The 57,671-nt window shown below is 48.9% G+C and carries 42 protein-coding genes, 9 tRNA genes, 6 rRNA genes, 1 pseudogene and 2 other annotated features (2 of these 60 running past the window's edge); of the genes and pseudogenes, 57 read left to right on the forward strand and 1 reads right to left on the reverse strand.

All coding sequences use genetic code 11. From position 1 onward, the window contains the following. The 45 genes and pseudogenes from lysS to tuf all read left to right on the forward strand — a co-directional run. Window positions 1–926, forward strand: partial view of a lysine--tRNA ligase gene (lysS, locus tag B0X71_RS00340; RefSeq protein WP_077587608.1) — the 3' portion only. 559 nt of this gene lie to the left of the window's left edge; only the last 926 of its 1,485 coding nucleotides appear in the window; the start codon falls outside the window, past its left edge; the stop codon is at window positions 924–926. A 422-nt stretch (window positions 927–1,348) separates the two neighbouring features. Then, window positions 1,349–2,902: ribosomal RNA gene (locus B0X71_RS00345) — 16S ribosomal RNA — on the forward strand. 188 nt (window positions 2,903–3,090) lie between these two features. Continuing rightward, window positions 3,091–6,023 (forward strand): 23S ribosomal RNA (locus B0X71_RS00350). 246 nt (window positions 6,024–6,269) lie between these two features. Then, window positions 6,270–6,385 (forward strand): 5S ribosomal RNA (rrf, locus tag B0X71_RS00355). 8 nt (window positions 6,386–6,393) lie between these two features. Next, window positions 6,394–6,469 (forward strand) — tRNA-Val (locus B0X71_RS00360). A gap of 6 nt (window positions 6,470–6,475) precedes the next feature. Further along, a tRNA-Thr gene (locus tag B0X71_RS00365) sits at window positions 6,476–6,551 on the forward strand. Window positions 6,552–6,555: 4 nt separating this feature from the next. Continuing rightward, window positions 6,556–6,631: transfer RNA gene (locus tag B0X71_RS00370), tRNA-Lys, on the forward strand. Between the two features lie 24 nt (window positions 6,632–6,655). Then, a tRNA-Leu gene (locus B0X71_RS00375) sits at window positions 6,656–6,737 on the forward strand. Window positions 6,738–6,747: 10 nt separating this feature from the next. Then, a tRNA-Gly gene (locus B0X71_RS00380) sits at window positions 6,748–6,822 on the forward strand. A 7-nt stretch (window positions 6,823–6,829) separates the two neighbouring features. Further along, window positions 6,830–6,918 (forward strand) — tRNA-Leu (locus B0X71_RS00385). Between the two features lie 36 nt (window positions 6,919–6,954). Then, a tRNA-Arg gene (locus tag B0X71_RS00390) sits at window positions 6,955–7,031 on the forward strand. Window positions 7,032–7,042: 11 nt separating this feature from the next. Further along, window positions 7,043–7,119 (forward strand) — tRNA-Pro (locus B0X71_RS00395). An 8-nt stretch (window positions 7,120–7,127) separates the two neighbouring features. Beyond that, window positions 7,128–7,203, forward strand: a tRNA-Ala gene (locus tag B0X71_RS00400). A 228-nt stretch (window positions 7,204–7,431) separates the two neighbouring features. Next, window positions 7,432–8,985, forward strand: a 16S ribosomal RNA gene (locus tag B0X71_RS00405). Between the two features lie 188 nt (window positions 8,986–9,173). Further along, window positions 9,174–12,106, forward strand: a 23S ribosomal RNA gene (locus B0X71_RS00410). A gap of 176 nt (window positions 12,107–12,282) precedes the next feature. Continuing rightward, window positions 12,283–12,398 (forward strand): 5S ribosomal RNA (gene rrf / locus B0X71_RS00415). Together the 16S, 23S and 5S rRNA genes with 9 tRNA genes alongside form the textbook arrangement of a ribosomal RNA operon. 224 nt (window positions 12,399–12,622) lie before the next feature. Continuing rightward, window positions 12,623–12,868, forward strand: coding sequence for a hypothetical protein (locus tag B0X71_RS00420; protein ID WP_077587609.1), 246 nt, complete (start codon window positions 12,623–12,625; stop codon window positions 12,866–12,868). A 137-nt stretch (window positions 12,869–13,005) separates the two neighbouring features. Next, the gene (locus tag B0X71_RS00425; protein WP_077587610.1) at window positions 13,006–13,479 is read left to right on the forward strand and encodes a CtsR family transcriptional regulator; all 474 of its coding nucleotides are present in this window, start codon (window positions 13,006–13,008) and stop codon (window positions 13,477–13,479) included. Between the two features lie 14 nt (window positions 13,480–13,493). Next, window positions 13,494–14,033, forward strand: a complete 540-nt coding sequence (locus tag B0X71_RS00430) for a UvrB/UvrC motif-containing protein (protein WP_077587611.1) — start codon at window positions 13,494–13,496, stop codon at window positions 14,031–14,033. Beyond that, the gene (locus B0X71_RS00435; RefSeq protein WP_077587612.1) at window positions 14,023–15,114 is read left to right on the forward strand and encodes a protein-arginine kinase McsB; all 1,092 of its coding nucleotides are present in this window, start codon (window positions 14,023–14,025) and stop codon (window positions 15,112–15,114) included. Before B0X71_RS00430 ends, B0X71_RS00435 begins: the two co-directional genes overlap by 11 nt. After that, a complete protein-coding gene (gene clpC / locus B0X71_RS00440) occupies window positions 15,111–17,573 on the forward strand; it encodes an ATP-dependent protease ATP-binding subunit ClpC (protein WP_077587613.1) in 2,463 nt (820 codons plus the stop codon). Before B0X71_RS00435 ends, clpC begins: the two co-directional genes overlap by 4 nt. Window positions 17,574–17,694: 121 nt before the next feature. After that, window positions 17,695–19,065 (forward strand): DNA repair protein RadA, encoded by a 1,371-nt coding sequence (gene radA / locus B0X71_RS00445; protein WP_077587614.1) that lies wholly within the window; start codon window positions 17,695–17,697, stop codon window positions 19,063–19,065. A 98-nt stretch (window positions 19,066–19,163) separates the two neighbouring features. Continuing rightward, entirely contained in the window at window positions 19,164–20,258 is a 1,095-nt protein-coding gene (locus B0X71_RS00450; protein WP_077587615.1) for a PIN/TRAM domain-containing protein, read from the forward strand. A gap of 17 nt (window positions 20,259–20,275) precedes the next feature. Then, the gene (ispD, locus tag B0X71_RS00455; protein ID WP_077587616.1) at window positions 20,276–20,968 is read left to right on the forward strand and encodes a 2-C-methyl-D-erythritol 4-phosphate cytidylyltransferase; all 693 of its coding nucleotides are present in this window, start codon (window positions 20,276–20,278) and stop codon (window positions 20,966–20,968) included. Then, window positions 20,968–21,450 (forward strand): 2-C-methyl-D-erythritol 2,4-cyclodiphosphate synthase, encoded by a 483-nt coding sequence (ispF, locus tag B0X71_RS00460; protein ID WP_077587617.1) that lies wholly within the window; start codon window positions 20,968–20,970, stop codon window positions 21,448–21,450. Before ispD ends, ispF begins: the two co-directional genes overlap by 1 nt. Window positions 21,451–21,511: 61 nt before the next feature. Next, a complete protein-coding gene (gltX, locus tag B0X71_RS00465) occupies window positions 21,512–22,972 on the forward strand; it encodes a glutamate--tRNA ligase (RefSeq protein ID WP_232336746.1) in 1,461 nt (486 codons plus the stop codon). Window positions 22,973–23,013: 41 nt separating this feature from the next. Then, window positions 23,014–23,235 (forward strand) — a binding site (T-box leader). A 48-nt stretch (window positions 23,236–23,283) separates the two neighbouring features. Next, a complete protein-coding gene (cysE, locus tag B0X71_RS00470) occupies window positions 23,284–23,919 on the forward strand; it encodes a serine O-acetyltransferase (protein WP_077587619.1) in 636 nt (211 codons plus the stop codon). 25 nt (window positions 23,920–23,944) lie between these two features. Then, on the forward strand, window positions 23,945–25,345 hold the full coding sequence (gene cysS, locus B0X71_RS00475; protein WP_077587620.1) for a cysteine--tRNA ligase: 1,401 nt from the start codon (window positions 23,945–23,947) through the stop codon (window positions 25,343–25,345). 4 nt (window positions 25,346–25,349) lie between these two features. Beyond that, the gene (locus B0X71_RS00480; protein WP_077587621.1) at window positions 25,350–25,766 is read left to right on the forward strand and encodes a Mini-ribonuclease 3; all 417 of its coding nucleotides are present in this window, start codon (window positions 25,350–25,352) and stop codon (window positions 25,764–25,766) included. Next, window positions 25,766–26,521, forward strand: a complete 756-nt coding sequence (rlmB, locus tag B0X71_RS00485; RefSeq protein ID WP_077590843.1) for a 23S rRNA (guanosine(2251)-2'-O)-methyltransferase RlmB — start codon at window positions 25,766–25,768, stop codon at window positions 26,519–26,521. The genes B0X71_RS00480 and rlmB overlap by 1 nt, the downstream gene beginning before the upstream one ends. Before the next feature lie 3 nt (window positions 26,522–26,524). After that, window positions 26,525–27,031, forward strand: a complete 507-nt coding sequence (locus B0X71_RS00490; RefSeq protein WP_077587622.1) for an NYN domain-containing protein — start codon at window positions 26,525–26,527, stop codon at window positions 27,029–27,031. Between the two features lie 72 nt (window positions 27,032–27,103). Beyond that, entirely contained in the window at window positions 27,104–27,751 is a 648-nt protein-coding gene (gene sigH, locus B0X71_RS00495) for an RNA polymerase sporulation sigma factor SigH (protein ID WP_077587623.1), read from the forward strand. 142 nt (window positions 27,752–27,893) lie between these two features. Further along, a complete protein-coding gene (secE, locus tag B0X71_RS00500) occupies window positions 27,894–28,079 on the forward strand; it encodes a preprotein translocase subunit SecE (RefSeq protein WP_077587624.1) in 186 nt (61 codons plus the stop codon). A gap of 104 nt (window positions 28,080–28,183) precedes the next feature. Beyond that, window positions 28,184–28,717 (forward strand): transcription termination/antitermination protein NusG, encoded by a 534-nt coding sequence (gene nusG / locus B0X71_RS00505; RefSeq protein WP_077587625.1) that lies wholly within the window; start codon window positions 28,184–28,186, stop codon window positions 28,715–28,717. 141 nt (window positions 28,718–28,858) lie between these two features. Next, entirely contained in the window at window positions 28,859–29,284 is a 426-nt protein-coding gene (rplK, locus tag B0X71_RS00510) for a 50S ribosomal protein L11 (protein WP_156889762.1), read from the forward strand. 105 nt (window positions 29,285–29,389) lie between these two features. Further along, window positions 29,390–30,091 carry a 50S ribosomal protein L1 gene (gene rplA / locus B0X71_RS00515; protein WP_077587627.1) on the forward strand — a complete coding sequence of 234 codons (702 nt, stop codon included), beginning with the start codon at window positions 29,390–29,392 and terminating at the stop codon, window positions 30,089–30,091. Between the two features lie 41 nt (window positions 30,092–30,132). Then, window positions 30,133–30,275, forward strand: a sequence feature (ribosomal protein L10 leader region). Window positions 30,276–30,305: 30 nt separating this feature from the next. Continuing rightward, a complete protein-coding gene (rplJ, locus tag B0X71_RS00520) occupies window positions 30,306–30,809 on the forward strand; it encodes a 50S ribosomal protein L10 (protein WP_077587628.1) in 504 nt (167 codons plus the stop codon). 56 nt (window positions 30,810–30,865) lie between these two features. Then, window positions 30,866–31,228 carry a 50S ribosomal protein L7/L12 gene (gene rplL / locus B0X71_RS00525; RefSeq protein ID WP_077587629.1) on the forward strand — a complete coding sequence of 121 codons (363 nt, stop codon included), beginning with the start codon at window positions 30,866–30,868 and terminating at the stop codon, window positions 31,226–31,228. A 75-nt stretch (window positions 31,229–31,303) separates the two neighbouring features. Beyond that, window positions 31,304–31,906, forward strand: a complete 603-nt coding sequence (locus B0X71_RS00530) for a class I SAM-dependent methyltransferase (protein ID WP_077587630.1) — start codon at window positions 31,304–31,306, stop codon at window positions 31,904–31,906. A gap of 211 nt (window positions 31,907–32,117) precedes the next feature. Continuing rightward, window positions 32,118–35,668, forward strand: a pseudogene (rpoB, locus tag B0X71_RS00535) (DNA-directed RNA polymerase subunit beta). A 104-nt stretch (window positions 35,669–35,772) separates the two neighbouring features. Then, a complete protein-coding gene (gene rpoC, locus B0X71_RS00540; RefSeq protein WP_077587631.1) occupies window positions 35,773–39,375 on the forward strand; it encodes a DNA-directed RNA polymerase subunit beta' in 3,603 nt (1,200 codons plus the stop codon). Window positions 39,376–39,658: 283 nt separating this feature from the next. Continuing rightward, window positions 39,659–40,078 carry a 30S ribosomal protein S12 gene (gene rpsL / locus B0X71_RS00545; RefSeq protein WP_077587632.1) on the forward strand — a complete coding sequence of 140 codons (420 nt, stop codon included), beginning with the start codon at window positions 39,659–39,661 and terminating at the stop codon, window positions 40,076–40,078. 32 nt (window positions 40,079–40,110) lie between these two features. Beyond that, the gene (rpsG, locus tag B0X71_RS00550) at window positions 40,111–40,581 is read left to right on the forward strand and encodes a 30S ribosomal protein S7 (RefSeq protein WP_077587633.1); all 471 of its coding nucleotides are present in this window, start codon (window positions 40,111–40,113) and stop codon (window positions 40,579–40,581) included. Window positions 40,582–40,632: 51 nt separating this feature from the next. After that, a complete protein-coding gene (gene fusA, locus B0X71_RS00555; RefSeq protein ID WP_077587634.1) occupies window positions 40,633–42,711 on the forward strand; it encodes an elongation factor G in 2,079 nt (692 codons plus the stop codon). A 118-nt stretch (window positions 42,712–42,829) separates the two neighbouring features. Then, window positions 42,830–44,017, forward strand: coding sequence for an elongation factor Tu (gene tuf / locus B0X71_RS00560; RefSeq protein WP_077587635.1), 1,188 nt, complete (start codon window positions 42,830–42,832; stop codon window positions 44,015–44,017). Between the two features lie 226 nt (window positions 44,018–44,243). On the opposite strand, the gene B0X71_RS21310 is transcribed toward tuf, so the two are convergent. Beyond that, window positions 44,244–44,480 (reverse strand): hypothetical protein, encoded by a 237-nt coding sequence (locus tag B0X71_RS21310; protein WP_232336870.1) that lies wholly within the window; start codon window positions 44,478–44,480, stop codon window positions 44,244–44,246. Here B0X71_RS21310 and B0X71_RS00565 point away from each other — a divergent pair. The 12 genes from B0X71_RS00565 to rpsJ form a co-directional block, all read left to right on the forward strand. Beyond that, window positions 44,412–45,443, forward strand: coding sequence for an ISL3 family transposase (locus B0X71_RS00565; RefSeq protein ID WP_232336822.1), 1,032 nt, complete (start codon window positions 44,412–44,414; stop codon window positions 45,441–45,443). The genes B0X71_RS21310 and B0X71_RS00565 overlap by 69 nt on opposite strands. Window positions 45,444–45,719: 276 nt before the next feature. Next, window positions 45,720–46,619, forward strand: a complete 900-nt coding sequence (ilvE, locus tag B0X71_RS00570; RefSeq protein WP_077587637.1) for a branched-chain-amino-acid transaminase — start codon at window positions 45,720–45,722, stop codon at window positions 46,617–46,619. Between the two features lie 385 nt (window positions 46,620–47,004). Next, window positions 47,005–48,711 (forward strand): acetolactate synthase large subunit, encoded by a 1,707-nt coding sequence (gene ilvB, locus B0X71_RS00575; RefSeq protein WP_232336823.1) that lies wholly within the window; start codon window positions 47,005–47,007, stop codon window positions 48,709–48,711. Then, complete coding sequence (ilvN, locus tag B0X71_RS00580; protein WP_077587638.1) at window positions 48,708–49,223, forward strand: acetolactate synthase small subunit; 516 nt, start codon at window positions 48,708–48,710, stop codon at window positions 49,221–49,223. The genes ilvB and ilvN overlap by 4 nt, the downstream gene beginning before the upstream one ends. 32 nt (window positions 49,224–49,255) lie before the next feature. After that, a complete protein-coding gene (ilvC, locus tag B0X71_RS00585) occupies window positions 49,256–50,290 on the forward strand; it encodes a ketol-acid reductoisomerase (protein WP_232336747.1) in 1,035 nt (344 codons plus the stop codon). Next, the gene (locus tag B0X71_RS00590) at window positions 50,277–51,818 is read left to right on the forward strand and encodes a 2-isopropylmalate synthase (protein WP_077587640.1); all 1,542 of its coding nucleotides are present in this window, start codon (window positions 50,277–50,279) and stop codon (window positions 51,816–51,818) included. Before ilvC ends, B0X71_RS00590 begins: the two co-directional genes overlap by 14 nt. A 27-nt stretch (window positions 51,819–51,845) precedes the next feature. Beyond that, on the forward strand, window positions 51,846–52,946 hold the full coding sequence (leuB, locus tag B0X71_RS00595) for a 3-isopropylmalate dehydrogenase (protein ID WP_077587641.1): 1,101 nt from the start codon (window positions 51,846–51,848) through the stop codon (window positions 52,944–52,946). Window positions 52,947–52,964: 18 nt separating this feature from the next. After that, window positions 52,965–54,383 carry a 3-isopropylmalate dehydratase large subunit gene (gene leuC, locus B0X71_RS00600; RefSeq protein WP_077587642.1) on the forward strand — a complete coding sequence of 473 codons (1,419 nt, stop codon included), beginning with the start codon at window positions 52,965–52,967 and terminating at the stop codon, window positions 54,381–54,383. A 22-nt stretch (window positions 54,384–54,405) separates the two neighbouring features. Further along, window positions 54,406–54,996: a 3-isopropylmalate dehydratase small subunit gene (gene leuD, locus B0X71_RS00605; protein ID WP_077587643.1), complete on the forward strand. Its 591-nt coding sequence runs from the start codon at window positions 54,406–54,408 to the stop codon at window positions 54,994–54,996. Between the two features lie 75 nt (window positions 54,997–55,071). Next, window positions 55,072–55,725, forward strand: a complete 654-nt coding sequence (locus B0X71_RS00610; RefSeq protein ID WP_077587644.1) for a threonine ammonia-lyase — start codon at window positions 55,072–55,074, stop codon at window positions 55,723–55,725. A gap of 177 nt (window positions 55,726–55,902) precedes the next feature. Continuing rightward, window positions 55,903–57,228, forward strand: a complete 1,326-nt coding sequence (locus B0X71_RS00615) for a Na+/H+ antiporter family protein (RefSeq protein ID WP_077587645.1) — start codon at window positions 55,903–55,905, stop codon at window positions 57,226–57,228. A gap of 240 nt (window positions 57,229–57,468) precedes the next feature. Further along, window positions 57,469–57,671 carry the 5' portion of a 30S ribosomal protein S10 gene (gene rpsJ, locus B0X71_RS00620; RefSeq protein ID WP_077587646.1) on the forward strand. The gene runs 106 nt beyond the window's last position, so only the first 203 of its 309 coding nucleotides appear in the window; the start codon lies at window positions 57,469–57,471; the stop codon falls past the right edge of the window.

The raw sequence follows: 57,671 nt of genomic DNA on the forward strand, positions 1-57,671 counted from the left end.
ACTTGGATGATGCGGGGTTCCTTGAGGTAGAGACACCAATGTTGCATTCGATTGCAGGAGGAGCGGCTGCTCGCCCATTCATTACACATCATAATGCACTTGATATGGCATTGTATGTCCGGATTGCTATTGAGCTCCACTTAAAGCGTTTGATTGTTGGTGGACTTGAAAAAGTATATGAAATCGGACGTGTATTCCGAAATGAGGGAATTTCAACTCGTCATAATCCTGAGTTCACAATGCTTGAACTCTATGAGGCGTATGCCGATTTTGAGGATGTCATGAATTTGACTGAGAACTTAGTTGCTCATATTTCGCAAGAAGTTCTTGGTACGACAACAGTGCGTTATGGTGACGATGAAATCAATCTTGCGCCAGGCTGGGAGCGGCTGCACATGGCAGACGCCGTACAAAAATATACCGGTGCGGATTTTTGGCAGCAGCTTTCCTTGGCAGAAGCACGTGCGCTGGCCAAGGAACATGGAGTAGAAATTAAAGACACTATGGAAGTCGGTCATATCCTGAATGAGTTTTTTGAGCAGAAAGTTGAAGAAGAGCTCGTTCAGCCGACTTTCGTCTATGGACATCCTGTTGAAATTTCACCTCTTGCTAAGAAGAACCCGGAAGATGATCGTTTCACCGATCGCTTTGAATTATTCATTGTCCGAAGAGAGCATGCTAACGCCTTTACCGAACTGAATGATCCGATTGATCAACGGGAGCGCTTTGAAGCACAATTAGCAGAGAAAGCGGCCGGAAATGATGAAGCTCATGAAATGGATGAAGACTTCATTGAAGCACTTGAATATGGCATGCCGCCAACCGGAGGATTAGGTATTGGAGTTGATCGACTAGTTATGTTACTAACTAATTCGGCCTCAATCCGGGATGTTTTGCTATTTCCGCAGATGCGCCCACGGGACTGATTGGCTAACTAAGCAGGTAGAAAGAATGAATCTATTCTTTCTGCCTGTTTTTTTAATAAAAAAGCTTGCGAACGTATTTTTGTGGTGGTATAGTGATCAATGTTGCTAAAAAGCAGGAAAACTTCCTTCAATTTTTGTTGACAGGGAAAATTCAAACTGGTAGTATATGAAAGTCGCACAAAGCGTTGCACAAAGCGTTGCACAAAGCGAAAAGAAAAATAATGGTTTTTCTTGACGCTATCGTGATGGCATGGTATATTAGTAAAGTTGCTGCAAACAACAGCGACCTGAACTGAACCTTGAAAACTGAACAGCAAAACGCTAAGAAACAAACACGATTCTTAAGTGAATCAAATAGCGGCGCGTCATGCGTCACCTCCGTGACCATGGCCGCTGCGCCAGCAAGAGTCAATCAAGACTCCATATCGGAGAGTTTGATCCTGGCTCAGGACGAACGCTGGCGGCGTGCCTAATACATGCAAGTCGAGCGGACGAATCGGGAGCTTGCTCCCGGTTCGTTAGCGGCGGACGGGTGAGTAACACGTGGGCAACCTGCCCTGCAGATCGGGATAACTCCGGGAAACCGGTGCTAATACCGGATAGGTCGGAACCTCGCATGAGGTTCCGCGGAAAGACGGCATCTCGCTGTCACTGCAGGATGGGCCCGCGGCGCATTAGCTAGTTGGTGGGGTAGTGGCCCACCAAGGCGACGATGCGTAGCCGACCTGAGAGGGTGATCGGCCACACTGGGACTGAGACACGGCCCAGACTCCTACGGGAGGCAGCAGTAGGGAATCTTCCGCAATGGACGAAAGTCTGACGGAGCAACGCCGCGTGAGTGAAGAAGGTTTTCGGATCGTAAAACTCTGTTGTAAGGGAAGAACACGTACCAGTTAACTGCTGGTACCTTGACGGTACCTTACCAGAAAGCCACGGCTAACTACGTGCCAGCAGCCGCGGTAATACGTAGGTGGCAAGCGTTGTCCGGAATTATTGGGCGTAAAGCGCGCGCAGGCGGTCTTTTAAGTCTGATGTGAAAGCCCACGGCTCAACCGTGGAGGGTCATTGGAAACTGGAGGACTTGAGTGCAGAAGAGGAAAGTGGAATTCCACGTGTAGCGGTGAAATGCGTAGAGATGTGGAGGAACACCAGTGGCGAAGGCGACTTTCTGGTCTGTAACTGACGCTGAGGCGCGAAAGCGTGGGGAGCAAACAGGATTAGATACCCTGGTAGTCCACGCCGTAAACGATGAGTGCTAAGTGTTAGGGGGTTTCCGCCCCTTAGTGCTGCAGCTAACGCATTAAGCACTCCGCCTGGGGAGTACGGCCGCAAGGCTGAAACTCAAAGGAATTGACGGGGGCCCGCACAAGCGGTGGAGCATGTGGTTTAATTCGAAGCAACGCGAAGAACCTTACCAGGTCTTGACATCCCGCTGACCGCCCTGGAGACAGGGCTTCCCCTTCGGGGGCAGCGGTGACAGGTGGTGCATGGTTGTCGTCAGCTCGTGTCGTGAGATGTTGGGTTAAGTCCCGCAACGAGCGCAACCCTTGATCTTAGTTGCCAGCATTCAGTTGGGCACTCTAAGGTGACTGCCGGTGACAAACCGGAGGAAGGTGGGGATGACGTCAAATCATCATGCCCCTTATGACCTGGGCTACACACGTGCTACAATGGACGGTACAAAGGGCAGCAACCCCGCAAGGGCAAGCGAATCCCAGAAAACCGTTCTCAGTTCGGATTGCAGGCTGCAACTCGCCTGCATGAAGCCGGAATCGCTAGTAATCGCGGATCAGCATGCCGCGGTGAATACGTTCCCGGGCCTTGTACACACCGCCCGTCACACCACGAGAGTTTGTAACACCCGAAGTCGGTGGGGTAACCCTTACGGGAGCCAGCCGCCGAAGGTGGGACAGATGATTGGGGTGAAGTCGTAACAAGGTAGCCGTATCGGAAGGTGCGGCTGGATCACCTCCTTTCTAAGGATTTCTGTCGGAAGACAGTTCGGAACGGACCGTTTGGTCCGCTTAGCGTTTTGCGTTCAGTTTTGAAGGTCTCAGGATCTTCACGACTTGTTCTTTGAAAACTGGATAATACGACATTGAAAGCAACAAACCAAAGTAGCACCGCATCACGCGAGTGATGCACGTGATTCTTTTTAATTTGAGGTTAAGTTAGAAAGGGCGCACGGTGGATGCCTTGGCACTAGGAGCCGAAGAAGGACGGCACTAACACCGATATGCTTCGGGGAGCTGTACGTAAGCGACGATCCGGAGATTTCCGAATGGGGAAACCCCCTGCCTGTAATGGGGCGGGATCCATGCGTGAATTCATAGCGCATGAGAAGGCAGACCCGGGGAACTGAAACATCTAAGTACCCGGAGGAAGAGAAAGCAAATGCGATTCCCCAAGTAGCGGCGAGCGAAACGGGAACAGCCCAAACCAAGAGGCTTGCCTCTTGGGGTTGTAGGACACTCAACAGTGGAGTGATAAAAGAAGCGCATAGCTGAAGCGGCCTGGAACGGCCCGCGATACGCGGTAACAGCCCCGTAGGCGAAATGCGCTTCTCTCCCGAGTGGATCCTGAGTACGGCGGAACACGTGGAATTCCGTCGGAATCCGGGAGGACCATCTCCCAAGGCTAAATACTCCCTAGTGACCGATAGTGTACCAGTACCGTGAGGGAAAGGTGAAAAGCACCCCGGAAGGGGAGTGAAACAGATCCTGAAACCGTGTGCCTACAAGTAGTCAGAGCCCGTTAATGGGTGATGGCGTGCCTTTTGTAGAATGAACCGGCGAGTTGCGATTCCTTGCAAGGTTAAGCCGAGAAGGCGGAGCCGCAGCGAAAGCGAGTCTGAATAGGGCGAATGAGTAAGGGGTCGCAGACCCGAAACCAGGTGATCTACCCATGTCCAGGGTGAAGGTGAGGTAACACTCACTGGAGGCCCGAACCCACGCACGTTGAAAAGTGCGGGGATGAGGTGTGGGTAGCGGAGAAATTCCAATCGAACCTGGAGATAGCTGGTTCTCTCCGAAATAGCTTTAGGGCTAGCCTCAAGCGAAAGAGTCCTGGAGGTAGAGCACTGTTTGGATGAGGGGCCCATCCCGGGTTACCGAGTTCAGACAAACTCCGAATGCCAGTGACTTGTGCTTGGGAGTCAGACGGCGAGTGATAAGATCCGTCGTCAAGAGGGAAACAGCCCAGACCGCCAGCTAAGGTCCCCAAATATCCGTTAAGTGGAAAAGGATGTGGCGTTGCTTAGACAACCAGGATGTTGGCTTAGAAGCAGCCATCATTTAAAGAGTGCGTAATAGCTCACTGGTCGAGTGACACTGCGCCGAAAATGTACCGGGGCTAAACGGATTACCGAAGCTGCGGACTGTTCGTATGAACAGTGGTAGGAGAGCGTTCTAAGCCGCGTTGAAGCCGGACCGGAAGGACCGGTGGAGTGCTTAGAAGTGAGAATGCCGGTATGAGTAGCGAAAGAAGGGTGAGAATCCCTTCCACCGAATGCCTAAGGTTTCCTGAGGAAGGCTCGTCCGCTCAGGGTTAGTCGGGACCTAAGTCGAGGCCGAACGGCGTAGACGATGGACAACAGGTTGATATTCCTGTACCACCTCCCCGCCATTTGAGCAATGGGGGGACGCAGGAGGATAGGGTGAGCGTGCCGTTGGTTGCGCACGTCCAAGCAGTGAGGTGGGGAACGAGGCAAATCCCGTTCCCACAACCACCAGGCTGTGATGGCGAGGGGAAGTATCCCCGGAGTCCCTGATTTCACACTGCCAAGAAAAGCCTCTAGCGAGGCGGGAGGTGCCCGTACCGCAAACCGACACAGGTAGGCGAGGAGAGAATCCTAAGGTGTGCGAGAGAACTCTCGTTAAGGAACTCGGCAAAATGACCCCGTAACTTCGGGAGAAGGGGTGCTCTTTTGGGTGAACAGCCCGAGAGAGCCGCAGTGAATAGGCCCAGGCGACTGTTTAGCAAAAACACAGGTCTCTGCAAAACCGTAAGGTGACGTATAGGGGCTGACGCCTGCCCGGTGCTGGAAGGTTAAGGGGAGCGCTTAGCGCAAGCGAAGGTGCGAACCGAAGCCCCAGTAAACGGCGGCCGTAACTATAACGGTCCTAAGGTAGCGAAATTCCTTGTCGGGTAAGTTCCGACCCGCACGAAAGGCGTAACGATCTGGGCACTGTCTCAACGAGAGACTCGGTGAAATTATAGTACCTGTGAAGATGCAGGTTACCCGCGACAGGACGGAAAGACCCCGTGGAGCTTTACTGCAGCCTGCTATTGAAGTTGGATACAGCCTGTACAGGATAGGTAGGAGCCGAAGAAGCGTGAGCGCCAGCTTACGCAGAGGCAATGGTGGGATACTACCCTGGCTGTATTGGACTTCTAACCCGCCGGCCTTATCGGCCGGGGAGACAGTGGCAGGCAGGCAGTTTGACTGGGGCGGTCGCCTCCTAAAGAGTAACGGAGGCGCCCAACGGTTCCCTCAGAATGGTTGGAAATCATTCGCAGAGTGCAAAGGCAGAAGGGAGCTTGACTGCGAGACAGACACGTCGAGCAGGGTCGAAAGACGGGCTTAGTGATCCGGTGGTTCCGCATGGAAGGGCCATCGCTCAACGGATAAAAGCTACCCCGGGGATAACAGGCTTATCTCCCCCAAGAGTTCACATCGACGGGGAGGTTTGGCACCTCGATGTCGGCTCATCGCATCCTGGGGCTGTAGTCGGTCCCAAGGGTTGGGCTGTTCGCCCATTAAAGCGGTACGCGAGCTGGGTTCAGAACGTCGTGAGACAGTTCGGTCCCTATCCGTCGCGGGCGCAGGAAATTTGAGAGGCGCTGTCCTTAGTACGAGAGGACCGGGATGGACACACCGCTGGTGTACCAGTTGTCTTGCCAAAGGCATCGCTGGGTAGCTATGTGTGGCCGGGATAAGTGCTGAAAGCATCTAAGCATGAAGCCCCCTCAAGATGAGATTTCCCATTACGTTTACGTAAGTAAGATCCCTCAAAGACGATGAGGTGGATAGGTTCGGGGTGGACGCATGGCGACATGTGGAGCTGACGAATACTAATCGATCGAGGACTTAACCAAAGAAAAGCGCAGGTGGCCACGCAAGGCCCGACCGGCGTAGAGACGGCCCATGGCGGAAATCCTGATTTCCAGAATGGGACGGCTTACGACCCGAGGGCCTGGCCACCGAGCTAGACACCACAGCATTTCAATGTCGGTTATCCAGTTTTGAGTGAACAAGAAAACAGGCTTTCTTTTAAAAAAATGCTTGTAAAACTCGTGAGAGTTGATATAATAAATCTTGTCTTTCAAAACAAAACCAAATAGTCCAGTGATGATGGCAGAGAGGCCACACCCGTTCCCATCCCGAACACGGCAGTTAAGCTCTCTTGCGCCGATGGTAGTTGGGGGCTTCCCCCTGTGAGAGTAGGACGTCGCTGGGCATACACATGGAGGATTAGCTCAGCTGGGAGAGCATCTGCCTTACAAGCAGAGGGTCGGCGGTTCGATCCCGTCATCCTCCACCATGTCATGCCGGAGTAGCTCAATTGGCAGAGCAACTGACTTGTAATCAGTAGGTTGAGGGTTCAATTCCTTTCTCCGGCACCACTTCGAGCCATTAGCTCAGTTGGTAGAGCATCTGACTTTTAATCAGAGGGTCGAAGGTTCGAATCCTTCATGGCTCACCATTTTAGTAAGTTATATTTAAATATGCGGGTGTGGCGGAACTGGCAGACGCACTAGACTTAGGATCTAGCGCCTTCGGGCGTGGGGGTTCGACTCCCTCCACCCGCATCATAATTAAGCGGAAGTAGTTCAGTGGTAGAACGCCACCTTGCCAAGGTGGAGGTCGCGGGTTCGACCCCCGTCTTCCGCTCCAAATTTTCGCCGGGGTGGCGGAACTGGCAGACGCACAGGACTTAAAATCCTGCGGTAGGTGACTACCGTACCGGTTCGATTCCGGTCCTCGGCACCAATAGAAGAAAATACTTTGAGTGTTTTTGTAAATTATGCGCCCGTAGCTCAATTGGATAGAGCGTCTGACTACGGATCAGAAGGTTGTGGATTCGACTTCTGCCGGGCGCGCCATTTTTATTTTTCGGGAAGTAGCTCAGCTTGGTAGAGCACTTGGTTTGGGACCAAGGGGTCGCAGGTTCGAATCCTGTCTTCCCGACCATTTATGATGGGGCCTTAGCTCAGCTGGGAGAGCGCCTGCCTTGCACGCAGGAGGTCAGCGGTTCGATCCCGCTAGGCTCCACCACTTATTTGAAGTTTACAATACCTTAAGATTCTATAATGAATTTTAATTCGAGAACTCTTATCTTAAAACAAGTTGACTTCAAATGATTAAAATGTAAACTGAACCTTGAAAACTGAACAGCAAAACGCTAAGAAACAAACACGATTCTTAAGTGAATCAAATAGCAGCGCGTCATGCGTCACCTCCGTGACCATGGCCGCTGCGCCAGCAAGAGTCAATCAAGACTCCATATCGGAGAGTTTGATCCTGGCTCAGGACGAACGCTGGCGGCGTGCCTAATACATGCAAGTCGAGCGGACGAATCGGGAGCTTGCTCCCGGTTCGTTAGCGGCGGACGGGTGAGTAACACGTGGGCAACCTGCCCTGCAGATCGGGATAACTCCGGGAAACCGGTGCTAATACCGGATAGGTCGGAACCTCGCATGAGGTTCCGCGGAAAGACGGCATCTCGCTGTCACTGCAGGATGGGCCCGCGGCGCATTAGCTAGTTGGTGGGGTAGTGGCCCACCAAGGCGACGATGCGTAGCCGACCTGAGAGGGTGATCGGCCACACTGGGACTGAGACACGGCCCAGACTCCTACGGGAGGCAGCAGTAGGGAATCTTCCGCAATGGACGAAAGTCTGACGGAGCAACGCCGCGTGAGTGAAGAAGGTTTTCGGATCGTAAAACTCTGTTGTAAGGGAAGAACACGTACCAGTTAACTGCTGGTACCTTGACGGTACCTTACCAGAAAGCCACGGCTAACTACGTGCCAGCAGCCGCGGTAATACGTAGGTGGCAAGCGTTGTCCGGAATTATTGGGCGTAAAGCGCGCGCAGGCGGTCTTTTAAGTCTGATGTGAAAGCCCACGGCTCAACCGTGGAGGGTCATTGGAAACTGGAGGACTTGAGTGCAGAAGAGGAAAGTGGAATTCCACGTGTAGCGGTGAAATGCGTAGAGATGTGGAGGAACACCAGTGGCGAAGGCGACTTTCTGGTCTGTAACTGACGCTGAGGCGCGAAAGCGTGGGGAGCAAACAGGATTAGATACCCTGGTAGTCCACGCCGTAAACGATGAGTGCTAAGTGTTAGGGGGTTTCCGCCCCTTAGTGCTGCAGCTAACGCATTAAGCACTCCGCCTGGGGAGTACGGCCGCAAGGCTGAAACTCAAAGGAATTGACGGGGGCCCGCACAAGCGGTGGAGCATGTGGTTTAATTCGAAGCAACGCGAAGAACCTTACCAGGTCTTGACATCCCGCTGACCGCCCTGGAGACAGGGCTTCCCCTTCGGGGGCAGCGGTGACAGGTGGTGCATGGTTGTCGTCAGCTCGTGTCGTGAGATGTTGGGTTAAGTCCCGCAACGAGCGCAACCCTTGATCTTAGTTGCCAGCATTCAGTTGGGCACTCTAAGGTGACTGCCGGTGACAAACCGGAGGAAGGTGGGGATGACGTCAAATCATCATGCCCCTTATGACCTGGGCTACACACGTGCTACAATGGACGGTACAAAGGGCAGCAACCCCGCAAGGGCAAGCGAATCCCAGAAAACCGTTCTCAGTTCGGATTGCAGGCTGCAACTCGCCTGCATGAAGCCGGAATCGCTAGTAATCGCGGATCAGCATGCCGCGGTGAATACGTTCCCGGGCCTTGTACACACCGCCCGTCACACCACGAGAGTTTGTAACACCCGAAGTCGGTGGGGTAACCCTTACGGGAGCCAGCCGCCGAAGGTGGGACAGATGATTGGGGTGAAGTCGTAACAAGGTAGCCGTATCGGAAGGTGCGGCTGGATCACCTCCTTTCTAAGGATTTCTGTCGGAAGACAGTTCGGAACGGACCGTTTGGTCCGCTTAGCGTTTTGCGTTCAGTTTTGAAGGTCTCAGGATCTTCACGACTTGTTCTTTGAAAACTGGATAACACGACATTGAAAGCAACAAACCAAAGTAGCACCGCATCACGCGAGTGATGCACGTGATTCTTTTTAATTTGAGGTTAAGTTAGAAAGGGCGCACGGTGGATGCCTTGGCACTAGGAGCCGAAGAAGGACGGCACTAACACCGATATGCTTCGGGGAGCTGTACGTAAGCGACGATCCGGAGATTTCCGAATGGGGAAACCCCCCGCCTGTAATGGGGCGGGATCCATGCGTGAATTCATAGCGCATGAGAAGGCAGACCCGGGGAACTGAAACATCTAAGTACCCGGAGGAAGAGAAAGCAAATGCGATTCCCCAAGTAGCGGCGAGCGAAACGGGAACAGCCCAAACCAAGAGGCTTGCCTCTTGGGGTTGTAGGACACTCAACAGTGGAGTGATAAAAGAAGCGCATAGCTGAAGCGGCCTGGAACGGCCCGCGATACGCGGTAACAGCCCCGTAGGCGAAATGTGCTTCTCTCCCGAGTGGATCCTGAGTACGGCGGAACACGTGGAATTCCGTCGGAATCCGGGAGGACCATCTCCCAAGGCTAAATACTCCCTAGTGACCGATAGTGTACCAGTACCGTGAGGGAAAGGTGAAAAGCACCCCGGAAGGGGAGTGAAACAGATCCTGAAACCGTGTGCCTACAAGTAGTCAGAGCCCGTTAATGGGTGATGGCGTGCCTTTTGTAGAATGAACCGGCGAGTTGCGATTCCTTGCAAGGTTAAGCCGAGAAGGCGGAGCCGCAGCGAAAGCGAGTCTGAATAGGGCGAATGAGTAAGGGGTCGCAGACCCGAAACCAGGTGATCTACCCATGTCCAGGGTGAAGGTGAGGTAACACTCACTGGAGGCCCGAACCCACGCACGTTGAAAAGTGCGGGGATGAGGTGTGGGTAGCGGAGAAATTCCAATCGAACCTGGAGATAGCTGGTTCTCTCCGAAATAGCTTTAGGGCTAGCCTCAAGCGAAAGAGTCCTGGAGGTAGAGCACTGTTTGGATGAGGGGCCCATCCCGGGTTACCGAGTTCAGACAAACTCCGAATGCCAGTGACTTGTGCTTGGGAGTCAGACGGCGAGTGATAAGATCCGTCGTCAAGAGGGAAACAGCCCAGACCGCCAGCTAAGGTCCCCAAATATCCGTTAAGTGGAAAAGGATGTGGCGTTGCTTAGACAACCAGGATGTTGGCTTAGAAGCAGCCATCATTTAAAGAGTGCGTAATAGCTCACTGGTCGAGTGACACTGCGCCGAAAATGTACCGGGGCTAAACGGATTACCGAAGCTGCGGACTGTTCGTATGAACAGTGGTAGGAGAGCGTTCTAAGCCGCGTTGAAGCCGGACCGGAAGGACCGGTGGAGTGCTTAGAAGTGAGAATGCCGGTATGAGTAGCGAAAGAAGGGTGAGAATCCCTTCCACCGAATGCCTAAGGTTTCCTGAGGAAGGCTCGTCCGCTCAGGGTTAGTCGGGACCTAAGTCGAGGCCGAACGGCGTAGACGATGGACAACAGGTTGATATTCCTGTACCACCTCCCCGCCATTTGAGCAATGGGGGGACGCAGGAGGATAGGGTGAGCGTGCCGTTGGTTGCGCACGTCCAAGCAGTGAGGTGGGGAACGAGGCAAATCCCGTTCCCACAACCACCAGGCTGTGATGGCGAGGGGAAGTATCCCCGGAGTCCCTGATTTCACACTGCCAAGAAAAGCCTCTAGCGAGGCGGGAGGTGCCCGTACCGCAAACCGACACAGGTAGGCGAGGAGAGAATCCTAAGGTGTGCGAGAGAACTCTCGTTAAGGAACTCGGCAAAATGACCCCGTAACTTCGGGAGAAGGGGTGCTCTTTTGGGTGAACAGCCCGAGAGAGCCGCAGTGAATAGGCCCAGGCGACTGTTTAGCAAAAACACAGGTCTCTGCAAAACCGTAAGGTGACGTATAGGGGCTGACGCCTGCCCGGTGCTGGAAGGTTAAGGGGAGCGCTTAGCGCAAGCGAAGGTGCGAACCGAAGCCCCAGTAAACGGCGGCCGTAACTATAACGGTCCTAAGGTAGCGAAATTCCTTGTCGGGTAAGTTCCGACCCGCACGAAAGGCGTAACGATCTGGGCACTGTCTCAACGAGAGACTCGGTGAAATTATAGTACCTGTGAAGATGCAGGTTACCCGCGACAGGACGGAAAGACCCCGTGGAGCTTTACTGCAGCCTGCTATTGAAGTTGGATACAGCCTGTACAGGATAGGTAGGAGCCGAAGAAGCGTGAGCGCCAGCTTACGCAGAGGCAATGGTGGGATACTACCCTGGCTGTATTGGACTTCTAACCCGCCGGCCTTATCGGCCGGGGAGACAGTGGCAGGCAGGCAGTTTGACTGGGGCGGTCGCCTCCTAAAGAGTAACGGAGGCGCCCAACGGTTCCCTCAGAATGGTTGGAAATCATTCGCAGAGTGCAAAGGCAGAAGGGAGCTTGACTGCGAGACAGACACGTCGAGCAGGGTCGAAAGACGGGCTTAGTGATCCGGTGGTTCCGCATGGAAGGGCCATCGCTCAACGGATAAAAGCTACCCCGGGGATAACAGGCTTATCTCCCCAAGAGTTCACATCGACGGGGAGGTTTGGCACCTCGATGTCGGCTCATCGCATCCTGGGGCTGTAGTCGGTCCCAAGGGTTGGGCTGTTCGCCCATTAAAGCGGTACGCGAGCTGGGTTCAGAACGTCGTGAGACAGTTCGGTCCCTATCCGTCGCGGGCGCAGGAAATTTGAGAGGCGCTGTCCTTAGTACGAGAGGACCGGGATGGACACACCGCTGGTGTACCAGTTGTCTTGCCAAAGGCATCGCTGGGTAGCTATGTGTGGCCGGGATAAGTGCTGAAAGCATCTAAGCATGAAGCCCCCCTCAAGATGAGATTTCCCATTACGTTTACGTAAGTAAGATCCCTCAAAGACGATGAGGTGGATAGGTTCGGGGTGGACGCATGGCGACATGTGGAGCTGACGAATACTAATCGATCGAGGACTTAACCAAAGAAAAGCGCAGGTGGCCACGCAAGGCCCGACCGGCGTAGAGACGGCCCATGGCGGAAATCCTGATTTCCAGAATGGGACGGCTTACGACCCGAGGGCCTGGCCACCGAGCTAGACACCACAGCATTTCAATGTCGGTTATCCAGTTTTGAGTGAACAAGCACTCAACCAAATAAGTCCAGTGATGATGGCAGAGAGGCCACACCCGTTCCCATCCCGAACACGGCAGTTAAGCTCTCTTGCGCCGATGGTAGTTGGGGGCTTCCCCCTGTGAGAGTAGGACGTCGCTGGGCACCAGAAAAAACAGTCTTGAAAGCATTTGCTTTCAAGGCTGTTTTTGTCGTTATTTGGACGATGTCTTTACTGATTCTATTTTAAAAGAATGCACTATTGATCTCTCACAAACATGAATACTAAAGTTATCCTTTTCCTTTTTCTCTATTTTCCACTTCAAATACTGTACTAAGGGTTGAAAGACTTATTAAAAGGGGAAAAACAAAAGAAGAGGTGAGAAAACATGAAAGCAGGTCTTTATAAAGTAGAAAAAATCGATGGTGATGTCACAGTTGTTCAATCAATCCAAGCTAAACATGAACGTTTTACTTTTCCTGTTGATGAATTTTCACATGAAGTAGTTGAAGGGGACATAGTGGAAATTTGGCAGGAAAGCGGTAAATGGCAAACCATGTATAAAGAAGAAAAGACAAAAACGGCAAACAGTCATATAAAAGATTTCATTAAACGTATATCGAATCAGCAGTGATACTTAAATTTATTCATCTTGTTCCCTTCTCTTCATAGAGCATCCTAGTTGATAATTTAAATGGGCCGATATATAATTAAGTCAAATATAGTCAAAGTCAGTAAATGACTTTGGTATATTTCAATGAGGTGAGGCCTATGCGAAATATATCTGATGTAATTGAAGGGTATTTAAAGCAAATCATCGAATTAAGTGAGATGGATCATGTTGAAATCAAACGTAGTGAAGTTGCTGAAAAATTTCAATGTGTACCTTCTCAAATTAATTATGTGATTAAAACACGGTTTACTACTGACCGTGGCTATGTTGTTGAGAGTAAGAGAGGCGGCGGAGGATATATCCGAATCAAACGTATCCGCCTGCATGAAAAAGCAAGTGTAATTGAGAGTATCTTAGAAAGGATTCAAAACGGAGCAGCTCAAAACATGGCAGAGGATATTATATTCCGGTTGCTAGATGAAGGTGTAGTATCGAAGCGGGAAGCCAAGTTAATGCTTGGTGCAATCGACCGGCAAACTCTGCTGCTGCCACTGCCAAAAAGAGATGAAATTCGTTCGCGAATCCTTGCTGCAATGCTATTTACTATTTTGTATGAAGAAGATCAACGGTAAGAAGAGGTGATAAGATGATTTGCGATCAATGCCATGAGCGCCCTGCAACGGTAACCGTGACGCAAAATCAGCAAGGAGACGTTACAGAACGTCACTTGTGCCATGTCTGTGCAGCAGAGAATCATCATATCCATAATCTGTTTGATCAGAATCCCTTTAGCATTCATGAACTGCTTTCTAATTGGCTACCAATGCAACAGCATCCAACCAGAAACCGGAAAACAAACGAACAAGCTGTTTGTTCAAAGTGCGGTTTTTCATTTGGAAAGTTTATGAAGTTAGGTAAATTCGGCTGTTCAGAGTGTTACGAGGCATTTGCGCCACAATTGGATGAGATGTTTAGGCGTCTGCACAATGGGCATACAGAACATACTGGAAAAGTTCCAGTATCATTTGGCCGTACATTAAAAGTAAAGAAACAGATAGATGAATTGAGAAGAAAGATGAAGTCATCAATTGCTGAGGAGCAGTTTGAGCAAGCTGCTGCTTTTCGTGACCAGATCCGTGAATTGAATGCACAATTGGATGCTGGAGGTGAGAAGAATGGCAATTGATCATTTTTTAAAAAATAGTGTTACAAGCTGGATGTCAAATGAAGGTGAAAATACAGATATTGCTATGAGTACCCGTATTCGACTTGCTCGGAACTTGACTGATTATCTTTTTCCTTATGCTTTTTCAGAAGCGGAAGCCAAAAAAGTTGATGAAACTGTATCAGCTGTCCTGGAAAACACCGGGAAAGAAATTGGCAATTCATTTACGCATATTGACATTCGGGAGACTCCAGATCTGAAACGTCAGATTCTTGTTGAAAAACACTTAATTAGTCCATTACTGGCCCGAGGGGAAAGCCCCGGATCGGTACTGTTGTCTAAGAATGAAGAGTTAAGTGTAATGGTTAATGAGGAAGATCATTTGCGAATCCAAAGTCTTCAGCCAGGCTTTCGGCTACAGGAAGCTTATGAAAAAGCAAATGACTTGGATTCATTGTTAGAGACCAAACTACCATACGCATTTCACGAAAAGTTCGGGTATTTGACCAGTTGTCCAACCAATACGGGCACAGGCATGCGTGCTTCTGTAATGCTGCATTTACCTGCATTAACAATGACACGGCAAATTGATCGGATTATTTCTGCTATTTCACGATTAGGAATGGTGGTTCGCGGCAGTTATGGCGAGGGCAGTGAAGCACTGGGAAATGTCTATCAGATTTCTAATCAAGTTACCCTTGGAAAATCCGAGTATGAAATTCTTGAAGACTTAGAAAGCATGACGTTACAAGTGATTGAGCAGGAGAGACGGTCCCGCCGTGCAATTATGGAACAGTCACCGTTTGCACTTGAGGATAGAATTTACCGATCATTCGGCATTTTGACCCATGCACGTCTCCTTTCAACAGAGGAGGCCGCAAGATGCTTATCAGATGTCCGGCTTGGAATCGATTTAGAATTGATTAAAGATATTGATATGTCTATTTTAAATGAACTGATGATTTTTATGCAGCCAGCGTTTCTGCAGCAATATGCAGAAAAACCACTGCAGCCAAATGAACGGGACCGAGCAAGAGCTGATTTGTTCCGTGAACGGCTGCGCGGTGAAGAGGAACAACAAAAAGGAGAGGATTTTGCATGATGTTTAACCGTTTTACACAACGAGCTCAAAAAGTTCTTCAGCTTGCACAAGAAGAAGCGATTCGCCTAAAGCATGAAGCGATCGGCACAGAGCATATCCTGCTTGGTCTGATCAGAGAAGGCGGCGGAATTGCAGCAAAAGCATTGGAAGCGATCGGCGTAAATCCGAAGCTGATAGAAGATGGAATTAAGGAATTGATCGGTGTGGGAGAACAAGAAGTTGGCCCAATCGTTCATTATACACCGCGTGCTAAGAAAGTAATTGAATTATCCGTAGATGAATCCCGTAAACTGGGTCATTCATATATTGGGACAGAGCACTTGCTCCTTGCCTTGATCCGTGAAGGAGAAGGTATTGCAGCTCGTGTACTGGCTAATGCAGATGTCAGCCTCAATAAGGCACGTCAGCAAGTACTGCAGCTCCTTGGAAGCAACGAACAGGCACCATCAACTGGCGGCAGCAATCCGAATGCATCAGCTAACACACCGACATTAGATGGCTTGGCCCGTGACTTGACACAGATTGCGCGTGAAGGCAGCTTGGACCCGGTTATCGGCAGAAGCAAAGAAATCACGCGGGTAGTGGAAGTTCTTAGCCGCAGAACAAAAAATAATCCTGTCTTGATCGGGGAGCCGGGGGTCGGTAAAACAGCGATAGCTGAAGGACTTGCCCAGCAAATTGTCACCAATGAAATCCCTGAAACACTTCGTGACAAGCGAGTCATGGTACTTGATATGGGTACAGTAGTTGCCGGTACGAAATACCGTGGTGAGTTTGAGGACCGTCTGAAGAAAGTAATGGATGAGATTCGCCAAGCCGGCAATATTATTCTTTTCATCGATGAGCTTCATACGCTAATTGGTGCAGGCGGAGCTGAAGGTGCAATTGATGCATCCAATATTTTGAAGCCATCCCTTGCCCGTGGTGAATTGCAATGTATTGGTGCAACCACACTTGATGAATATCGTAAGTATATTGAGAAAGATGCAGCACTCGAGCGCCGATTCCAGCCGATCCAGGTGGACGAGCCGACTGTTGAAGAGTCTATCCAGATTATTAAAGGTCTCCGTGACCGTTATGAAGCCCATCATCGTGTGAAAATCACGGATGAAGCAGTGGAAGCTGCAGCGAAAATGTCAGATCGCTATATCTCAGATCGTTTTCTGCCGGATAAAGCAATTGATCTGATTGATGAAGCCGGCTCAAAAGTGCGGCTGCGCTCGTACACGGCACCACCAAACTTGAAAGAGCTGGAACAGCGCCTTGAAGCTGTCCGCTCTGAAAAGAATGCTGCTGTTCAAAGTCAGGCTTTTGAAAAAGCAGCATCTCTCCGGGATTCGGAGCAGAAGCTGAAAGATGAGCTTGAGCAGACGAAAAAAGAATGGAAAGAAAAACAAGGCAAAGAAGAATCGGAAGTAACTGTTGAAGATGTGGCGACTGTCGTCTCCATGTGGACAGGTATTCCGGTTTCACGACTTGCTCAGACAGAATCAAATAAATTGCTGAATTTGGAAAATATCCTGCATAACCGGGTAATTGGGCAGGAAGAAGCAATTAAGGCGATTTCCAAAGCGGTTCGCCGGGCGCGCGCCGGATTGAAAGACCCGAAACGTCCGATCGGTTCATTCATTTTCCTCGGCCCAACCGGTGTCGGTAAAACAGAGCTGGCTCGCGCACTTGCGGAGTCTATGTTCGGAGATGAAGAAGCGATGATCCGGATTGACATGTCCGAGTACATGGAAAAACATTCGACTTCCCGCCTTGTCGGTTCACCTCCAGGTTATGTCGGGTATGAAGAGGGTGGCCAGCTGACTGAAAAAGTTCGCAGAAAGCCTTACTCTGTCATCCTGCTGGATGAAATTGAGAAAGCACACCCGGATGTCTTCAACCTGCTCCTCCAAGTACTTGAAGACGGTTGGTTGACAGATTCAAAAGGACGCCGGGTCGATTTCCGGAATACGGTTGTCATCATGACATCAAACGTTGGTGCACAGGCGATAAAGTTCGATAAACATGTTGGATTTAACCTCGGTGACAGCAAGTCCGAGTATCGTGATATGAAGAATCGGATGATGGAAGAGTTGAAAAAAGCATTCCGTCCTGAGTTCCTCAACCGGATTGATGAAACGATCGTCTTCCATCCACTTGAAAAAGATCATTTGGCAGAGATTGTGACCTTGATGGCTGATCAGCTGACAAAACGTTTGAAAGAGCAGAATATTGATCTTGAACTGACAGATGCAGCGAAACTCAAAATTGCTGAAGAAGGTTATGATCCGGATTACGGGGCACGTCCGCTTCGTCGGGCACTCCAGAAGCATGTGGAAGACCGGCTGTCTGAAGAGTTGCTGAAAGGCAATGTACTGACAGGCCACCATATTGTATTTGATGTGGAAGATAATGAATTCGTGGTTCAGACGAATGAAGCTGTAACAGAAGAAGCTGCAACAAAGAAATAAGACTGAATCTCCAGTCCGCCGGATGTTCTCCGGCGGATTTTTTTGTCTCAATAACTAGAGAACTTGTGTTCGCTTTGGTATAATAAGGTATAGAGGAAAGTGAGAGTTCAAGGAGGAACCTATGGCAAAGAAAAAGACAAAGTTCATGTGTCAGGAATGCGGCTATGAATCCCCGAAATGGATGGGTCGCTGCCCGGGTTGCGGCAGCTGGAATACGATGGTGGAAGAAGTCGAAGTGACACAGGCAAAAGGACCGCGCGGCGCTTTTCAGCATACAGCAACTGCACAAAAAGCAACGCCGATTGTGGCTGTGGAGACCAAGGAAGCTCCGCGTGTTCAGACAGAACTCGAAGAACTGAATCGGGTACTTGGCGGCGGAATTGTTCCGGGCTCGCTTATTCTGATCGGCGGCGATCCGGGGATTGGAAAGTCGACACTTCTGCTCCAGGTTTCCGCCATGCTGGCTAACCGGGGAGAGCGAGTGCTCTACATCTCTGGAGAAGAATCGATCCGTCAGACGAAACTTCGGGCAGAGCGGCTTGATGTTACATCGCCTGAGCTATTCATCTATGCAGAGACCAATCTAGAACTACTGCACAGTACAATTGAAGAAACCAATCCGAAATTTGTAATCGTCGATTCTATTCAAACGGTTCACCACCCTGAAGTAACATCTGCGCCTGGCAGTGTGTCACAGGTGAGGGAATGTACAGCAGAACTGATGCGCATTGCAAAAACAAAGAATATTGCCATCTTTCTGGTGGGGCATGTTACAAAAGAAGGACAAATTGCAGGTCCGCGTCTCCTTGAGCATATGGTGGATACTGTCTTGTATTTTGAAGGAGAACGGCATCACACGTTCCGAATTCTCCGGAGCGTAAAAAACCGGTTTGGATCAACAAATGAGATCGCCATTTTTGAGATGCTTCAAGGTGGGTTGAAAGAAGTGCTGAATCCCTCTGAATTATTCTTGCAAGAGCGAGCGGACGGGGCATCCGGTTCGACAATTGTTGCATCGATGGAAGGCACGCGACCGATTTTGGTGGAAGTTCAAGCACTTGTAACAGAATCAAGTTTTAATTATCCAAAGCGAATGGCGACCGGGCTTGACCAGAACCGGATTTCACTCTTGATGGCAGTGCTTGAAAAGCGCGCAGGAATGCTTTTGCAGACGCATGATGCTTATATTAAAGTAGCCGGTGGTGTGAAGCTGGATGAACCGGCGATCGATCTGGCTGTCCTTGCGAGCATTGTCTCAAGCTTTCGCGATAAGCCATCGAGAGTTCACGATATCATTATTGGAGAAGTCGGCCTGACCGGTGAGATTCGGCGAGTATCCCGCATTGAGCAGCGCGTGCAAGAAGCGGCAAAGCTCGGCTTCCAGCGGGCAATCATTCCGGCATCCAACTTGGGTGGTTGGGACTATCCGGAAGGCATTGAAATCATCGGTGTTGAAAATGTCAGTGAGGCGTTGCGAGAAATTTTTTCATGAATCGAAGGAGGCATATGCCTCCTTTTTTGATTTCAAGCTAACTGAAAAAGCCTTTATTGTATAAAACGTGTATAATCGAAAAAAAGGAGGTGGAATCATTGCTCAGACGAATTATCCAAGGGTTGTTTCTGTTGATCGGAGCGGCTGTCGGAGTGCTATTTCTTCCTTATGCTTTTGAACTCATTTCTGCACTCGACAATCCGTGGGTCAATAATCCGTACGTCGCCGCCATCATCGGCGCACTTGTATTCTTTGTGGTGTCACTGCTGCTAGTGGATTATTTGGTAAATTTTATGAAGTGGATGGAGGATTGGCTTTTACGGGCGCCGACCGGTGATTTATTGTTCGGCACGGTCGGACTCATCATCGGATTGGTTGTTGCCTTTCTGATTGGTTTTGCGCTAAGTGCCATTGATATCCCCATTGTCGAGACAGCTGCGCCGATTGTGTTGTCTGTTGTGCTCGGGTACCTTGGTTTCCAAGTGGGCTTTAAGAAGAAAGAAGAGATTGCCGGAGCTTTTACGTCTGCAAAAGCAACGAACACGAAAAAGAAGGAATCAGATGAGCCGGTTGATGTGTTGACTCATAAATGGCTCGATACAAGTGTAATTATCGATGGGCGGATTGCTGATATTTCTGCAACCGGATTTCTGGAAGGAAAGTTGATTGTCCCACAATTTGTGCTGGCAGAATTGCAGCATATTGCTGATTCCTCTGATACATTGAAGCGGACACGGGGTCGCCGTGGATTGGATGTATTGAAACGATTGCAGGATGAACGGACGGGTTCAGTCGTCATTACAGATCTGGATTTTGATGATGTTCCGGAAGTGGACATGAAGCTCATGCGTGCAGCGCAAAAGATGGGCGGCCAAGTTGTGACAAATGACTTTAACTTGAATAAGGTATGTGAACTTCATAACGTGCCGGTGTTAAACATCAATGATTTAGCTAATGCAGTCAAACCGGTCGTCATTCCTGGTGAAGACTTGTATACTTCTGTTGTGAAGGATGGAAAAGAGCCGAATCAGGGAATCGGTTATTTGGATGATGGCACAATGATCGTTATTGAAGATGGAAAAACATTCATCGGTCAAGCGATCCATGTGACGGTGACCAGTGTACTGCAGACATCTGCGGGGCGCATGATTTTTGGCAAACCCCGGGAAGGCCAGCGCAAGACAGCGAATTAATGAAAGGTGTACGGTGCATGATGTATACAGCCATACTGCCGGCAGCAGGCAGCGGAACACGAATGAAAGCTAATAAAAACAAGCTGCTCCTGGAATTGGGCGGTAAGCCCGTATTTATTCATACACTGGAAGTGTTTGAAGCGGATCCTGCCTGCAGATCCATTTGGCTTGCTGTTAAGCCTGAAGAGCAGCGCATAATGGAAGAGGAGATTAAGCGCTTTGGACTGAAAAAAGTCTATGGTCTTACAGGCGGCGGCAAGGAACGGCAGGATAGTGTGCGTGCTTGCCTGGAAGCTATTCCGGCATGTGAAGTAGTGCTCGTTCATGATGCAGCGCGCCCTTTTATCAGACAAGGCACCATCAGACGGCTTGCAGAAACAGCTGCACAAGAAGGAGCGGCTATCGCTGCAGTCAAAGTGAAAGATACAATCAAGAAAGCGGAAAATGGTTTGGTCTCTGAAACAGTGGACCGGGATAGCTTGTGGATGATTCAGACACCACAGGCTTTCCGGTATTCACTGCTGCTCGAAGCAACCCGCTCTGCCAATGAAGACGGATTTTTGGGGACGGATGAATCCATGCTGACTGAGCGGCTTGGCTATCCGGTGCGGATTGTTGAAAGCAGTTATGAAAACATTAAAATCACAACGCCGGATGATTTAATCTACGGGAAAGCCATTCTTGAACAACGGCGGCAGGAGGAATACTGATGATTCGGATTGGACAGGGTTACGATGTGCATCAGCTGACGGAGGGCCGGCCCTTTATTTTAGGAGGAATTGAAATTCCTCATAATAAGGGACTGCTCGGCCATTCGGATGCGGATGTGCTATTACATACGATTACAGATGCAGCAGTAGGTGCGATTGGAGGAGGGGATATAGGGAAGCATTTTCCCGATACAGACCCGGCATTCAAAGATGCAGACTCCAGAAAACTACTCAAACACATATGGGGCATTGTAAAGGAACAGGGCTTTGTACTCGGCAATGTGGATTGTACAGTAATCGCACAAGCACCAAAGCTTGCTCCTTATATTGAAGAAATGCGCAACTCAGTTGCAGAGTTGCTGGAAGCGGATAAATCCCAGGTGAATATTAAAGCAACGACTTCCGAGCACCTTGGGTTTACCGGACGCGGGGAGGGGATTGCTGCGCTCGCGGTCATTCTTCTTGTGAAGCAAGGCGTTTGAAGCAAACAAGGCACGTGGTAAAATAGCAAAGAGATACAGGCGATTACAGGAGGCAATGATGATGACAAAACAAGTACGTGTGCGCTATGCACCCAGCCCGACAGGCCATTTGCATATCGGCGGGGCAAGGACAGCACTTTTCAATTACTTATTTGCAAGACATAACAACGGGAAGTTTATTGTCCGAATTGAAGATACAGACACCGGACGCAATATTGAGACCGGCGAATTGTCTCAGCTTGATAACCTGAAATGGCTGGGCATTGAATATGATGAATCTGTCGATATTGGTGGGGACTACGGACCTTATCGTCAGATGGAGCGGCTCGATACGTATACAAAGTATGCCCAGGAAATGTTGGGGAAAGGCTTAGCCTATAAATGTTTCCATACACCTGAAGAGCTGGAAGCAGAGCGGGAAGCACAGCGAGAAGCCGGAAAAGCGCCGATGTATGGCGGCTCATGTCGTCACCTGACAGCGGATGAAGTGGCTGAAAAAGAAGCGGAGGGCATGCCGTATACACTTCGCATGAAAGTGCCGGATAATGTCACGTATACGTTTGATGATCTCGTTCGTGGGCCAATCAGCTTTGAATCGAAAGATATCGGCGATTGGGTAATCGTAAAAGCAAATGGCATCCCGACATATAATTTCGCTGTTACAGTGGATGATCATTTGATGGAAATCTCCCACGTATTCCGGGGAGAAGAACATTTATCAAACACACCGAAGCAGATGATGGTGTTTGATGCATTTGGTTGGGACCACCCGAGATATGGCCATATGACATTGATCATCAACGAGAATCGTAAAAAGCTGTCAAAACGGGATGAATCGATTCTGCAGTTCATTTCACAGTACCGGGAACTTGGTTACATCCCGGAAGCCTTGTTTAATTTCTTTGCACTTCTAGGCTGGTCGCCGGAAGGGGAAGAAGAAGTATTTTCGAAAGAAGAATTAATCGAATTGTTCAGTGTGGAACGGCTGTCCAAGTCACCATCCATGTTTGATAAGCAGAAACTGATGTGGATGAATAATCAGTATATGAAGCAGCTGCCGCTTGAAAAAGTGGTGGAATTGGCACTTCCGCATTTGCAGAAAGCGGACCGTCTGCCTGAAACACTCACGGCAGAACAGCGCGAGTGGGCTGAAAAACTGATCGCACTGTATCATGATCAGTTAAGTTACGGAGCAGAGATTGTTGAATTATCCGGTCTGTTCTTTACGGATGAATTGGCATTCAATGCAGCTGCACAGGAAGTGCTTGATGGTGAGCAGGTACCGGAAGTGATGCAGTCATTTAAAGAGCAGCTGGAAGCACTGGAGACATTTGAACCGTCGGATGTGAAAGGTGCCATTAAAGCGGTACAGAAAGAGACCGGTCATAAAGGCAAGAACTTATTCATGCCGATTCGGGTTGCAGCGACTGGACAGATGCATGGGCCGGATTTGCCGGCAGCTATTGCGCTGCTCGGTAAAGAGAAGGCGATATCCCGCATCTCTGCACTGCTGCCCCGCTAAGTTGACTTCTAAAACGGAACGTGTACAATGAGGATACAATCAGTAAAACGCTGACGGGAAGAAGTATGTGCATTAAGCTCCAAAGAGAGGATCATCACTGGCTGAAAGTGATCCGGGCCTCTGATGTGCAGAATTGCATCCCTGAGTGCTGAGTCGAAGTTAAGTAGACCAGACGCATAGCCTGCGTTACAGGCATCTTGAGCGGGAAAGGGAAACATAGCCTTTCCAATTCAGAGTGGAACCGCGCAATCAGCGTCTCTGTCACATGTTGACAGGGACGTTTTTTATTTTACAGGAAAGGGGCAAAAGCAATGTGGGCACGGCTGAAGGAAGATGTGGAAGTAGTGTTTGAACAGGATCCGGCAGCGCGCACGATTCTCGAAGTGGTACTGACCTATTCCGGTCTTCATGCTATTTGGGCTTACCGGCTTGCACATATCTTCTTCAAAAAAGAGATGTATTTCATTGCACGTGTCATTTCGCAGCTAAGCCGTTTTTTCACCGGCATTGAGATTCATCCCGGCGCACAAATCGGCCGGCGGTTCTTTATTGATCACGGGATGGGTGTAGTGATCGGTGAGACGTGTGAAATCGGCGATAACGTAACACTATTCCAGGGAGTAACACTTGGCGGGACCGGAAAAGAAAAAGGGAAACGCCATCCGACTCTTGAGGATAATGTACTTGTGGCGTCAGGTGCAAAAGTGCTCGGCTCGATTGTGATCGGTGAAAACTCGAAAATCGGCGCCGGTTCTGTTGTGCTGAAGAACGTACCTGAAAATTCAACGGTCGTCGGCATTCCGGGAAGAGTTGTGATCCAGAACGGAGTAAAAGTCAAAAAGGACTTAAATCATCAGAATCTGCCTGATCCGGTGGAAGATAGATGCAATTTGCTTGAAAAGCAGATCCATGACCTGCAGCGGGAAATTGCAGCATTAAAAAGATGAATTTATTTAAAGAAGGAGATCGACCATGACTATACAGATTTTCAATTCACTGACCCGGCAGAAAGAGCCGTTCATCCCGCTTGAAGAGGGGAAAGTTAAAATGTATGTTTGTGGACCGACTGTCTACAATTACATCCATATCGGCAACGCCCGGCCGGCAATTGTCTATGATACAGTGCGCCGCTACTTGGCATGCCGGGGCTATGACGTAACGTATATCTCCAACTTCACAGATGTGGACGATAAATTGATCCGCGTAGCGCAAGAATTGGGTGAGGAAGTGCCCCAAATCGCCGAACGATTTATCAATGCGTATTTTGAGGATACAGGAGCACTCGGATGCCTTGAAGCGGATGTACACCCCCGAGTCACTGACCATATGGATGAAATTATCGAATTTATCGGTGTGTTAATCGACAAAGGATACGCCTACGAATCCGGCGGTGATGTCTATTACCGTACGAGAAAGTTTGAAGGATACGGGAAACTATCTCATCAGTCGATTGATGAATTGAAAGTTGGGGCGCGGGTTGAAACCGGCGATAAGAAAGAAGATGCGCTGGATTTTGTTCTATGGAAAGCGGCGAAACCTGGCGAAATCAACTGGGATAGCCCGTGGGGAGCAGGCCGGCCCGGCTGGCATATTGAATGCTCGGTCATGGCGCGTGTTCATCTTGGTGATACAATCGATATCCATGCAGGAGGGCAGGATTTGACATTTCCGCATCATGAGAATGAAATTGCCCAATCGGAAGCGCTGACGGAGCAAACTTTCGCCCGCTATTGGATGCATAATGGCTATATTAATATCGATAATGAAAAAATGTCAAAGTCCCTTGGCAATTTTGTGTTGGTTCACGACATACTCAAACAACTCGATCCAAAAATTCTACGGTTTTTCATGCTATCAGTGCATTACCGCCATCCTATTAATTTCTCACAAGAACTGGTGGATGATGCCGCTGCAGCATTAGAGCGGATTGAGACAGCTTACTTTAATCTGCAGTACCGGCTCGGTGTATCGGCGGATACAGGGAATACAAACAGAGAGTGGCAGGATGGTATTGAGAAGGTGAAAGCGGATTACCTCGAAGCCATGGACGATGATTTTAATACAGCAAAAGCAATTTCAAGCTTGTTTGATCTGGCGCGTCTGGCAAATACGTACTTGAAAGAAGAACAGACGGCTCAAGAAGTACTGGAAATTTTCATCCGTACTTTTGAAGAACTGGCAGATGTCCTTGGCCTATCCTTCATACAGGAAGAAGAGTTGCTGGATTCGGACATTGAGGCACTTCTCGAAGAACGCGTGGATGCACGCAAGAACCGTAATTTCCAGCGGGCGGATGAGATCCGTGATCTGCTGAAGGAAAAAAATATTATATTGGAAGATACAGCGCAAGGCACGCGCTGGAAGCGGGGATGAAGCTGTGAATGAATTACGAAAACGGGACGTTGATCAGCTGAATGCATTGGCACTTGCCTATATGGGTGACGCAGTGTATGAGCAGGCAGTACGTGAACACCTGCTCCGGTCAGGCGGCATCCGGCCTAATGCCCTGCACCGGGAAGCGACGGCGTTCGTTTCAGCGAAATCGCAGGCTGCCGTATTGAAACGACTGGTGGATGAGGGCTTTTTGACAGAGCCGGAGCTGGCTGTCATGCGGCGGGGCCGCAATGCAAAATCAGGTACTGTTCCCAAAAATACGGATGTTCAGACATATAATTTCAGTACGGCGTATGAAGCGGTTATCGGATGGTTGTACCTGAAGGAAGAGCATGAGCGTCTGCAGGTTATACTGACAGAAGCAATCCGTGTTGCAGAAGAGAGAAGAGGGGTGAAATGATGAGTGAAGCAGGAGCACCATCTGAGATTATTGCCGGCAAAAATCCGGTGCTGGAAGCCCTTCGCTCCAGCCGGGAAATGAATAAGATCTGGATCGCAGAAGGTGTGCAGAAAAAGGGACTTACAGAACTTTTGAAACTGGCGAAAGAACAAGGGATTGTCGTACAGACTGTCCCAAAGAAAAAATTGGATGCACTGACGGACGAAACGCATCAAGGTATAGCTGCCTCTGTTGCAGCTTATAGTTATGCAGCATTGGAGGATTTATTCAGTGCTGCAGAGGCGAAGGGGGAGTATCCGTTCTTTCTCATACTGGACGAACTCGAAGATCCACATAACCTCGGCTCGATTCTCCGGACATCAGATGCAGCCGGTGTGCATGGTGTTATTATTCCGAAACGGCGGTCGGTGAATTTAACAGCGACCGTTGCAAAATCATCAACTGGTGCTATTGAACATGTGCCGGTTGTGCGTGTCGGCAATCTGGCGCAGACTGTTGATGAATTAAAATCCCGCGGTGTCTGGATTGCTGGCACTGATGCAAAAGGAGCGGCAGATTACCGCAGGATGGATGCAGGAATCCCACTGGCAATTATCATTGGCAGTGAAGGGAAGGGAATGAGCCGTTTGCTGCGTGATAAATGTGATTTCCTTTATAAACTGCCGATGACCGGCCATGTCACTTCTTTGAATGCTTCAGTGGCAGCCAGCCTTTTGATTTATGAAGTCTACCGGAAGCGTCACCCGCTGGAGTAAGCGATGGATATCCTGCTGGTGGACGGCTATAACATCATCGGTGCCTGGACTGAATTGCAGAAGCTGAAAAATGACCGGCTGGCAGATGCACGGGACCGGCTGCTTGATCGGATGGCAGAGTACAGAAGCTATAAGGGCTGGCGGGTCATTGTAGTGTTTGACGCACATCTGGTGCCGGGCATCGAAAGTAAAAACAGGAAGCATAACGTGGAAGTGATTTACACCCGGGAAAATGAGACGGCGGACGAGCGTATTGAGAAGCTGGCGTCTGCGCTGAACAACCGACGGGATCAGATTTACGTAGCAACCTCCGACTGGACAGAACAGCGGGTCATCTTTGCACAGGGGGCTCTCCGGATTTCTGCCCGGGAACTCGAAATCGAAATGAATGAAATCGACCAGCTGATTTCCAAACGAGTGAAAGAGATCCAGGAAGGTAAAACCGTTTCAAAAATTCAACTTTCAGAAGAAATTGCTGAAATTTTTGAAAAATGGCGCCGGGGAAACTGATGAGCAGTTGACGCTCAATTTTTCTATCCTGTATACTAGTGCAAAGAGCTCGCTCAACCGGGGGGAAAGCCTGTGGGAAATCAGGAACAAGTTCAGCAGCGGATATTGGCGGATCTGACAGATGAGGAACTTGTCAGCCTGGTTCATAACGGGGATACAGAAGCATTGGATTTTCTTATTACAAAATTTAGAACGATCGTCCGCATGAAAGCCCGCTCTTATTTTTTGATCGGAGCAGATCGTGAGGATATTATCCAAGAGGGCATGATTGGCCTGTATAAAGGAATTCGGGATTACCGAGAGGATAAGCTATCTTCGTTCCGGGCTTTTGCGGAATTGTGTATCGTGCGGCAGATCATTACCGCGATTAAGACGGCGACACGGCAAAAGCATATTCCGCTGAATTCTTATATTTCACTGGATAAGCCGATTTATGATGAAGAATCAGACCGGACACTGCTGGATGTGCTGGCTGGCGGTGTGTTGGATGATCCCGAAGAACTGATTATTAACCGGGAAGAGTTTTCCTACCTGGAAGGGAAAATGGAGGAAGTGCTAAGCGGTCTTGAAAGGGAAGTATTGTCACTTTACCTCGAAGGAGAAACCTATCAGGAAATTTCCGAGAAACTGAACCGACATGTAAAATCCATTGATAATGCCCTTCAGCGCGTTAAACGGAAGCTCGAGCGGCACCTGCAGATGGATGCAAGTACACCTTGAGCAGCAGTTGACAGTCAACTGTCAAGGTGTTAGTCTGTTGAAAGGTCCATACTGGCTGATAAAAGGAAATGATGGAAAATCGTCTGCAGCTGTTTTTACACAGTAGCCGAGCGGTTTTGAAGTTCGGAGGTTTAGTACAGAAATGAGTAATATTGGCGGTTTCTTTAGTAACGTAGTTTCGGAAATGAGAAAAGTAAGCTGGCCAAAACGGAAGGAACTTACACGCTATACCGTGATCGTTCTGACGACAGTAATCTTCATGGCCGTCTTCTTTGCAATTGTGGACACAGGTATCTCATCACTGTTCCGCTGGTTCTTGAGCATCTGATGACCGGCATTATGAATAACGCGTAAAAAATAGTCCGTCATGCTAAACCATACGGGCTTTTTCATTTGGCAAAAAGGAGGGATGGACGTAAAGTCCTAACACCGATGGAGAAAAATTGGTATGTGGTTCATACGTATTCCGGTTACGAGAACAAGGTGAAAGCAAATTTAGAAAAGCGTGTCGAAACAATGGGCATGCAGGATAAGATCTTCCGGGTGATTGTGCCGGAAGAGCAGGAAACTGATTTTAAAAATGGCAAAAAACGAACAGTTATGCGAAAAACATTTCCTGGATATGTGCTTGTCGAGCTGGTGATGACAGATGATTCCTGGTATGTTGTCCGAAACACACCTGGTGTGACCGGTTTTATCGGTTCATCGGGAGGCGGCGCAAAACCGACTCCGCTGCTTGACGAAGAAGTTGACTTCATTCTCCGGCAGATGGGCATGAAAGAAAAGAAAGTCGAAGCGGATTATGTGATTGGCGAATCGGTAGAAGTCATTGAAGGCCCGTTCGAAAATTTCCAGGGTAAAGTTGAGGAACTGGACGAATCGAAAGGGAAAGTGAAAGTTTCAATCGATATGTTCGGCCGTGAGACGAAAATGGAACTCGATTTCGGTCAAGTTAAAAAAGTGTAGTTTTAACTTGCTATTTTGTTCGGCAAGTGATACTATTCATAAGTCAGACTGCTGAATTGCCATTGGCAAGAAGAGCAGACGGATATTTGAGTGGGAGGGGCAACCCAATGACCACATCACGAACTTAAGGAGGTGTGTTTCGTGGCTAAAAAAGTTATTAAAGTTGTGAAACTGCAAATCCCTGCAGCGAAAGCGAACCCAGCACCGCCAGTAGGTCCAGCACTTGGACAAGCCGGTGTGAACATTATGGGATTCTGTAAGGAGTTCAATGCGCGTACTGCTGAGCAGGCAGGCTTGATCATCCCTGTAGAGATTACAGTATTTGAAGACCGTTCATTTACTTTCATCACAAAAACTCCGCCAGCTGCAGTTCTTTTGAAAAAAGCAGCGGGGATTGAATCCGGTTCAGGCGAACCGAACCGTAATAAAGTAGCGACTGTGAAACGCGACAAAGTTCGTGAAATCGCAGAAACAAAAATGCCGGACCTGAATGCGGCTTCTGTTGAAGCGGCTATGCAGATGGTTGAAGGTACTGCCCGCAGCATGGGTATCGTGATCGAAGATTAATCAGCCAGGCACGGATTTCTGAAGGGTTGTGCGATTCCCCGGAATTGCGCAGCCCTTACTCGTGGGAGGTTCATTCCGCTATACCACAACAAGGAGGACATTAAAATGGCTAAAACAAGCAAACGGCAGCAGGAAGCTGCGAAATTGGTTGACCGCACACAGCTGTACAACGTGCAGGAAGCGGTGGCTCTTGCTAAGCAGGCAAGCACGGTAAACTTTGACGCAACAGTTGAAGTGGCATTCCGTCTTGGAATCGATACGCGTAAAAACGATCAGCAGATTCGTGGCGCAGTTGTACTTCCGAACGGAACAGGTAAAACACAGCGCGTTCTCGTATTCGCTAAAGGCGATAAAGTGAAAGAGGCTGAAGCAGCAGGCGCTGATTATGTAGGCGATGCAGATTACATCCAGAAAATCCAGCAAGGCTGGTTTGACTTTGATGTAATCGTAGCAACTCCTGATATGATGGGCGAAGTTGGTAAAATCGGACGGGTCCTCGGACCAAAAGGTCTGATGCCAAACCCGAAAACTGGCACAGTTACGTTTGATGTAACAAAAGCTGTCCAGGAAATCAAAGCTGGTAAAGTGGAATACCGTGCTGAAAAGAACGGAATTATTCACGCGCCGATCGGGAAAGTATCATTTGACGACAACAAACTGGTTGAAAACTTCAACGCAGTTTTTGATACCCTTCAAAAAGCAAAACCATCAGCGGCAAAAGGCGTCTACATGAAGTCTGTCCATGTGACAACAACAATGGGCCCTTCCGTTAAAGTTGATGCAAACAGCGTGAACGTCAAAGGCTAAGCTTGACGAATGGATTTAGCTCTGCTACAATAGCAAAGTTGAACAATCACATATTTGTACCGCAGACAGCAGGGGCCTTCAGTGCTTAATCATCCTGCCGAGGTCATGATCATTTCAGGTTATCCTTTAAATGAGACTGATTTATGCCTCCGCGTCTGTGACCGGAGGCTTTTCTTATAGCGGTATAAGTAAAAAATCTACAGGAGGTGCCAGAATGAGCGTTAAAGCTATCGAAACAAAAAAGGTCAAAGTTCAAGAAATCGCAGAAAAATTCGCAGCTGCCGCTTCAGTTGTTGTCGTAGACTATCGCGGTCTTGATGTTTCTGAAGTAACAGAACTCCGCAAACAGCTCCGCGATGCAGGCGTAGAGTTCAAAGTGTATAAAAACACGATGACTCGCCGTGCAACTGAAGCGCAGGGTTATGAAGCGATCAATGAATTCCTGACTGGACCGAATGCGATTGCGTTCTCAAACGAGGATGTTGTTGCACCGGCAAAAATCATCAACAACTTCGCGAAAACTCACGAAGCGCTTGAAATCAAAACAGGTATCATCGAAGGCAACGTGGCAACTGTTGCTGACGTACAGGCACTGGCAGAACTGCCATCCCGCGAAGGCCTGCTTTCTATGGTTCTCAGCGTACTGCAAGCACCGATCCGCAACTTCGCTCTTGCGACAAAAGCGGTTTCAGAACAAAAAGAAGAGCAAGGCGCTTAATCAGCTGATCAACTGATCGGCCAAAAAATACTAATCATAACAGGAGGAACTACAAAATGAACAATCAGCAAATCCTTGATGCAATCAAAGAAATGACAGTTCTTGAACTTAACGACCTCGTAAAAGCAATCGAAGAAGAATTCGGTGTAACTGCTGCTGCACCTGTAGCTGCGGCTGCTGGCGGCGGAGCTGCTGTTGAAGAAGAGCAGACTGAATTTGATGTGGTTCTGGCAAGTGCAGGCGACCAGAAAATCAAAGTCATCAAAGTCGTTCGTGAAATCACAGGTCTTGGCCTGAAAGAAGCAAAAGCACTTGTTGACGAAGCTCCTAAAGCAATCAAAGAAGGCGCTACTAAAGAAGAAGCTGAAGAAGCAAAAGCGAAGCTTGAAGAAGTTGGCGCTAACGTAGAAGTTAAGTAATTCACAGAAAATGAATTAGGAAAAAGCTCGTCATCAGCGACGGGCTTTTTTTCTTCATTACTGGGAGGACTCCTGATGTCACAGCACTACTATTCCAAAAACCCTCAAACGCAGAGCAGCCCTCAAGAATGGATATACCAGCTGCGCGGCCAATCATTTCGATTCCATACAGACTCCGGTGTGTTCAGCCGGCAGGAAGTGGATTTCGGTTCCCGGCTGCTGATAGAAACGTTCGAACTTCCGGAAACAGACGGACCAATCGCTGATATTGGAGCCGGATATGGTCCGATCGGTTTGGCGGCAGCAAAGAGCTTTCCTGACAGAGAAGTGCACTTGGTCGATGTCAATACACGAGCGCTGGAACTCGCCGGCAAAAATGCGGCAGCCAATGGAATTGAAAATATCCGGGTTTACGAAAGCGATGCGCTCCAGGCAGTTGGAACTGCAGAATTTGCAGCAATCCTCACCAATCCGCCGATCCGGGCAGGAAAAGATACTGTATTCCGATTCTATGAAGAAGCATATGCGCATCTAGCTCCAGGTGGTGAGCTTTGGGTTGTCATTCAGAAAAAACAAGGTGCCCCGTCAACTGAAAAGAAGCTCGATGCTTTGTTCGGCAACGTCCGGATTGCTGCAAAGGAAAAAGGCTATTTTATCTTCTGTTCCATAAAAAATTGACTTGACAAATTTGCTGTGGTATTATAACTAAATGCATAAAACTTTATTTTGAAGTTGTTTGCCCTTTTTCGATTTCAGGCAAACAGAGCTTATACGCACATGGTAACCGAAAATGAGTGATTTCAGACTCGTTTTCTTTTTGTCTGCCGGCAATCCGCACAGCTGTGCGGAACTGACAGACACATAAATGCTTTATTGAGGGGTGAATGAGTTGGCAGGTCAACTAGTTCAGTACGGGCAACATCGTCAGCGCAGAAGTTTTTCGAGAATCAATGAAGTTCTCGAGCTTCCAAATCTCATTGAAATCCAGACATCGTCTTATGAATGGTTCTTGGACGAAGGATTGCGGGAAATGTTTCGGGATATTTCTCCCATTGAAGACTTCACCGGCAATCTCTCGCTGGAGTTTGTTGATTACAGCCTCGGCGAACCGAAGTATTCAGTCGATGAATCAAAACAGCGCGATGTGACGTTTGCAGCGCCGCTCCGAGTAAAGGTGCGGCTGCATAATAAAGAGACAGATGAAGTGAAGGAACAAGACGTCTTTATGGGGGATTTCCCTCTAATGACTGAAACCGGCACCTTTGTCATTAACGGGGCAGAACGTGTCATCGTTTCACAGCTCGTTCGGTCTCCAAGCGTCTATTATCATGATAAAACTGACAAAAACGGCAAGCGGGGCTTTGGAGCAACGGTTATTCCGAACCGGGGTGCATGGCTGGAGTATGAAACAGACGCGAAAGACGTCGTCTATGTCAGAATTGACCGCACACGGAAATTACCGGTCACTGTTTTGATGCGTGCACTCGGATTCGGGTCTGATCAGGAAATCATCGATCTGATCGGCGACAATGAATACTTGCAGAATACCCTCGAAAAAGATAATACAGACAGCACTGAAAAAGCGTTGCTGGAAATTTATGAGCGTCTTCGTCCTGGAGAGCCGCCGACAGTTGAAAGTGCAAAGAGTCTTCTGTACTCGCGGTTCTTTGATCCAAAGCGTTATGACTTGGCGAATGTCGGCCGTTACAAGATGAATAAAAAGCTCCACATCAAGAACCGGCTGTTCAATCAGACAGTGGCAGAAACGCTTGCAGACCCTGAAACGGGCGAAATCCTGGTTGAAGCAGGCACGGTAATTGACCGGAGAACGCTTGATCGGCTCATTCCGAACTTGGAAAATGGTATTGGTTTCCGTACAATTTCCAACGCAAGCGGCGTTTTGGAAGAGGATATTGTCATCCAGTCCATTAAAATCTATGCGCCGAATGATGAATCACAGAAAGAAATTAATGTGATCAGCAATGCATTCATCGAAGACAAAATTAAACATATTACACCATCCGATATTGTTTCATCCATCAGTTACTTCTTTAATTTACTTTATGGTGTCGGCAATACGGACGACATCGATCACCTTGGGAACCGTCGTCTTCGCTCAGTGGGTGAACTGCTGCAGAACCAGTTCCGGATCGGGCTTTCCCGAATGGAGCGGGTTGTACGTGAACGCATGTCTATCAATGACACACAGACGATCGTGCCGCAGCAGCTGATTAACATCCGTCCGGTTATTGCATCCATTAAAGAATTTTTCGGAAGCTCGCAGCTTTCCCAGTTCATGGATCAGACAAATCCGTTGGCAGAACTGACTCATAAACGCCGTCTTTCTGCACTTGGACCAGGTGGTTTGACCCGTGAACGTGCCGGTTTTGAAGTGCGGGATGTTCACTATTCTCACTATGGCCGCATGTGTCCGATCGAAACACCGGAAGGCCCGAACATCGGATTGATCAACTCACTTTCCTCTTTTGCGAAGGTGAATAAATTCGGATTCATTGAAACGCCTTACCGGCATGTAGATCCCGAAACGGGAAAAGTTACGCTGCAGATCGATTACCTGACTGCAGATGAAGAAGACAATTACGTGGTGGCACAGGCAAATGCGCCGCTTACTGAAGAAGGGTTTTTCCAGAACGAGGAAGTTGTCGCCCGTTTCCGGGGGAGAATACCACGTTTAAACGAGAACGTATTGATTACATGGATGTTTCACCGAAGCAGGTTGTATCCGCTGCGACGGCATGTATTCCGTTCCTCGAAAACGATGACTCTAACCGTGCTCTTATGGGTGCGAACATGCAGCGGCAGGCTGTTCCGCTTCTGAACCCTGAAGCACCGTTTGTCGGTACAGGGATGGAACACGTAAACGCCCGTGATTCAGGGGCAGCTGTTATTGCGAAACATGACGGCATCGTTGAGCACGTTGAAGCAAAAGAAATCCGGGTAAGACGGATTGAAGAAGTGGGCGGAACCGAAGTAAAAGGGGACCTCACGACATATAAACTGCAGAAATTCATCCGTTCTAATCAAGGTACAAGTTATAACCAGCGTCCGAACGTAAAAGTCGGCGACCGCGTCGCGAAGCGTGATATCCTGGCGGATGGCCCATCAATGGAGAAAGGCGAAATGGCCCTTGGCCGTAACGTCCTTGTCGGCTTCATGACATGGGAAGGGTTCAACTATGAAGATGCAGTTATCATGAGTGAACGCCTTGTAAAAGATGACGTCTACACATCTGTCCATATCGAAGAGTATGAGTCAGACGCCCGGGATACAAAACTCGGACCTGAAGAAATCACACGCGATATTCCGAATGTTGGTGAAGATGCACTCCGCAACCTTGATGATCGCGGCATCATCCGCATCGGTGCAGAAGTGAAAGATGGCGATATCCTCGTCGGAAAAGTTACACCTAAAGGGGTAACGGAACTGACGGCGGAAGAACGGCTTCTCCATGCAATCTTTGGTGAAAAAGCGCGTGAAGTCCGTGATACGTCATTGCGTGTGCCACACGGTGCAGGCGGAATCGTATTGGATGTTAAGATCTTTAACAGGGAAGACGGAGATGAATTACCGCCAGGTGTGAACCAACTGGTACGTGCATACATCGTGCAGAAGCGAAAAATTTCTGTCGGTGATAAAATGGCCGGCCGTCACGGGAACAAAGGGGTTATCTCCCGGATTCTTCCGGAAGAAGACATGCCGTTCCTGCCGGATGGCACACCGATTGATATCATGCTTAATCCGCTCGGCGTACCATCCCGTATGAATATCGGGCAGGTACTGGAACTGCATTTGGGCATGGCTGCCCGTTCACTTGGGTTGCACATGGCATCCGCCGTATTTGATGGAGCGAATGAAGCTGATGTATGGGAAACAATGGAGGAAGCCGGTATGCCGCGTGACGGGAAAACAGTCTTATACGATGGCCGTTCCGGTGAACCGTTTGATAACCGGGTCTCTGTCGGTGTCATGTATATGATTAAACTTGCTCACATGGTTGACGACAAGCTCCATGCGCGTTCAACAGGTCCTTATTCACTCGTTACTCAGCAGCCACTTGGCGGTAAAGCTCAGTTCGGCGGACAGCGTTTCGGTGAGATGGAGGTTTGGGCACTTGAAGCTTACGGCGCCGCCTATACGCTTCAGGAAATCCTGACAGTGAAATCAGATGACGTGGTTGGACGGGTAAAGACGTATGAGGCGATTGTAAAAGGTGACAGTGTCCCTGAGCCAAGCGTACCGGAATCCTTTAAAGTTCTGATTAAAGAACTGCAGAGCTTAGGCATGGACGTGAAAATGCTGACGGCTAATGATGAAGAAATTGAACTCCGTGACCTGGATGATGAAGAAGATCTCCAGCCCGCTGATTCCTTGAATATCATGCCCTCAGCAGAAGAAGAACCAGCAGGATTGATTGACTGATAGTGGAAGACGGACTGCTCCGGCAGTTCTCTTCCTATCTGTTTTTTTGCAAGACATGAAGGAAAGCCGGACAGAAACTCGACATAAAAAGGGAGGCAGGCTCCTTGATAGATGTTAACAATTTCGAATATATGAAAATCGGTTTAGCTTCACCCGATAAAATTCGTTCGTGGTCATACGGGGAAGTCAAAAAACCAGAAACAATTAACTACCGGACACTGAAGCCAGAAAAGGACGGATTATTCTGTGAGCGAATTTTCGGTCCGACAAAAGACTGGGAATGCCATTGCGGAAAGTACAAGCGCGTCCGCTATAAAGGTGTTGTCTGTGATCGCTGTGGCGTAGAAGTAACACGTGCGAAAGTCCGCCGCGAACGGATGGGGCATATTGAACTTGCTGCTCCAGTTTCACACATTTGGTACTTTAAAGGCATCCCGAGCCGAATGGGTCTGATTTTGGACATTTCACCGCGTTCACTGGAAGAAGTTATTTATTTCGCTTCATATGTGGTCATCGACCCGGCGGATACGCCGCTCGAGAAAAAGCAGCTTCTGTCTGAAAAAGAGTACCGCGCGTACCGCGACAAATACGGACGCAAATTCCAGGCGGCTATGGGAGCAGAGGCTATCAAGCGTCTCCTCCAGGAAATTGACCTGGAAAAAGAAACCGACACATTGAAAGAAGAACTGAAAACCGCACAAGGTCAGCGTCGTACCCGGGCAATCAAACGGCTGGAAGTTGTGGAATCATTCCGTAACTCCGGCAACCGTCCGGATTGGATGGTACTTGACGTGCTGCCGGTTATTCCGCCGGAGCTTCGTCCAATGGTTCAACTGGACGGCGGCCGTTTTGCCACATCCGACCTGAATGACTTGTACCGCCGTGTAATTAACCGGAACAACCGGCTGAAACGGTTACTCGATCTTGGTGCGCCAAGCATTATCGTGCAAAACGAAAAACGGATGCTGCAGGAAGCCGTCGATTCCCTGATCGATAATGGCCGCCGCGGCCGTCCGGTTACAGGACCGGGTAACCGCCCGCTTAAATCCCTGTCGCATATGCTGAAAGGGAAGCAGGGCCGTTTCCGTCAGAACCTGCTTGGAAAACGGGTTGACTATTCAGGCCGTTCCGTTATCGTTGTCGGACCGAATCTGAAGATGTATCAATGCGGTCTGCCGAAAGAAATGGCAATCGAATTGTTCAAGCCGTTTGTGATGAAAGAATTGGTGGAGCGCGGACTTGCCCACAACATCAAGAGTGCAAAGCGCAAAATCGAACGCCTTCACTCGGAAGTATGGGATGTACTTGAAGAAGTTATTAAGGAGCATCCGGTTCTCTTGAACCGTGCACCGACACTTCACCGTCTAGGTATCCAGGCATTCGAACCGACACTTGTCGAAGGACGCGCGATTCGTCTGCATCCGCTCGTATGTACTGCATACAACGCAGACTTTGACGGGGACCAGATGGCTGTTCACGTGCCGTTGTCTTCAGAGGCACAGGCAGAAGCCCGTCTCTTGATGCTTGCAGCACAGAACATCTTGAATCCGAAAGACGGGAAGCCGGTTGTAACACCGTCTCAGGATATGGTGCTTGGTAACTACTACCTGACACTGGAGCGTAAAAATGCCACAGGTGAAGGGTCGAGCTTCTATGGACCGAATGAAGTGATGGTTGCTTATCAGAACGGCCATGTGCATCTGCACAGCCGGATTGCGATCAAAGCTTCGTCAGTTAACAATCCGACATTCACTGAAGAGCAGAATAAGATGCTCCTGCTGACGACTGTCGGGAAAGTGATCTTTAACGAGATCTTGCCGAAGTCGTTCCCATATATCAATGAACCGACGGATTATAACTTGCAGGTAGAAACACCGGCAAAGTATTTCGTTCCGACAAATACGGATATCCGTAAGCATTTCGAAACAGCTGAACTCGTACAGCCGTTCAAAAAGAAAATCCTTGGAAATATCATTGCAGAAGTATTTAAACGATTCCACATTACGGAAACGTCCCGGATGCTTGACCGCATGAAAAATCTTGGATTCAGCTATTCCACAAAAGCTGGTATTACAATCGGGATTTCCGATATCGTGGTGCTGCCGGATAAAGGTAAAATCCTGGAAGAGGCACAGGACAAAGTAGATAAAGTGACAAAGCAGTTCCGTCGCGGTCTCATTACAGAAGAGGAACGCTATGAGCGGGTCATTTCTTACTGGAGCCAGGCGAAAGATGTCATTCAGGACAAGCTGATGGCATCACTTGATACTTTGAATCCTATCTTCATGATGAGTGATTCCGGTGCGCGAGGTAACGCGTCCAACTTCACACAGCTCGCCGGTATGCGCGGTCTCATGGCAAACCCGGCCGGCCGAATCATCGAACTTCCAATCAAGTCATCATTCCGTGAAGGTCTTACAGTACTCGAGTACTTCATCTCGACACACGGTGCCCGTAAAGGTCTTGCAGATACTGCACTGAAGACAGCTGACTCCGGTTACCTGACCCGTCGTCTTGTAGATGTGGCACAGGATGTCATCGTCCGTGAAGATGATTGCGGAACTGACCGCGGTCTGCTCGTAGGTGCCCTGATGGAAGGTACAGAAGTAATCGAGGAACTCGAAGAGCGGATTGTCGGACGCCATACGAAGAAAACGATCCGTCATCCGGAAACGAAAGAAGTAATCCTTCCGAAAGATGAACTGATTACGGAAGACATTACCCGAATTATCATTGAATCGGGTCTTAAGGAAATCACAATTCGCTCTGCGTTTATGTGTAATACAAAGCACGGGGTGTGTAAGAAGTGCTACGGTACGAACCTGGCAACAGGCGAGGAAGTCGAAGTGGGCGAAGCAGTCGGTATCATCGCTGCCCAGTCGATCGGTGAACCGGGCACACAGCTGACAATGCGTACGTTCCATACGGGCGGCGTAGCCGGAAGCGATATTACACAAGGTCTTCCGCGTATCCAGGAGATTTTTGAATCGCGTAATCCGAAAGGACAGGCGGTTATCAGTGAAATCACCGGTACTGTTACAGCGGTTGATGAGATCCGTGAAGGCCAGAAAGAAATCACCATTCAAGGTGATGTGGAAACACGCAAATATTCTACACCTTACAATGCGCGTCTGCGGGTTGCTGTAGATAATCAGATTGCACGCGGACAAGTGCTGACAGAAGGATCCATCGATCCAAAAGAACTGCTTCGCGTAAAAGATGTAGCATCAGTGCAGGAATATCTGCTGAAAGAAGTACAGAAAGTTTACCGGATGCAAGGGGTAGAGATCGGGGATAAGCACGTTGAAGTTATGGTACGCCAAATGCTCCGGAAAGTCCGGGTCATTGAAGCGGGCGATACGGATCTGCTGCCAGGCTCACTTCTTGATATCCACCAGTTTACCGAAGCTAACGTAAAAGCGGTACTGGCCGGAGACATGCCAGCAACCAGCCGACCGGTTATTCTCGGGATTACAAAAGCATCCCTTGAAACTGAGTCCTTCCTCTCTGCTGCCTCATTCCAGGAAACAACACGTGTCCTGACCGACGCAGCGATCAAGGGGAAACGGGATGAGCTTCTCGGACTCAAAGAGAATGTCATCATCGGTAAACTGGTTCCTGCCGGAACAGGCATGCAGCGCTACCGCCAGATTGAACTGGACGGCGTGGAAAATGAACCGCTTGAAGAAGTGGTGAATGCAGAATAAAGCAGTAATAATTCCGGGACGCCCTGAATGGGCGTCCCGTGAATTTCTGTGATTATCGGTTGACACTGCTAGTGAAGAATGATAACATATTGAAGGTTGATAGTTAACGGTTCCTTTTTTAATGAAGGGCTGTAACATCATTGGTAAAAGACAAGGCAGCGGATGACAGACCATCCCTGAATAACCGTTTTTGTGTGTGAAACACAAAGACGTTGTTTTTACCCAAAAAATGAACCACCTGGATGTGTGGTATTAAAGTAAATAATGAGAGGAGGACCTATCGATGCCTACAATTAACCAATTGGTACGTAAGCCTCGTAAATCCAAAAGCAGCAAATCCGATTCACCGGCTTTGAACAAAGGTTATAACAGCTTCAAGAAAAGCCAGACAGACGTGAGTTCACCACAAAAACGTGGAGTTTGTACGCGTGTTGGTACAATGACACCGAAAAAACCGAACTCGGCACTTCGTAAATATGCGCGTGTGCGTCTGACTAACCAGATTGAAGTAACAGCTTACATTCCGGGCGAAGGCCACAACCTGCAGGAGCACAGTGTCGTACTGATCCGCGGCGGACGTGTAAAAGACCTTCCGGGTGTACGTTACCATATCGTACGCGGAGCGCTTGATACTGCTGGTGTTAACAACCGTATGCAGAGCCGTTCCCTTTACGGTACGAAAAGACCGAAAGAGAAAAAATAAGTATAAACCCTTAAGTGAAAGGAGGAACCAATATGCCTCGTAAAGGTCCTGTATCTAAACGTGATGTGCTGCCGGATCCGATTTACAATTCGAAACTGGTGACACGTCTGATCAATAAAATGATGGTTGACGGTAAAAAAGGAACTTCTCAGAAGATTCTCTATGGAGCATTTGAACTGATTCGTGAACGTAGCGGCAAAGAGCCGATCGAAGTTTACGAACAGGCGCTTACTAATGTAATGCCAGTACTTGAAGTGCGTGCACGCCGTGTCGGTGGCGCGAACTACCAGGTGCCGGTTGAAGTACGTCCTGAACGCCGTACAACACTCGGCCTTCGTTACCTCGTTAATTACTCGCGTCTGCGCGGTGAAAAGACGATGGAAGAGCGTCTGGCTAATGAAATTCTTGATGCTGCCAACAATACTGGTGCATCTGTGAAGAAACGTGAAGACATGCACAAAATGGCAGAAGCGAATAAAGCATTCGCTCACTACCGCTGGTAGGATTTCCTGTCATTTTAGTACTTTAATCCGAAATGGAAGGAGAAAGACCACATGCCAAGAGAGTTCTCCTTAGAAAGAACACGTAATATCGGAATCATGGCCCACATTGATGCCGGTAAAACAACTACTACGGAGCGTATTTTATACTACACTGGCCGTATCCATAAACTCGGTGAAACACACGAAGGGGCTTCTCAGATGGACTGGATGGAGCAGGAGCAGGAGCGTGGAATCACGATCACTTCTGCTGCGACAACAGCTGCCTGGGCGGACCACCGTGTTAATATCATCGATACACCGGGACACGTAGACTTCACAGTTGAAGTAGAACGTTCCCTCCGGGTGCTTGATGGTGCGGTTGCAGTTCTTGATGCGCAGTCCGGCGTGGAACCGCAGACAGAAACGGTTTGGCGCCAGGCAACAACATACGGAGTACCGCGTGTTGTTTTCGTCAATAAAATGGATAAAATCGGAGCAGATTTCCTCTACTCTGTAAAAACAATGCACGACCGCCTTCAGGCGAATGCACATCCGATTCAGATTCCAATCGGTGCTGAAGATGAATTTGAAGCAATCATTGACCTTGTGGAAATGAGAGCAATATTCTACGGCAACGATGAAGGAACGGATATCCAAATCCGTGAAATTCCTGAATCTCATATGGCGCAAGCTGAAGAATGGCGTGAAAAGCTGGTTGAAGCTGTAGCAGAACTCGATGAAAATCTCATGGAGAAATATCTGGGCGGCGAAGAAATCACAAATGAAGAATTGCGTGCAGCAATCCGTCAGGGAACAGTCAACGTTGAGTTCTACCCGGTTGTCTGTGGCTCTGCCTTCAAAAACAAAGGTGTTCAGCTGATGCTGAATGCAGTTATCGATTACCTTCCATCACCACTTGATGTAAAAGCAATCACTGGTCATGTACCAGACAGTGAAGAAGAAGTAATCCGTAAAGCTGGAGACGATCAGCCGTTCTCAGCACTCGCATTCAAAGTTATGACTGACCCGTATGTTGGGAAACTGACATTCTTCCGCGTATATTCAGGTGTCCTGAATTCCGGATCGTATGTACAGAACTCAACAAAAGGCAAACGTGAGCGTGTTGGACGTATCCTTCAGATGCACGCGAACTCCCGCGAAGAAATCGCACAGGTTTATTCCGGAGATATCGCAGCTGCAGTAGGTTTGAAAGATACAACAACAGGCGATACGCTTTGTGACGAAAAAAGCCTAGTAATTCTGGAGTCTATGGAATTCCCTGAGCCGGTTATTTCCCTTTCGGTTGAACCGAAATCGAAAGCTGACCAGGATAAAATGACAACAGCGCTTCAGAAATTACAGGAAGAAGATCCGACTTTCCGCGCGCACACTGACCAGGAAACTGGACAGGTTATCATTGCTGGTATGGGTGAACTTCACCTGGACATCATTGTTGACCGTATGCGCCGTGAATTCAAAGTTGAAGCTAACGTGGGTGCTCCTCAGGTATCTTACCGTGAAACATTCCGTAGCTCTGCACAAGTAGAAGGGAAGTTCGTCCGTCAGTCCGGTGGCCGTGGTCAGTTTGGACATGTATGGATCGAGTTCTCTCCTAACGAAGAGGGCGCAGGTTTCGAATTTGAAAATGCAATCGTCGGTGGTGTGGTTCCGCGTGAATACATCCCGGCTGTTGAAGCAGGCCTCCGCGATTCACTCGATAATGGTGTTATTGCTGGTTATCCGCTGATCGATATCAAAGCAAGACTTTATGACGGTTCTTACCATGACGTTGACTCCAACGAAATGGCGTTTAAAATCGCTGCCTCTATGGCATTGAAAAACGCAATTTCTAAAGTTAACCCGGTAATTCTTGAGCCGATCATGCGCGTCGAGGTTGTTATTCCTGAAGAATATCTCGGGGATATCATGGGTGACATTACGTCACGCCGCGGCCGTGTAGAAGGTATGGATGCCCGCGGTAACGCACAGGTAGTCCGTGCGATGGTACCTCTTGCAGAAATGTTCGGCTATGCAACTTCACTGCGTTCCAATACGCAGGGCCGCGGTGTGTTCTCAATGCACTTCGACCACTATGAAGAAGTGCCGAAATCGATTTCTGAGGGGATCATTAAGAAAAATAAAGGCGAATAATTGAATTTTGCCTTTGCATCAAGTATAAATAATTTGTAGCCCGGGGCAGCGGGGAATCCGCTGTTTCGGAAGCTGTAAATTACGATGATAAACATTAACTTTGAGGAGGATTTTTCTAATGGGTAAAGCTAAATTTGACCGCTCCAAAACACACGCGAATATCGGTACAATCGGACACGTTGACCATGGTAAAACTACGCTGACTGCAGCAATTGCTACAGTTCTTGCTAGAGCATCAGGCGGGGAAGCTCGTTCTTATGACCAAATCGACAACGCACCTGAAGAAAAAGAGCGTGGTATCACAATCAACACTTCTCACGTTGAGTACGAAACTGCTACTCGCCACTATGCACACGTTGACTGCCCAGGTCACGCTGACTATGTTAAAAACATGATCACTGGTGCTGCACAAATGGATGGCGGGATCCTGGTAGTATCTGCTGCTGATGGCCCAATGCCACAGACTCGTGAGCACATCCTTCTTTCACGTCAGGTAGGCGTACCTTACCTTGTTGTATTCTTGAACAAATGCGACATGGTAGACGACGAAGAGCTTCTTGAACTCGTTGAAATGGAAGTTCGCGACCTGTTGTCTGAATATGACTTCCCTGGCGACGATGTACCTGTTGTTAAAGGTTCCGCTCTGAAAGCTCTCGAAGGCGAAACTGAATGGGAAGAAAAAATCTTGGAACTGATGAATGCAGTTGATGAGTACATCCCAACTCCAGAACGCGACACTGACAAGCCATTCATGATGCCGGTTGAGGACGTATTCTCAATCACTGGCCGTGGTACGGTTGCAACTGGACGTGTAGAACGCGGACAGATCAAGGTTGGCGAAAACGTTCAAATCATCGGTCTTACTGAAGAACCAAAAACTACAACTGTAACAGGTGTAGAAATGTTCCGTAAGCTTCTTGACTACGCAGAAGCTGGCGACAACATTGGCGCACTTCTTCGCGGTGTTTCCCGTGATGACATTCAGCGTGGACAGGTTCTGGCGAAGCCAGGCACAATCACTCCACATACTGAATTCAAAGCGGAAGTTTATGTGCTTTCAAAAGAAGAAGGTGGACGTCATACGCCATTCTTCTCAAACTATCGTCCGCAGTTCTACTTCCGTACAACTGACGTAACGGGCGTTATCACTCTTCCTGAAGGCGTTGAAATGGTTATGCCTGGGGACAACATCGAAATGAACGTTGCCCTGATCTCTCCAATCGCGCTTGAAGATGGAACGAAATTCTCAATCCGTGAAGGTGGCCGTACTGTAGGCGCCGGCGTCGTTGCTAAAATCACGAAGTAATTGAATCGGATAATACCCCCAGCTCATTTCGTATGAGCTGGGGTTTTTTGCGTTCCAGATTCCGTGTAAAATACCAGTTTCACAGGACGAGCAGAAGCAGAGAGCTTGAAGAAGTAGTTTCCAATAATTATCAAGGTTTACAGAAGGATGGCTCATCACCGAAACGTGGGGTTGTGTAAGTGAAAGTTGATTGAACGTAAAAATTAGAAAAAAAGCGAAAACCCCGTTATCGTAATTGTTGACTAGACAAACCACGATAGGAGTTTTCGCTTTGTGCACCCAGTTTATCAAATCCCTGATTCCATTGCCAGCCTTTTTTACCGTCTCTCCGCCATCCGATGAAGCGCCGGCTGTTTTCCCAGTCGATCCGCCGGCCCACTGTATCCGCTGTCCGATTTGTGGCGGAAGAACCCATCGCCATGATCGGAAAATCCGCCGCTTTCGCCATGGGTATGCCTGGCATATTGGTACCCTGTGGATTGAACTAGCCGTTCCCAGACAGCGCTGCTTGGGTTGTGCCTACACGTTCACCTACGATTACGGGCTTGGGCTCATCCGTTATTCCACCGCTGCCTACCGTCGCGAAATCGTCCGTGGCTGCCATGGCCGCGCCCTTTCGGACGTGGCCTCCGAGTATCAGCTGCCATATACCACGGTGGAACGGTGGTTTTACCGGTATGCGCCAGAACAGGCAAAAGAAGAAAAAGCGGAACGGATCTGTGTCGATGAGTTCGCTTTCCGTAAAGGCCATTCCTATGCGACCAGTGTGCTGAATGCCGATACCGGAAGCGTGCTGGCTGTCGCCCGCGGACGGGACGAGGAGGCGATCAAAACTGTCCTGGCAAAGGTGAAGGGATCTGTGAAAGTGGTGGTGAGCGATCTGGCACCCGCCATGGCCAAGGCAATCCAAGCCACCTTTCCGTCCGCCGGCCACATCCTGGACCGTTTCCATATCATTCAATTCTTTACGGAGGCGCTCAAAAGGAGGCGCCGGTATTTGATCGAGGCGAAAAAGCATCACACGGTCCGCTTTATCGACCGTTGCCTGGCGTGTGAGCCGGCGGCTCTTACTGAAGGAGAGCGTGCCTATGTATTCCGCTGGCTGGAGGAAGACAGCCACCTATGCCATCTCTATCAGGCTTTACAGCACATCCGGTATGTCTTCAAAGCGACAACACCTACACAGGCAGGGCGACGGCTTTCCGACTGGATGAAGCGCTATCAGTTCCATGGATGCCGGGCAGCAGCTAAAATCGCAAAGAGCCTGATCGTTAGGGAAACCGCATTACTGGAAACCATTCTGTCCCCTTTATCAAACGGCATTATGGAAGGAACGAACAATAAGATCAAACTTATCAAAAGACGGGGATACGGCTACCGGAACGATGCCCATCTTTTCCTGCGAATCCGCTTGGAGACCGGGTGAACGCCTGTCACCCCCGACCTTTGGTGATGAGCCAGAAGGATCAAAAAGCATTGAAAACTCAAAATTAAATTGAAAAAACTTTTGAAGAGGAAAAACTGCGATACAGCAAGGATGTAAGCGTATTCAAAAATAGTTAATATTCTAAATTGATTAAAAAATTAAACAATGTGGTTGACACTATGGTTCAGAGGCGATAAGATTACACCAATTTATAAAAAGCGGAAGCATTCTTATCCGCATTACCAGTGAACTAAACAGCAGAAAGAAGTGGACAGCATGATGGACCAAGTCATATTCATGAACGGTGAATTTGTTAAAAAAGAATACGCAAAGGTTTCTGTATATGATCATGGTTTTCTGTACGGAGATGGTGTTTTTGAAGGAATCAGGAGTTATGATGGCAACGTGTTTCGATTAGAGGAGCACTTGGAACGACTTTATGATTCCGCCAAGTCAATCATGCTGGCGATTCCCTATACGGCTGAAGAAATGACAGATATTGTGGTTGGAACTCTCCAGCGCAATGGATTGCGGGATGCATACATTCGATTGGTGGTTTCCAGAGGAGTCGGCAATTTAGGTCTTGATCCATCCAGCTGTGCGCAGCCGAATGTAATTGTCATTGCTGAAAAGCTGTCCCTGTTTCCGAAAGCGTTATATGAGACGGGGATCGAAATCGTATCCGTCGCTACACGGCGAAACCGCTCAGATGTTTTGAGCCCTAAAGTGAAATCCTTGAACTATTTAAATAACATCCTAGTGAAAATTGAAGCAAATCTCGCCGGTGTACCGGAAGCGTTGATGATGAATGAACAAGGATATGTGGCAGAAGGATCAGCAGATAATATCTTTATTGTGAAGAACAATAAATTGCTGACACCGCCAGGCTATGTGGGTGCGCTTGAAGGTATTACCCGAAACGCGATCATTGAGCTTGCTGCCCGAAAAGGATACGACATGAAAGAAGGAGTTTTCACCAGACATGACGTGTATGTGGCGGACGAAGTGTTTCTGACAGGAACTGCAGCTGAAGTGATTTCAGTTATCAAAGTGGATGGCCGAATCATCGGCGATGGAAAACCGGGTCCGGTGACAAATGATTTGCTGTACGCTTTTCGGGAGCTTGTTCAGGAAGACGGCGTGAAAGTATACGGTGATAAAGTCAGCATCATTTGAAGTGAATAAAAAATGAAATAGCACTAACGCAATGACGAGGTCATAAGTGAATGGATGCCTGTATTTCCAGAGAGCCGGTACTGCTGAGAGCCGGCAATACAGCCATTCACTTCTCCCCTCCGAGTGGAATGCTGAAAGGGCCCCGCCCGTTTAGGTGTTTCCGGTACCAAACCTGGTATCGTTATAAAAAGGATAAGCACAGCTTATCCATGAGGCTGCAGATATGCAGTGAACCAGGGTGGTACCATGAAGCTTTTTCATCCCTGCACAGGAGAGATGATCTCTGTGCCGGATGGAAAAGCTTTTTATTGTTTATCAAATGAAAAACTGTCAGAGCCAACGGAGTAAAGAAAAGGAGGCGGACAAATTGGAAGTAAGCGTAAAGATGCGAGATGCAGCAACACAAACAATACAGAAAAGCGGTGCTGATATCCTGATTGAATCGTTAAAAGAACAGGGTGTCGAAATGATCTTTGGTTATCCCGGAGGAGCTGTACTTCCGATTTACGATGCTCTCTATAAGAATCCGATCCGTCATGTACTCGCCCGTCATGAACAGGGAGCGATTCATGCGGCTGAGGGATATGCCAGGGTTTCCGGGAAGGCTGGCGTGGTGCTGGCGACATCAGGGCCGGGGGCAACGAACCTTGTGACCGGTATAGCGGATGCCATGCTCGATTCGCTCCCGCTGGTTGTTTTCACCGGGCAAGTAGCCACGACCGTTATAGGTACGGATGCTTTTCAGGAAGCGGATATTGTCAGCATCACACAGCCGATCACAAAGCATAATTACCAAGTGAAGAACGTGGAAGATCTTCCGCGGATCATTAAAGAAGCATTCTATATCGCTTCCACTGGAAGGCCGGGACCGGTAGTCGTCGATATACCTAAAAACATCGCCACCGGCATGTCATCAGCACAAGTGAGTGAGGAAGTGCGGTTGCCGGGCTATCAGCCGACGACTAACCCGAACTACCTCCAAATTCAAAAAGCTGTGCAGGTATTGGCGGAGGCGAAGCGGCCTCTCATCCTGGCCGGTGCAGGGGTCTTGGCAGCAAAAGCAACTTCGGAACTGGTCGCATTTGCTGAAAAATATCAGATTCCCGTGACTAACACGCTGCTGGGTCTTGGCGGCATCCCGGGTGACCACGACCTGTTCCTCGGAATGGCGGGCATGCACGGTACTTATACCGCCAATACGGCTATTTGTGAATGCGATGTACTCATGAATATCGGCGCCCGGTTCGATGACCGGCTGACGGGTAATCTGGCGGATTTCGCACCGAATGCGAAAGTGATACACATTGATATCGATCCGGCAGAAATCGGTAAAAACGTACCCACGGACATCCCGATCGTTGCAGACGCCCAAAAGGCATTGATTGCACTGCTCGAACAGCCGATTACAGGACCTGATACCACGCAGTGGCTGCAAAAACTGACGCATAATAAAAACAGTTACCCGCTGCAGTACAGTACAGCGAATAAGCAAGGCATCCTGCCGCAGCAGGCAGTTCAATTAATCCACCGGTTGACGGGAGGAGATGCGGTCATTACGACTGATGTTGGACAGCATCAGATGTGGACGGCACAGTACTATAAATTCAACAATCCGCATAATTGGGTAACATCGGGCGGCTTGGGAACAATGGGGTTCGGTTTCCCGGCAGCAATCGGAGCCCAGCTGGCAAAACCGGATGAAAAAGTAGTCGCAATTGTCGGCGATGCCGGGTTTCAGATGACGTTACAGGAGTTATCACTGTTGCAGGAGCTGCGGCTTCCAGTAAAAGTGGTCATCATGAATAATCAGAGCCTGGGAATGGTGAGACAATGGCAGGAAACTTTCTACGAGGAACGCTATTCACAATCCCTGCTTCATGTGCAGCCGGATTTTGTGAAATTAGCACAGGCATACGAAATTGATGCCTATAAGGTAGAGACGTTAGAGGATGCAGAAGAGGTATTCCGGAAAGCTTTTGAATCGAATGAGCCGGCATTGATTGACTGCCGGGTGCTGCAGCTGGAAAATGTCTACCCGATGGTCGCTCCAGGCAAAGGACTCAGCGAAATGATCGGGGTGATAAGTAAATGAAGCGCATTATAACGACAACGGTGATCAATCAAAGCGGTGTGCTGAACCGCGTAACAGGCCTGCTGATGAAGCGTCAGTTCAATATTGAAAGCATATCAGTCGGCCCTACGGAACAGGCAGGCATATCGAAAATGACGTTTGTGGTTAATGTGGAAGATGAGCGGAAGCTTGAACAGCTGCTGAAACAGCTACAGAAGCAGATCGATGTACTGAAAGTAAATGATATTACCGATAAAGCGATGGTCATGCGCGAATTAGCTTTGATCAAAGTAGTATCATCACCGGCTGTCCGGAGTGAGATTTACAGCATCACCGAACCGTTCCGAGCCGCTGTAATCGATATGAGTAAAAATGTCACGACATTTCAGGTGACCGGTGAACCGGAAAAAATAGACGCATTGGTGGATCTCCTGAAGCCATACGGCATTAAAGAACTAACAAGAAGCGGAGTATCCGCATTTGTGCGGGAAACGCAAAAAGCGCCTGCACCACAGCAACTATCCATCTTATAAAAACAGTCCAACCATCTGAGGAGGAAATATTAATGGCTAAAATGTATTATAACCAAGACGTGAATGAACAGGCACTACAAGGTAAGACAGTAGCAATTATCGGATACGGATCACAGGGACACGCTCATGCACAGAACTTGAAAGATTCCGGATATGACGTAGTGGTTGGTGTCCGGCCGGGCAAATCGTTTGAAAAAGCAGAAGCGGACGGTTTGAGAGTTACGAGTGCTGCAGAAGCGGCACAGTCGGCAGATATTATTATGGTACTCGTACCAGATGAGCGGCAGACACAAGTATATAACGAAGCGATCAAACCGGCGCTGACAGCAGGGAAATCACTCGTATTCGCTCACGGATTCAACATTCATTTCAATCAGATCGTGCCGCCGCCGGACGTGGATGTATTCCTGGTAGCACCGAAAGGACCGGGGCATCTTGTACGCCGGACATATGAATCAGGAGCTGGCGTTCCGGCATTGTTCGCTATCCACCAAAACGTGAGCGGCAAGGCGCAGGAAGTGGCCCTTGCTTATGCAAAAGGCATCGGCAGCACACGGGCAGGCGTTTTGGAAACGTCATTCAAAGAAGAAACTGAAACTGATCTGTTCGGGGAACAAGCAGTATTATGCGGCGGGCTGACATCCCTTGTAAAAGCCGGATTTGAAACGCTTGTGGAAGCCGGATACCAGCCGGAACTTGCTTACTTCGAATGTCTCCATGAATTGAAACTGATCGTGGACCTGATGTATGAAGGCGGCTTATCGGGTATGCGTTATTCCATTTCTGATACGGCACAATGGGGCGATTTCGTTTCAGGGCCGCGGGTGGTGGATGAAGCAACCAAAGATCGGATGAAAGACATCCTGAAAGATATCCAGACAGGAAAATTCGCAAAAGGCTGGCTGCTCGAGAATCAGTTGAACCGTCCGGAATTCCGGGCGATTGAACAAGCGGAAGAAGCGCATCAGATTGAGCAGGTCGGCAGAGAATTGCGGGCAATGATGCCATTCGTGAATCCGGCAAACAATAAAAAAGAAAATGAGGTGACATCCAGTGCGAAAAGTTGATATTTTCGACACGACCTTGCGGGACGGTGAACAGTCAGCAGGCATTAACTTAAACACAGCCGAAAAAATTGAGATTGCCCGCCAGCTGGAACGCCTCGGTGTCACAATTATTGAATCCGGATTTCCGGCAGCTTCTCCCGGTGATTTTGACGCAGTAAAGCGGATTGCGGGTACTGTTAAGAATTCAATCGTCACCGGGCTTGCCCGGTCCGTAAAAAGTGATATTGACCGATCGTGGGAAGCGCTCCGCGGAGCGGAGCAGCCCCACATTCATATTTTCCTGGCGACTTCACCGATTCATATGGAACATAAATTGATGAAGACGCCGGATCAAGTCGTGGAAGCGGCAGTGGAATCTGTAAAGTACGCCCGTCGGTTTTTCCCGCTTGTCCAGTGGTCAGCGGAGGATGCATCCCGTTCTGACCTCGAATTCCTTGCCCATATCATCGGAAAAGTAGTGGAAGCGGGAGCTACCACCGTCAATATTCCGGATACAGTCGGCTATGCAACACCACAGGAATACGGCGACATGTTCCGCTATTTGAAAGAAAACGTGAAAGGCATCGACAAGGTGAAGTTATCCGCGCATTGCCATAATGATCTTGGCATGGCAACAGCCAATACATTGGCAGCGATTGAAAATGGAGCTGACCAAGTGGAAGGCACAATCAATGGAATCGGCGAACGGGCAGGAAATGTTGCCCTTGAAGAGATTGCGGTGGCTCTTCATATCCGCAAGCCGGTATATGGCGTTGAAACAACAATAAATCTGCATGAAATTAAACGGACAAGCCAGCTAGTCAGTCAGCTTACCGGCAGTCTGATTCAGCCGAATAAAGCGGTAGTCGGAAAAAATGCATTTGCGCATGAATCAGGAATTCATCAGGATGGCATGCTGAAAAATCCACTGACCTATGAAATCATCACGCCAGAGCTGATTGGAGACGCGGCGACAGAGCTGGTACTCGGCAAGCATTCAGGCCGGCATGCATTTAAGGACCGGGCCATCAAAATGGGCTTTGATTTAAGTGAAGAGAAACTGAATAACGCATTCATCGAATTCAAAAAGCTCGCAGACCGCAAGAAAGCGATTGTGGAAGAAGATCTGATGGTATTGCTTACCGATCAGCAGATCCATGATGAGGACGTGCCGGTCTACGAACTGGCCAGCGTACAAGTCCAATATGGAACAGCTCACATTCCGACAGCTACTGTCACAGCACATGCACCGAACGGTGATTTGATCAGCGAAGCGGCTACAGGAGCGGGGTCGGTTGAAGCAATATTCAACACATTGGAACGGGTTGTTAAAGGAAAAGTCCATATCCTCGATTATCGGGTCACATCCATTGGAAAAGGGCGCGATGCATTGGGAGAAGCAGTTATTAACATGAGCTATGACGGAGAGACGGTAACCGGACGTGACGTCGCACAAGACGTGCTCGAAGCGACAGCGAAAGCTTACTTGAACGCAGTGAACCGTCAAGTTGTAAAGGCGGAGGCAAAAGTGAAGGTAACGGCAGGTTGATTAAGAATTTTCCAAGGAGGAATTAATATGGTGAAAAGAATCACAGTAATGCCTGGAGATGGAATCGGCCCTGAAGTCACGGAAGCGGCAGTGGAAGTGCTACGGGCAGTAGCCCGGCGCTATGGCCATGCGTTTCAGTTCACCTATGCAGCTATCGGCGGAGATGCCATTGACCAGTACGGCAAGCCACTGCCGGATGAAACGATTGCTGTGTGCGAAGCGAGTGATGCAGCGCTCCTCGGTGCTGTCGGAGGACCGAAATGGGATCAACAGCCTTCTCATTTGCGGCCTGAAAGAGGCTTGCTGGATATTCGGAAGAAGTTCGATCTGTTTACAAACATCCGCCCCGTCAAGGCAGTGCCTTCACTTCTTGGCTCTTCCCCGCTTAAAGAAGAAGTTGCCCGGGAAGTGGATATGGTCATTGTGCGGGAACTGACAAGCGGCCTCTATTTCGGAGAACCGAAACAGCGTTCTCCGAAGTCTGCTGTTGATACGCTGGTGTATACGCGGGCAGAAATCGAACGGATTGTGGATCAGGCTTTCCAAATCGCACGCACAAGAAAAGGGAAAGTCACATCTGTTGATAAAGCCAACGTGCTTGAAACGAGCAAATTATGGCGTGAAGTGGTCGAAGAGCGGATGACAGCTTATCCGGACGTGGAAGTCGAGCATATGCTCGTGGATACGGCTGCGATGAAGCTGATCACGAACCCCCGGTCTTTTGATGTCATTGTCACGGAGAATATGTTCGGTGATATTCTGAGCGATGAAGCGTCTGTCATCACAGGTTCCCTCGGTATGCTTCCATCGGCCAGCACCCGAACGGACGGATTTGGCATTTATGAGCCTGTGCACGGTTCTGCACCGGACATTGCCGGACAGAATAAAGCGAATCCGACAGCTGCTATTTTATCAGCGGCAATGATGCTGAAGTACTCATTTGGTCTCCATACCGAAGCGGCTGCAGTGGAAGAAGCAGTAGCGGGTGTACTGGAAGATGGCTATTGTACCGGAGACATCGCAGGAGAGGGCAAACGGGTCATCTCCACAGGGGCATTCGCGGCACAAGTGATTGAAGAGCTGGAGCGCGAATTCGTATCTGAACATATTATGTATTCATACCGATGACAGAAAGGAGCGGCTGGTATGCCTAAGACGATTATCGAGAAAATCTGGGAGCAGCATGTTGTGTTTGAAGAAGAAGGAAAACCAGACCTGCTCTATATCGATCTTCACTTATTGCATGAAGTTACATCGCCGCAGGCATTTGAAGGCTTGCGGCTTAATGGCCGCAGCGTCCGGCGGCCGGATTTGTGTTTTGCGACCATGGACCATAATGTACCTACAAGAAACCGGGACATCATAAAAGATCCCATCTCCCGCAAACAAATCATGACGCTTGAAGAAAATTGCAAAGAGTTCGGCGTACCGCTGGCAGGCCTTAATCATCCTGACCAGGGCATCGTCCATGTAATCGGACCGGAACTCGGACTGACACAGCCTGGGAAAACAATTGTCTGCGGTGACAGCCATACATCGACTCACGGAGCATTTGGTGCCTTGGCGTTTGGCATCGGGACGAGTGAAGTTGAACATGTATTGTCTACCCAGACACTTTGGCAATCGAAGCCGAAGACCATGGAGATCCGGATTGATGGTGAACTTGGATTCGGAGTAGCAGCCAAAGACGTCATTCTCGCCATCATTGCAAAATTTGGAATTGATGTCGGTACCGGTCATGTCATGGAATATACAGGTGAAGCCATTCGCAAATTATCGATGGAGGAGCGGATGACGATCTGTAACATGTCCATTGAAGCGGGAGCCCGGGCAGGTCTGATTAGTCCGGACGAAACGACAGTCGAGTACTTGCGTGGGCGACGGCACGTTCCGGACGGCGAGGCATTCGAGGAAGAAGCCGATCGCTGGCTGGCACTGGCCAGTGATCCGGATGCCATATATGATATCTCCTTAAGCATTCATGCTGATGAAATCTCTCCATTTGTCACTTGGGGTACGAATCCTTCAATGGGATCAGGGATTGCCGGCCATGTCCCAAGGCTGATTGATTATGAGAAGAAGGCGGACCAGGAAGCTGTGCGTAAAGCATTAACTTACATGGACCTCGAAGAAGGCATTCCGCTGGATTCAATTGAAATTCAACACGTTTTTATTGGCTCATGCACGAATGCCCGGCTCGGAGATTTACGCGCGGCAAGTGAAATTGTAAAGGGCCAGAAAGTGCATCCGTCTGTCACTGCCATCGTAGTGCCTGGGTCTGCTACAGTCAAAAAGGCGGCAGAAGAAGAGGGCATCGATCAAGTGTTCCTGGAAGCGGGGTTTGAATGGCGCGAAACAGGATGCAGTATGTGCCTCGCAATGAATGAAGATGCAGTGCCGGCCGGGGAACGCTGCGCTTCCACTTCAAACCGGAATTTTGAAGGGCGCCAAGGAGCTGGATCCATGACTCATCTTGTCAGCCCGGTAATGGCGGCAGCGGCTGCAATCGAAGGACACCTGACAGACGTCCGGAAATATTTGAAGGAGCCGGTGACATCGGCATAACTCAAATCAGGAAGGTGCATATATGAAACCGATTAACGAAATCAGCAGTGTGGTTACGCCGCTCGACCGGCAAAATGTAGATACAGATCAGATTATTTCAAAGGAATTCCTGAAGCGGATTGAACGGACCGGTTTCGGCAAGTATTTATTCTATCACTGGCGTTTCCATCCGGATGGCAGTTTGAACGAAGACTTCGTTTTGAACGATCCAACGTATGCAGATTCGCAAATCCTTGTTGCGCAAGATAATTTCGGCTGTGGTTCCTCGCGTGAGCATGCACCGTGGGCGATTCAGGACTACGGGTTTAATGCAGTTATCGCACCAAGTTATGCGGATATTTTCTATAACAATTGTGTGAAAAATGGTATTCTGCCGATTCGGCTCCAGGAAAAAGAAGTGGATGAATTGCTTAAAAAAGGGAAACAGGCGCCGTATGCACTCAGCATTTCACTGGAAGATCAAACGGTACAGGGAGCGGATGGCGTTCAATATGCATTTGACATTGATCCATACTGGAAGCAAATGCTGCTGAACGGATGGGATGAAATCGCCCTCACGTTTCAGTATGAAACTTATATTGATGAATACGAGAAGCGGCATCCAGCCGTGTAACCCAACACACAGACAGGGAGATGATCTTTTGGGAATTCATATGACCCAGAGGGGCTATACCGGGCACTTGAACGTCTGACACCGGTCGTTCATCGCACACCTTGCAAGCAATCAGCCACTTTAAACAGACTGGCAGGCAAAAAAATCTCACTTAAACTTGAAAATCTGCAGAAGACCGGGTCGTTTAAAGTCCGCGGTGCTTACAACGAGATCAGTCAACTATCGGACGAGGTATGTGCGAATGGCATTCTGGCTGCCTCCGCGGGTAACCACGCACAAGGGGTTGCGTTAGCGGGACAGAAACGAGGAGTGCCGGTGACGGTATTCATGCCGGAAACCACTCCGCAGGCTAAGGTAATGGCGACCCGCCAATACGGCGCTATAGTAAAACTGAATGCCGCCCGCACCCAACCGACGATTGCTGAAGGAATCGGAGTGAAAGAACCGGGCATGCTCACGACTAACGTGATTTTGTCTTTAGTAGACGAAGTTCTCACTGTGACAGAACAGGAAATTGCATCAGCAATTCTGTTTATGCTGGAACGGGAGAAAATGCTGGTTGAAGGGGCAGGGGCAGCTGCTGTGGCCGCTGCACTTGCCGGATATTTGCCAGCAGGAAGCGGAAGTACAGGTATCATCGTCAGTGGCGGGAATCTTGATATTGCCAAGCTGGTCAGGTGTCATGAACTTGTTGCGGGTCTGAACCCGGCTGTGTTATCCATACTATAATTCACGAATAACAGAAATACAGCTCCGGCTGCAGCGATTGTTACTCTATCCTGCAGCCGGACTTTTTGTGCTGTCCGGCCTTAATCTCTTCATTCATATTGACATCCTCCAATGCTTTTGTTAATTTTAAAAGCGGACTTTATCGCTTTAGCATAGTAAAGGAGAACGTAATTAATTATGAATGCTGTTATTCTTGCCGTTTTAGTCATGTTGGTTTTAAGTTTATTTCGGGTGAATGTTGTATTTGCCTTGCTGATCGGTGCACTGGCGGGGGGAATCGCCGGGGGATTATCCTTGATGGATACCCTTACTGCGTTTACGGACGGGCTTGGTGCAGGAGCGGTGATCGCATTGAGCTATGCCATGCTGGGCGGCTTTGCCATCGCAATTTCCCGCACAGGAATCCCGGAACTGCTCGTCAGTCTAGTCATCAAGATGATCAATAAGGAAGAAAAGGGTGCTACTCGGGAAAGCTTAGTGAAAGCGCTGCTGGTTTTTGTGCTGCTGATCATGGCCGTGTTTTCACAAAACCTGATTCCGATTCATATTGCGTTCATTCCACTGCTGATTCCGCCGATCTTATATATCTTGAATGAATTGCAGATCGATCGCCGGCTGATTGCCGCTGTCCTGACATTTGGTCTTGTCATGCCGTACATGCTGCTGCCTTATGGATTCGGACTTATTTTTCATGAAATCATTACGACTCAAATGGGTCTCGCGGGGGTGGAAGTGGAAATGGCGGATATCCCGAGAGCCATGCTGCTGCCGGCAGCCGGATTATTCATCGGTCTGCTTATCGCGGTATTTATTTCCTACCGTAAACCCCGCACCTATCATTCCATGGCGGTAAAAGAAGAGAAAGCAGAAGAGAAGACAGCGTCTGTAAAAAATATTGCAGCGACTGTGGCTGCGCTGGCAGCGGCGCTTTGGGCGCAAATTTCCACCGACTCTATGATTGCCGGCGCGCTGGCGGGTATCGCAGTGCTCTATCTGGCAGGAGCCATGAAGTGGCGGGAAGCTGACCGGCTCTTAACGGAGGGCATGCAGATGATGGCATTCATCGGATTTGTTATCATTGCAGCAAACGGATTTGCTTCTGTTATTCAGGCCACAGGCGCAATCAGTCCACTTGTGGAAAGCGCATCGGATCTGTTTGGAGGCAGTCAGCTGCTGGCAGCGCTCGCCATGCTGCTTGTCGGTCTGTTTGTAACAATGGGAATCGGCTCATCGTTTGCAACCATCCCGATTATCGCAGCAATTTTCGTACCGCTCGCTGTGGAGTTCAACTTTTCGGAGCTTGCGATCATTGCACTCATCGGTACTGCCGGTGTGCTTGGAGATGCAGGCTCACCCGCATCAGATTCCACGCTCGGACCGACAGCCGGTTTAAATGCTGATGGCCGGCATAACCATATCTGGGATACGTGCGTGCCGACGTTTATCCATTATAATATCCCGCTCATCCTGTTTGGGTGGCTTGCGGTAATGGTTCTTACGTAAGTCAGCGTATGAGTTGAAAAAAAGCCAGTGAACCTATATAATAAATGAAGTTGTGTTTTAGGAGAAAGGATTTCGTATAAGTGCTTGCGAAATTCTTTTTTCTTGTGTATAATGTTGAATGTTGGTCTTTGACTGCGTTGAAGCGAGAGGTTACCGACACACCCGGCCGCTTTGCCATGGCGAGTGTACGGAAAATTTTCGCGGAGAAGTCTAGAAAATAGGCGAAAAGGAGGGAAAATAATGGCAAAACAAAAAATTCGTATCCGTTTAAAAGCATATGATCACAGAGTACTGGATCAGTCAGCGGAAAAAATTGTGGAAACAGCGAAACGTTCAGGTGCAAATGTATCCGGTCCAATTCCGCTTCCGACGGAAAGAACCGTCTACACAATCCTGCGTGCTGTCCACAAGTATAAAGATGCTCGTGAGCAATTCGAAATGCG

Origin of the sequence: Planococcus lenghuensis (assembly GCF_001999905.1) — a bacterium.
Lineage (GTDB): Bacteria > Bacillota > Bacilli > Bacillales_A > Planococcaceae > Indiicoccus > Indiicoccus lenghuensis.

Bases quoted from the DNA above. Each gene is read 5' to 3' on its own strand.
- rpsL (WP_077587632.1), top strand. From the start codon at position 39,659: ATGCCTACAATTAACCAATTGGTACGTAAGCCTCGTAAATCCAAAAGC.
- ilvE (WP_077587637.1), top strand. From the start codon at position 45,720: ATGATGGACCAAGTCATATTCATGAACGGTGAATTTGTTAAAAAAGAA.
- B0X71_RS00435 (WP_077587612.1), top strand. From the start codon at position 14,023: ATGGCAATTGATCATTTTTTAAAAAATAGTGTTACAAGCTGGATGTCA.
- nusG (WP_077587625.1), top strand. From the start codon at position 28,184: ATGGAGAAAAATTGGTATGTGGTTCATACGTATTCCGGTTACGAGAAC.
- rpsG (WP_077587633.1), top strand. From the start codon at position 40,111: ATGCCTCGTAAAGGTCCTGTATCTAAACGTGATGTGCTGCCGGATCCG.
- B0X71_RS00615 (WP_077587645.1), top strand. From the start codon at position 55,903: ATGAATGCTGTTATTCTTGCCGTTTTAGTCATGTTGGTTTTAAGTTTA.
- gltX (WP_232336746.1), top strand. From the start codon at position 21,512: ATGACAAAACAAGTACGTGTGCGCTATGCACCCAGCCCGACAGGCCAT.
- B0X71_RS00530 (WP_077587630.1), top strand. From the start codon at position 31,304: ATGTCACAGCACTACTATTCCAAAAACCCTCAAACGCAGAGCAGCCCT.
- B0X71_RS21310 (WP_232336870.1), bottom strand. From the start codon at position 44,480: ATGCCAGGCATACCCATGGCGAAAGCGGCGGATTTTCCGATCATGGCG.
- radA (WP_077587614.1), top strand. From the start codon at position 17,695: ATGGCAAAGAAAAAGACAAAGTTCATGTGTCAGGAATGCGGCTATGAA.
- fusA (WP_077587634.1), top strand. From the start codon at position 40,633: ATGCCAAGAGAGTTCTCCTTAGAAAGAACACGTAATATCGGAATCATG.
- ilvN (WP_077587638.1), top strand. From the start codon at position 48,708: ATGAAGCGCATTATAACGACAACGGTGATCAATCAAAGCGGTGTGCTG.
- B0X71_RS00420 (WP_077587609.1), top strand. From the start codon at position 12,623: ATGAAAGCAGGTCTTTATAAAGTAGAAAAAATCGATGGTGATGTCACA.
- ilvC (WP_232336747.1), top strand. From the start codon at position 49,256: ATGGCTAAAATGTATTATAACCAAGACGTGAATGAACAGGCACTACAA.
- ispD (WP_077587616.1), top strand. From the start codon at position 20,276: ATGATGTATACAGCCATACTGCCGGCAGCAGGCAGCGGAACACGAATG.
- tuf (WP_077587635.1), top strand. From the start codon at position 42,830: ATGGGTAAAGCTAAATTTGACCGCTCCAAAACACACGCGAATATCGGT.
- rplL (WP_077587629.1), top strand. From the start codon at position 30,866: ATGAACAATCAGCAAATCCTTGATGCAATCAAAGAAATGACAGTTCTT.
- B0X71_RS00430 (WP_077587611.1), top strand. From the start codon at position 13,494: ATGATTTGCGATCAATGCCATGAGCGCCCTGCAACGGTAACCGTGACG.
- ilvB (WP_232336823.1), top strand. From the start codon at position 47,005: ATGCGAGATGCAGCAACACAAACAATACAGAAAAGCGGTGCTGATATC.
- leuB (WP_077587641.1), top strand. From the start codon at position 51,846: ATGGTGAAAAGAATCACAGTAATGCCTGGAGATGGAATCGGCCCTGAA.
- cysS (WP_077587620.1), top strand. From the start codon at position 23,945: ATGACTATACAGATTTTCAATTCACTGACCCGGCAGAAAGAGCCGTTC.
- cysE (WP_077587619.1), top strand. From the start codon at position 23,284: ATGTGGGCACGGCTGAAGGAAGATGTGGAAGTAGTGTTTGAACAGGAT.
- clpC (WP_077587613.1), top strand. From the start codon at position 15,111: ATGATGTTTAACCGTTTTACACAACGAGCTCAAAAAGTTCTTCAGCTT.
- rlmB (WP_077590843.1), top strand. From the start codon at position 25,766: ATGAGTGAAGCAGGAGCACCATCTGAGATTATTGCCGGCAAAAATCCG.
- ispF (WP_077587617.1), top strand. From the start codon at position 20,968: ATGATTCGGATTGGACAGGGTTACGATGTGCATCAGCTGACGGAGGGC.
- B0X71_RS00425 (WP_077587610.1), top strand. From the start codon at position 13,006: ATGCGAAATATATCTGATGTAATTGAAGGGTATTTAAAGCAAATCATC.
- rplA (WP_077587627.1), top strand. From the start codon at position 29,390: ATGGCTAAAACAAGCAAACGGCAGCAGGAAGCTGCGAAATTGGTTGAC.
- leuD (WP_077587643.1), top strand. From the start codon at position 54,406: ATGAAACCGATTAACGAAATCAGCAGTGTGGTTACGCCGCTCGACCGG.
- B0X71_RS00490 (WP_077587622.1), top strand. From the start codon at position 26,525: ATGGATATCCTGCTGGTGGACGGCTATAACATCATCGGTGCCTGGACT.
- secE (WP_077587624.1), top strand. From the start codon at position 27,894: ATGAGTAATATTGGCGGTTTCTTTAGTAACGTAGTTTCGGAAATGAGA.
- rplJ (WP_077587628.1), top strand. From the start codon at position 30,306: ATGAGCGTTAAAGCTATCGAAACAAAAAAGGTCAAAGTTCAAGAAATC.
- leuC (WP_077587642.1), top strand. From the start codon at position 52,965: ATGCCTAAGACGATTATCGAGAAAATCTGGGAGCAGCATGTTGTGTTT.